The 57671-nt window shown below is 56.8% G+C and carries 36 protein-coding genes and 1 pseudogene; 32 read left to right on the top strand and 5 right to left on the bottom strand.

Annotated elements, in window-relative coordinates; genetic code table 11:
- Positions 1-402: 402 nt before the first annotated feature.
- Complete coding sequence (locus D7M11_RS15435; protein WP_120748136.1) at positions 403-1521, top strand: winged helix-turn-helix domain-containing protein; 1119 nt, start codon at positions 403-405, stop codon at positions 1519-1521.
- Between the two features lie 182 nt (positions 1522-1703).
- Positions 1704-2438, top strand: a complete 735-nt coding sequence (locus tag D7M11_RS15430; protein WP_240041131.1) for an MOSC domain-containing protein — start codon at positions 1704-1706, stop codon at positions 2436-2438.
- 13 nt (positions 2439-2451) lie between these two features.
- On the opposite strand, the gene D7M11_RS15425 is transcribed toward D7M11_RS15430, so the two are convergent.
- On the bottom strand, positions 2452-3468 hold the full coding sequence (locus tag D7M11_RS15425) for an AraC family transcriptional regulator (protein WP_120748135.1): 1017 nt from the start codon (positions 3466-3468) through the stop codon (positions 2452-2454).
- A gap of 135 nt (positions 3469-3603) precedes the next feature.
- Here D7M11_RS15425 and D7M11_RS15420 point away from each other — a divergent pair, with 135 nt between their 5' ends.
- From D7M11_RS15420 to D7M11_RS15310, 24 genes and pseudogenes are all read left to right on the top strand, one after another.
- The gene (locus D7M11_RS15420) at positions 3604-4185 is read left to right on the top strand and encodes an NAD(P)H-dependent oxidoreductase (RefSeq protein WP_120748134.1); all 582 of its coding nucleotides are present in this window, start codon (positions 3604-3606) and stop codon (positions 4183-4185) included.
- A 93-nt stretch (positions 4186-4278) separates the two neighbouring features.
- Positions 4279-4698, top strand: coding sequence for a VOC family protein (locus D7M11_RS15415; protein WP_120748235.1), 420 nt, complete (start codon positions 4279-4281; stop codon positions 4696-4698).
- Between the two features lie 605 nt (positions 4699-5303).
- Positions 5304-6641 carry an ABC transporter substrate-binding protein gene (locus D7M11_RS15410; RefSeq protein WP_120748133.1) on the top strand — a complete coding sequence of 446 codons (1338 nt, stop codon included), beginning with the start codon at positions 5304-5306 and terminating at the stop codon, positions 6639-6641.
- A gap of 223 nt (positions 6642-6864) precedes the next feature.
- Complete coding sequence (locus D7M11_RS15405; protein ID WP_240041130.1) at positions 6865-7800, top strand: Rossmann-fold NAD(P)-binding domain-containing protein; 936 nt, start codon at positions 6865-6867, stop codon at positions 7798-7800.
- Between the two features lie 241 nt (positions 7801-8041).
- The gene (locus D7M11_RS15400) at positions 8042-8803 is read left to right on the top strand and encodes a DUF975 family protein (protein WP_120748131.1); all 762 of its coding nucleotides are present in this window, start codon (positions 8042-8044) and stop codon (positions 8801-8803) included.
- Between the two features lie 283 nt (positions 8804-9086).
- Entirely contained in the window at positions 9087-10394 is a 1308-nt protein-coding gene (locus D7M11_RS15395) for an ABC transporter substrate-binding protein (RefSeq protein WP_158606637.1), read from the top strand.
- A gap of 184 nt (positions 10395-10578) precedes the next feature.
- The gene (locus tag D7M11_RS15390; RefSeq protein ID WP_120748129.1) at positions 10579-11370 is read left to right on the top strand and encodes a class I SAM-dependent methyltransferase; all 792 of its coding nucleotides are present in this window, start codon (positions 10579-10581) and stop codon (positions 11368-11370) included.
- Positions 11371-11460: 90 nt separating this feature from the next.
- Positions 11461-12354: a carbon-nitrogen hydrolase family protein gene (locus D7M11_RS15385; RefSeq protein WP_120748234.1), complete on the top strand. Its 894-nt coding sequence runs from the start codon at positions 11461-11463 to the stop codon at positions 12352-12354.
- 90 nt (positions 12355-12444) lie between these two features.
- Positions 12445-12660, top strand: coding sequence for a CDGSH iron-sulfur domain-containing protein (locus D7M11_RS15380; RefSeq protein ID WP_120748128.1), 216 nt, complete (start codon positions 12445-12447; stop codon positions 12658-12660).
- Positions 12661-12743: 83 nt separating this feature from the next.
- Positions 12744-13397, top strand: coding sequence for an ATP-binding protein (locus D7M11_RS15375; protein ID WP_120748127.1), 654 nt, complete (start codon positions 12744-12746; stop codon positions 13395-13397).
- Between the two features lie 50 nt (positions 13398-13447).
- Positions 13448-13942, top strand: coding sequence for an NUDIX domain-containing protein (locus D7M11_RS15370; RefSeq protein WP_158606636.1), 495 nt, complete (start codon positions 13448-13450; stop codon positions 13940-13942).
- A 40-nt stretch (positions 13943-13982) separates the two neighbouring features.
- Positions 13983-14141 carry a hypothetical protein gene (locus D7M11_RS36425; RefSeq protein ID WP_158606635.1) on the top strand — a complete coding sequence of 53 codons (159 nt, stop codon included), beginning with the start codon at positions 13983-13985 and terminating at the stop codon, positions 14139-14141.
- A gap of 102 nt (positions 14142-14243) precedes the next feature.
- The gene (locus tag D7M11_RS15365) at positions 14244-15332 is read left to right on the top strand and encodes an RNA-guided endonuclease InsQ/TnpB family protein (RefSeq protein WP_120748125.1); all 1089 of its coding nucleotides are present in this window, start codon (positions 14244-14246) and stop codon (positions 15330-15332) included.
- Positions 15333-15441: 109 nt separating this feature from the next.
- A complete protein-coding gene (locus tag D7M11_RS15360; protein WP_120748124.1) occupies positions 15442-15693 on the top strand; it encodes a PucR family transcriptional regulator ligand-binding domain-containing protein in 252 nt (83 codons plus the stop codon).
- Entirely contained in the window at positions 15693-16880 is a 1188-nt protein-coding gene (locus D7M11_RS15355; RefSeq protein WP_120748123.1) for a PucR family transcriptional regulator, read from the top strand. The genes D7M11_RS15360 and D7M11_RS15355 overlap by 1 nt, the downstream gene beginning before the upstream one ends.
- Positions 16881-17027: 147 nt before the next feature.
- The gene (locus D7M11_RS15350) at positions 17028-17675 is read left to right on the top strand and encodes an aspartate/glutamate racemase family protein (protein ID WP_120748122.1); all 648 of its coding nucleotides are present in this window, start codon (positions 17028-17030) and stop codon (positions 17673-17675) included.
- Positions 17676-17815: 140 nt separating this feature from the next.
- Positions 17816-19405 (top strand): OPT/YSL family transporter, encoded by a 1590-nt coding sequence (locus tag D7M11_RS15345; protein WP_120748121.1) that lies wholly within the window; start codon positions 17816-17818, stop codon positions 19403-19405.
- Positions 19406-19416: 11 nt separating this feature from the next.
- Positions 19417-20493 carry a DUF917 domain-containing protein gene (locus D7M11_RS15340; RefSeq protein WP_120748120.1) on the top strand — a complete coding sequence of 359 codons (1077 nt, stop codon included), beginning with the start codon at positions 19417-19419 and terminating at the stop codon, positions 20491-20493.
- Between the two features lie 43 nt (positions 20494-20536).
- Complete coding sequence (locus D7M11_RS15335; RefSeq protein WP_120748119.1) at positions 20537-21484, top strand: DUF1177 domain-containing protein; 948 nt, start codon at positions 20537-20539, stop codon at positions 21482-21484.
- Positions 21485-21533: 49 nt separating this feature from the next.
- Positions 21534-22205, top strand: coding sequence for an AroM family protein (locus tag D7M11_RS15330; RefSeq protein ID WP_193556204.1), 672 nt, complete (start codon positions 21534-21536; stop codon positions 22203-22205).
- Between the two features lie 41 nt (positions 22206-22246).
- Positions 22247-23206: an aminopeptidase gene (locus tag D7M11_RS15325; protein WP_120748117.1), complete on the top strand. Its 960-nt coding sequence runs from the start codon at positions 22247-22249 to the stop codon at positions 23204-23206.
- Between the two features lie 543 nt (positions 23207-23749).
- Positions 23750-24562, top strand: a complete 813-nt coding sequence (locus D7M11_RS15320) for a metallophosphoesterase family protein (protein WP_158606632.1) — start codon at positions 23750-23752, stop codon at positions 24560-24562.
- 239 nt (positions 24563-24801) lie between these two features.
- A pseudogene (locus D7M11_RS15315) lies at positions 24802-26313 on the top strand (malate:quinone oxidoreductase); the annotation flags it as partial.
- A gap of 119 nt (positions 26314-26432) precedes the next feature.
- A complete protein-coding gene (locus tag D7M11_RS15310; RefSeq protein ID WP_120748114.1) occupies positions 26433-27035 on the top strand; it encodes a Crp/Fnr family transcriptional regulator in 603 nt (200 codons plus the stop codon).
- Here the strand turns inward: D7M11_RS15310 and D7M11_RS15305 are convergent.
- A complete protein-coding gene (locus D7M11_RS15305) occupies positions 26973-27713 on the bottom strand; it encodes a DUF4386 domain-containing protein (RefSeq protein ID WP_120748113.1) in 741 nt (246 codons plus the stop codon). The genes D7M11_RS15310 and D7M11_RS15305 overlap by 63 nt on opposite strands.
- Before the next feature lie 131 nt (positions 27714-27844).
- On the opposite strand from D7M11_RS15305, the gene D7M11_RS15300 reads away from it, so the two are divergent.
- The 6 genes from D7M11_RS15300 (at position 27845) to D7M11_RS15275 (ending at position 54884) form a co-directional block, all read left to right on the top strand.
- Positions 27845-28840, top strand: a complete 996-nt coding sequence (locus D7M11_RS15300) for a helix-turn-helix transcriptional regulator (protein ID WP_120748112.1) — start codon at positions 27845-27847, stop codon at positions 28838-28840.
- A 208-nt stretch (positions 28841-29048) separates the two neighbouring features.
- Positions 29049-30248: an MFS transporter gene (locus D7M11_RS15295; protein WP_120748111.1), complete on the top strand. Its 1200-nt coding sequence runs from the start codon at positions 29049-29051 to the stop codon at positions 30246-30248.
- 399 nt (positions 30249-30647) lie between these two features.
- Positions 30648-31337 carry a S1 family peptidase gene (locus D7M11_RS15290; RefSeq protein ID WP_158606631.1) on the top strand — a complete coding sequence of 230 codons (690 nt, stop codon included), beginning with the start codon at positions 30648-30650 and terminating at the stop codon, positions 31335-31337.
- A gap of 140 nt (positions 31338-31477) precedes the next feature.
- The gene (locus tag D7M11_RS15285; protein WP_158606630.1) at positions 31478-36847 is read left to right on the top strand and encodes an Ig-like domain repeat protein; all 5370 of its coding nucleotides are present in this window, start codon (positions 31478-31480) and stop codon (positions 36845-36847) included.
- 33 nt (positions 36848-36880) lie between these two features.
- Complete coding sequence (locus D7M11_RS15280; RefSeq protein ID WP_120748108.1) at positions 36881-44464, top strand: S-layer homology domain-containing protein; 7584 nt, start codon at positions 36881-36883, stop codon at positions 44462-44464.
- Between the two features lie 100 nt (positions 44465-44564).
- Positions 44565-54884, top strand: a complete 10320-nt coding sequence (locus D7M11_RS15275) for an S-layer homology domain-containing protein (RefSeq protein ID WP_120748107.1) — start codon at positions 44565-44567, stop codon at positions 54882-54884.
- Positions 54885-55213: 329 nt separating this feature from the next.
- Here D7M11_RS15275 and D7M11_RS15270 read toward each other — a convergent pair whose 3' ends face one another.
- The 3 genes from D7M11_RS15270 to D7M11_RS15260 all read right to left on the bottom strand — a co-directional run bounded on the left by D7M11_RS15270 (position 55214) and on the right by D7M11_RS15260 (position 57555).
- Positions 55214-55852, bottom strand: a complete 639-nt coding sequence (locus D7M11_RS15270; protein ID WP_240041129.1) for a GNAT family N-acetyltransferase — start codon at positions 55850-55852, stop codon at positions 55214-55216.
- On the bottom strand, positions 55824-56636 hold the full coding sequence (locus tag D7M11_RS15265) for a MerR family transcriptional regulator (protein WP_120748105.1): 813 nt from the start codon (positions 56634-56636) through the stop codon (positions 55824-55826). Before D7M11_RS15265 ends, D7M11_RS15270 begins: the two co-directional genes overlap by 29 nt.
- A 154-nt stretch (positions 56637-56790) precedes the next feature.
- Positions 56791-57555: an SDR family oxidoreductase gene (locus D7M11_RS15260; RefSeq protein WP_120748104.1), complete on the bottom strand. Its 765-nt coding sequence runs from the start codon at positions 57553-57555 to the stop codon at positions 56791-56793.
- Between the last annotated feature and the right edge of the window lie 116 nt (positions 57556-57671).

Below are 57671 nucleotides of genomic sequence, written 5' to 3'. Positions count from 1 at the left end.
TTCCGTTAAACCGGGAAAAAGGTGCGAACCCGGCTCTTCCCGAGGATATAGCGGAACTTCTTGTTCCATTATAGGGGGATATTCCGGGGAATGCAGCGTTTAGCGGAAGTTTTGGTTCCGTTATCTTCAGACGCCAGACTCTCCTCAATGCCACTGCTGGTAAGGCAGGTCGTACTTTTCATGGGTTATATAGATGAGCCAAATGCGACTGACTTCACATCAATAAAACTGCCGCTAAGCCGCGGTCATCCGGGATCCAAGTACAAAAAGACGTTTTTTTTCCAAAATCGTGCTAAACCTATTCACATACAGCGTAAAGTACGATATAATTTATGTAAACACGTAATTACGTAATTTAATAATTATGATGTTGGATCAAACGACAGGAGTGATCGCGTACTTATGAATCGGGATTACGGTGCGGAGCTGGATATGCTCAAGAAGCAAATGGAGGAGCTCGAGCGGGCGGTACGGAGTTTGGCGGACGCGCAGCGGATGCCGCTTGCGGCGGGAGGAAGGGAACGTCCGGCTGCGGAGACGGAGCTGTCCGGCGAAGTAACGGACAGGGGTGTCGTATACTTCTCCGGCCATTACCCGGCCGGAGGGCAGACAGTCCGATTCGATGCGCAGGAGCGGAAGGTGGACGAACTGCTCGGCATTCACGGCGAGAAAGCAGCCAAGGTGCTTGCGGCGATCGGACATAAGCAGCGGCTTGACCTGCTGCTCGCGGTATGGGAGGAGCCGCTCACCGGGGTGGAGCTGGTGGAGAAGCTGGGGATGGGAACGACCGGTCAGCTGTATCACCATTTGAAGGCGCTGACGGGTGCGGATCTGCTCGTTCAGGAGGAACGGGGAGGGCGGTATACGATTCCGTCCCACCGCCGCTTTCAACTGCTGCTGCTGCTTGCGGCGGTTTCGGATCTGATCGAGACGAGCAACTTCATCGATATGACGGAAGCCCGCGGCGAGGCGCACGCCTATTTGGGCGCCGCGGCTCAAGGCGGTCACGATATTCATCAACTGCTATTGGCGGTTGTGGACAATTCGGTGCTGGAGCACGAAGCGGGCTATTGCAGCGAGGTACGCATCTACGTGCACGACGATGGCAGCGCGACGGTAACGGACAACGGGCGGGGCATACCGGTGCGGCTTCTGCCGCAGACCGGCAAGCCGGCTGTACAGTCGGTGCTGACGGAGCTGGAGCGGCTGGCCGGTCAAGGCGGCAAAACGTTCCTCGCTCCCGGAGCGGCCAAAGGGATCAGCATCGCCGTTGTCAATGCGCTTTCCCGCAGACTCGGCGTGGAAGTGCGCCGGGACGGCGGCATTTTCCGCCAGGAGTACCGGTACGGCATCCCGCAATCCGGCCTTCTGAGCATCGGTGAAACGAACGAAACGGGCACAAGCATCACGTTCCAGCCCGATCCGGAGCTGTTCCACGGCGGCTTCGACGCGGATATTCTTGCAGCTCGCGCAGCCGAGCTGGAGGCGTCTCATCCGGGACTGCGCATCAGCGTCCGGTAACGCCTGATTCGCCGTCCGCAGTCCGGGAAGGAAACCGGCTGATTTTGCCGAACCTATATGTAAATAGCGGCCGCATAGCCAGCCGAGCGGAACGATTAGTCCGCAGGCGGCCAGGGATAACTTCTGCGGCCGCCTTTTTTTATTTTTGCAACGTCAGGATCGTTTTGGATGGAGGAGTCCTATTGAATAAACGGCAGGCAGGCGTCATTAGCCAAATGAATCGGTACCCCGTCAAGTCGTTCGCCGGCGAAAGCCTGGAGGCGTGCAGCGTCACATCATACGGGTTGTACGGAGACCGCAGCTTCGCTTTCATCGACGAGTCGAAGGAAGGCTGGGACCGCTATGTGACGGCCAGACAAATTCCGGCCATGCTTGGCTACAAGGCGAAGCTGACCGGGGAGAGCGCGCAATTACACGTAACGTCGCCGGATGGCCGCGTATGGGGCTGGGAGGAAGGTCTGCGGGATGAGCTGCAGCCTCATGCCAGAGTCCGCCTCTCGATGCTGCATTATGACCCGGACCGGACGTCCATTCCGGAAAATGACGGCCAGATGGCCGTCGATTCGGGCAGCATCCTGATCGTCACGGACAGGTCGCTGCGCCAGCTCGAGCAAATGTGGGGGCAGCGCGTAGACCCGCGCCGGTTCCGGGCGAATTTCGTCGTAACGCTGACGGATGATGCGGACGGGGAGCAGGAGTGGATCGGGCGGCGGCTTGCCATAGGCGAGGCGGAGCTGTCAGTCGATATGCCTTGCGAGCGCTGCTCGATGATTACGATCGAACCGGACAGCCTGAAGCGCGATCCCGGCATTTTGCGAACCGTAAATGAGAAAATGGAGCTGAACTTCGGCGTGTACGCCTCCGTCGTCAAGACGGGTCAGGTCCGGCTCGGCGACCCCGTATACAGGTTCGGGTAGCGAATAACGCCGCTCATGAATGGGCCGCTTCGGTCCGGTACTGCCCCGGCGACAGGCCGGTCCATTTTTTGAAGGCGTTCTGGAAGGCGCTTGGCTCCGAATAATGCAGCAGATAGGCGATCTCGCCGACGGTGTACTCCGGCTTGCTGAGGTACAGGGCGGCCAGCTCCTGGCGCACCCGGCCCACGAGCCGGTTGAATGAGGTTCCTTCCCGGCTCAGCTTCGCCTGCAGCGTTCTCGCGCTCATCCGGAACGCCCCGGCCGCCTCGTGCAGCGAGGGGAGAAACGAAGGCATGCTGCGGAGCATCCATTCGTACAGCTTGTCCGAGAACGGCTGGCCTTGAACGAGCTTCGCGCGGGCTTCCTCCGCCATACTTTCGAAAACGGCCCGCAGCCGGGCATCCGACCATACGACGGAGTACTCGAGCACTTCCCGTCCGATACGAATGGCGGTGCTGTCGCAGCCGAACTGCGGCTCGATCCCCCATACCTCCTTGTGCTCAGATAAGGCGCCGGGCAAAGCGGGGTGGGCGAAACGGATGTTCTTGACCGGAACAGGCCGGCAGCTCAGCTTCAGCATCACATGATACAGCGAGCTCATCGCTTCCTCGGCGCAATGCCGGGACGAAGGCCGCGCAGGCCCCCGCATCCGCAGCATAATCCAGGCGTCCTCCCCTTGAATGTCCCATTCGAACAGGTACTCGCTGCACACGATGACATTGTACCGCCGGTACGCCTCCAGCGCGTCACGGATAGTGCCCGAGTGCATCATCGCATATCCCAGTATGCCGAAGTCCGCCAGCTCCGCGCTTTTTCCCTGATGCAAGCCGAACGCAGCATCGCCGGTAAAAGCGGCCGCCGCCTCCATCGCCCGCTCCAGCATGGCGGTCTCGATGCGAGCTTCCGCGTCATGCGGCAGTTCCGGATCGATAGACGCGTACCGGCAAAAGGTGGAGACATCGTATCCCCGGAGCACCAGCGTCTTCCATACGGGCAGCAACATGGAAACCGGAACGTCGTTTCCGCTCATGAACGCTCCCCTCCCTCATCTGCATCTTTTCGCACCATTTTGGCGCGTATCCTCATTTCCGTCCCGTTCCCGAATCGTTATGCTTATGGCAATGGCTTAATTGTACCACGAAAAAGCACAACGGGAGGAACGGCAATGAAGCCGAAGGTGGCGGTTATTAACGGGCATCCCCATGCGGACAGCTTTTGCAGCGCTTTATCGGCCGCATACGCGAAAGGGGCTGGGGGGAGCGGGGCGGATGTGCGAGTGCTGAGTTTGAGCGGGATGACCTTTGACCCGAATTTGAAATACGGATACCGGAAACGGATGGAACTGGAGGATGACCTTCAGATGGCGCAGGAGACGATCCGCTGGGCGGACCACCTCGTATTCGTGTACCCGATGTGGTGGGGGACGATGCCGGCGCTGCTCAAAGGCTTCATCGACCGGGTATTTCTGCCCGGCTTCGCCTACAAGTATCGCAAGAATTCGCTGCGCTGGGACAAGCTGCTGAGCGGCAAATCCGCCCGTCTTATCGTGACGATGGACGCTCCGGCCTGGTATAACCGGTTTGTTTACAAACGAGCCGGCCATGTGGCGATGAAGCGCGCGACGCTGCAATATTGCGGCGTGAACCCGGTCCGCATCACGGAGATCGGTCCGGTCAAGTCCTCGGCGCCGGAGAAACGGGCCAAGTGGCTCAGCGCCATACAGAAACTGGGGGCCCGGCTGAAATAGCAGAGCGAGTAAAAATAGCAATCTGTAAGAAACTTCGGCGACAGGGACATGCTACAATAAGTCCATGTTGATGGAGAGAGGATGGAGATCGTGATGGCAAATGCCAAACTTACACCGTATATCATATCCGAGGATGCGAGAGCCCAGGCCGAGTTTTACGTGCAGGCGCTCGGAGGAGAGATTGTATCCGTCGTGACGCAAGGGCAGGCATTGGGCGAAGAAGCCAGCGAGGCGCACAAGGATAAGGTGCTGCACCTGAGCATAGTTGCGGCCGGGGTGCCTTTCTTCTTCACCGATTCGGTCATGGAGCCGAGCGTTCCCGGCAATTCGCTCAACTTGTCCCTCGAATTCCCGACCGAAGAAGACGCGCATGCCGCTTTCGCCAAGCTTTCCGAAGGGGGCAAGGTGAACCATCCGCTCGAGCGGGCGTTCTGGGGCGCTTTGTTCGGACAGCTCGAAGACAAGTTCGGCGTATTGTGGATGATTACGAATGAAGTGAAGCCGGCTCAGTAAGCAACGGGCCGACATGGTCGAACGATTCGGATACGGTAACGGTAACGGGGAGACTGCCTACGGGCGGTCTCTTTTTTGTATAAAACATTAAAGAGCTTTACATTTATGGAGGTTAATTTTGCAGATGTGTATTGACGAGCGGAGCGGAAACGTTTATCATAGCAAGTAATTAAATAATATGGTATGACCATAACATACCATAAATCATACATTCACTTCGCACCAAATATTGGTCGGACCATACTACCAAAAACCTCATTGGACTAAACTCAGCTAAGATCGTTCACAGCCTCGTCCAACCGAAGCCGATAAAAGCTTTCCTGTCACAATCACCTTTTTTGATAACGCTTTCCTTGAATTACATCGTCAGACAATCGTTATTCCTCGAAGCAAGACAAGCCCGATCGATCGCCATTTTCAAAAAAAGAAAATCTTCTTAACCGACAACGCATTGCTTATCTCCATCCAACGCCGATCAGCCATATTACTTGCAATCTCGTTTCTATTCACTATTCGCAACCGGGTCCGACGGTCATAAGGGGGGCCAGTTGGGGGAGGTAGAATAGGAGATTATATATATCTATATAACAGGAGGGTTCAACAGTATGTTCAAGCAGTATCGTGTATGGCTTGCAAGTATGATAGCGGTTACAACGCTGGCGGGGTGCGGCGGTAACTCAAACAGCGGGGCGAACAGCAGCGGTCCGAAAGAAGCCGAAGCGCCGAAACCGAGAGAGACTGTCGAAATTTCCATTTTCCATTACAACGGAACATGGACTCAGGAACAAAATGAAAAGGTTTTCGCGGAGCCGATCATGAAAAAATATCCGTATATCAAAGTTAACGCCATTACCTATAAAAGCGGAAAGCAGCTTGAGGAATTGGTCGTTGCGGGAACGGTTCCCGACCTGATCATCAGTACGCCGGGACCTGGCTTTGAGACGACAATCGGTGCCTTTAAAGGGCAATTTGATTTAACCCCGCTTATTACACAAAACAAGTACGATCTCAACCAGCTGGATTCGTCGGCTTTAGGCGTCGTGCGCAGCCTCGCTCCGAAGAACGAGCTGTACAGTCTGCCGATCTACATGGCTCCTAATACGCTGTATTACAACAAAAATATTTTCGATAAATTCGGCGTCGCCTATCCGAAGGACGGCATGAATTGGGATGAGATGTACGAATTGAACAAAAGGCTGACGCGGCTCGACGGCAATGTCCAGTATCTCGGCTTTATGCTTTCCCATGTTCACTTGATGCGGTTGAACCAGGTTTCGCAAAAGTTGTTTGATTCAACGGGCGAGAAGGTCGCATTTGATACGAGCACGTTTAAAAACTACCTGACGGATGTGTTCCGCAATTTTCAGCTTCCCGGCTATGATTTGAGCGCCAGCAATTTGAATTTTGTGCCGACCTTCGTGAAGGATCAGACGCTTGCGATGCTGGAGCCGGGCGGTACGCTGCTGGGAGAGGACCTGCTCGCGGAACTGAAAAACCAATGGGACTTCACTTCCTACCCTTCCATGAAAGACAAACCAGGCGTAGGCTACCAGTCCTACCCGTTCATTATTTCCATGTTCAATACCTCCAAGCATAAGCAAGAAGCGTTTGAAGCGATGGCTTATTTAACATCGAAGGAATTCCAGGAAATATCCACCAAGAAGGGCGTATTGCTTCCGGTTCTGAAGGACAGAAGCATCGTTCAATCGTTCGGCCAGGAAAATCCGTTTTATAAAGGCAAAAATGTCGGCGCGCTGCTGCCGAAGCAATTTGCGCCGGTGCCGGATGAGCCGTTCTCCAAGTATACGGCGATCACTCAAACTAATTTGTACACCATCTTTACGAAGGTGCTGAAAGAGCAAAAGGATATCAATACGGCGACTCGCGAGGCGACGGAACAGGCGAATAAACAAATTGCCGAGGCGAAAGCAGCGGGAAAATAACGAAGAAGAACTTGTAGATTAAGGCAGTTAAAAAGTAAACAGGCAAGCGGGCAACAAACGGCGCAGCAGTGTATGCAAGTACCGCAATCGGCAAAGTCAAAAGCCGCAGGTCGAACGCAAATTCGCCTGCGGCTTTTGGTGAGGGTTGACACTGCTTAGTTTTGCATATATATTCATCTTTACGAATATTAATCCGAAAGCGGTGAGGAAGTTGCCTCCACATTTGTTATCGCTGCAAGAGTTCGACAAGGAGACGCTGTATTCGATCATTCAAACCGGGATCGCGATCAAACGGAATCCCGAAAACTACGCCAAGGCATGCGAAGGCAAAGGGCTTCTCATGCTGTTCCAGAAGACGTCAACCCGGACGTATTTGTCCTTTCAGTCGGGCATCCACCGGATGGGCGGTTATGCCGCCGCGATGGACTGGGATTCCAGCAATTTCAGCATTTCGCCAATCCGCTACGAGGCTCGTTACGCATCGAGAAACTGCGATGCCATGATGGCCCGGCTCAAGAAACACGCCGATCTGCTGGAATTGGCCGAGTATTCCGCCGTTCCTGTCATTAACGGCTGCTGCGACAAATACCACCCTTGCCAGGCGCTCGCCGATTTGATGACCATTTACGAAGTCGCGGGAAGCTTCGAGGGTGTAACTGTCACATACGTAGGGGTTCACAATAATGTGGCCAATTCGCTCATCGCAGGCTGCATCACGCTTGGTGTTCGGCTGCTGCTGGTAACCCCAATCGTGAACGAGGCTTCCTGGGATGAGGCGCTTATGGACAAGGCGTACCGGAGCGGGCATGTGGAGACGGTGAGCGACTTGGCGGATGCCGTCAGACGGACCGATTTCCTCTATACCGACACGTGGGTGGATATGGAGTTTTTCCGCAATCCGGATTACGAGCAGGAGAAGCTTCGGAGAATGGAGCGGATGATGCCGTTTCAGGTGAACAGTGCCAACTTGGGCGGATATCGTCCGTATTTGATGCACGACATGCCGATTCACCCCGGGTACGAGATCGAGGAGGAACTGGTCGAATCCGAGCGTTCGATCATCTATGAGCAGGCGGAAAACAGGATGCATGTGCAGAAAAGCTTGCTGCTGCATTTGTTTGGCGCAAAAATCCATGACAAACATGGAAATATTAAGTAAGATGAAGGAGGACATAAAGCGCGAAGCTCGCCTATTATAACAGGGGAGGGACGACGATGAACCAGATTTCGGCCGAAGAAGCTGAACACGATAGCCTGGCTTCTTTATTTTGGCATTCCCGTTATTGCGGTACTGCTCCTATGGATCGGGATCACGCTAAGAGGGGTGAAACGGGAGCTCATGCGGCGTCCCAGATAGGTCGGGAATGAACATCGCGGAACAGAAGGGACAAGGATAAGCTGTGTGGACACGCGAACAGTTAAAAACGAGAGCCAAAGGTGTTCTGAGGACGTCTTATTGGAAGGCATTTCTGGCCAGCCTGCTGCTGGCGGTCGTAAGCGGCGGACTTCCGAGCTGTAATTATAATACGGGCACCGGAAGCAGCCGCGATTGGAACCCGTTTGCATCGGACGATTTCGGAGGTGGCATCGACTTCGAATGGAACGGGATTGTAGCAGCCATTATAGCGATCATTTTGCTGGTGGGAATTGTGATTTTCTTGGCGGCGATTGTGTTCACCATCTTGGTGAGGTTTCCGCTGGAAGTCGGCGTCATGCAGTATTTCAAACAATCCGCGTTGGATGACGTGAACCTGAATTATTTGGGTTATTCTTTCGGCAAAGGGAAATATGTACCTATCGTTAAAGGGATGTTTTACACAAGATTGCTAAACTTCCTGTGGTATTTGCTGCTATTCATACCGGGCATCGTCAAATCGTACGCATACAGCATGGTACCCTACATCCTGGCAGATAACCCGGGAATCGGCTCGAAGCGCGCGGTAGAGCTGAGCAACCGGATGACCAGAGCCCAGAAGTGGGAGATGTTCGTGCTCGACCTGAGCTTTATCGGCTGGTACCTGCTCGGCACGCTTGCCCTCCTGGTCGGTGTTCTGTTCGTTCTGCCTTATACGAACGCGACCAAAGCGGAGCTGTATATCGTGCTTCGTCAGCAGGCGCTTGATGAAGGGATATGCAGCCGGGAAGAGTTGAATTTGATCTGAGGAACGGTTTCGGGGCGGTCTAGAAGTCATTTCACTGACTTTCTAGACAGCTCTGTTTCTTTGTGCCTTGTTATGTAAGCGTTTAAAAAGTGCAAAACATCGGACCGATAGGGCAAAGATCGAATCTGGCCTGTTGGTTTATGATGGATGTGCAGTCTAAGCGGATGGAATGCGGCAGCAGCAGGAACTGTACGTTTATCGCTCTTATCGATGCATACTCTCGTTCGGACGGACACAACGCCGTCGGTTACGCTTATGTATGATGAATAGGGGAGTGATGAGAATGAAAACGAGTTATACGCTGGCATGTACGGCAGTCGCGGCCCTGATGGTGCTTGCGGCCGGCTGCTCCGGCGGGCAATCGGCGGGTACGAACGGGCAGTCGGACAAACAGGACGGGCCCGCGGCCAAAGCGAACCCGGAACCGGTCAAGCTGACGCTGCAGCCGGTTGGGGCCGGTTACTTGTACGAGGAAGATTTTCAGATGATGGTCGCCGAGCCGCTTAAGAAAAAGTACCCGCACATTACGGTCGAGTACGTCACGCCCGCGAAAGGCACGATGATCGACGAGCTGGTGGCGGCGAAGTCGGTGCCGGACATCCTGTTGTACGGGATCGGCAACTATACGCAATATCGCGATCTCGGTATTTTGACTGACATTACCCCAATGCTGACGAAAATGAAAATAGACACAAACCGGTTCAAACCGTGGGTGCTCGACAATATCAAGGTTGACGGCAAGCTGTACAGTTTGCCGTATGCGATGAATACAAATGCGATTTACTACAATCTCGACCTGTTCGACAAGTTTGGCGTCGCGTATCCGAAGGACGGCCTATCCTGGGACGACATTATCGAGCTGACGAAACGGCTTAGCCGGACGGACAATGGCACGGCGTACAAAGGCTTTATGTATCTGAACAGCTACTGGGTCGGCTACCAGTTGTCGCTGCCGTTCACCGACGCAGTGAAAAAGAAGTCGGCGATCAACTCGGACGGATGGAGCCGGGTGTTCCAGATGATGAAAGCGATCGATACGATCCCCGGCAACGAACGGGGCAGCCCGGTCGCGGACTTTTACGACAAGCGCATCCTCGCTATGGTCGGCGCCTACAACCTCGTGCCGACGCTCAAGCAGGACAAATATCAGACGCTGCGCTGGGACGTCGCCGGTTATCCGAGCTTCAAGGAAAAGCCGAACATCGCCCCGCCGGTCGATTTGCACCAGGTTACCATCTCGAACAGCACGAAGCACCCCGAGGAAGCGATGCTCGTCGTCGATTTGCTGACGTCCGAGGAAGTGCAGCTCATAAGCGCCCGTCGCACCGGTCGCGCTTCGCCCCTGGCGAACAAGAAGATCGAGCAGGAGCTGGGCGCCGAAATGCCGCTGATCAAAGGGAAAAACGTCACCTCCTTCTTTGCTACGCAGCCGGCACCGAATGTCGTCTTCGCGAACGAGGACCTCGCGGTGCAAAAAAGCATCGATAAATTTTATAAAGACTACAGCAGCGGTTCGATCGACGTTAACGTACTGATGCAGAAGATTGAGGAAGACGCCAATCAGGCGATTAGCGTGATTAAAAGTAAATGATGGCAGATGAATCTAAGGCCGTTTACTCCTGTCGGGGCAGCGGTCTTTTCCCGTTCTACTAGGCGATCTCGCGGGAACGGAGGGCTGATTTGAATATAATCAAACCATACCGTGAATGCCGGACTGGAAAGTTATAACATGGGATTAAGAGGGCGATGCAGCCCTATATGTAAGGAGAATGGATATGGAGCCTCTACACCGGGTAAAGGCGGCCTGGAACGAATGGTCCGATACGGACTTTGCCAAATATCGTTCCGATGAACGAATGGCCAAGCTCGTTTCATCTCCGGAGTCGGCTTTCCATCCGACTACCTATTCCATGATCAAAAAAGCTTTGCCCGATCTAATGGGGAAGCGAGTATGCGTGCCGTCCAGCGGCGATAATCATGCCGTTTTTGCTTTTCATTTGATGGGCGCTTCCGTTACCTCGGTCGACATCTCGGAGCGGCAGCTGGAGCATGGCGCGGCTATAGCGAAGCGTCATGGGTGGGACATTGAATTCGTATGCGACGATACGATGGAGCTCAGCCGTATATCGAGCGATGCCTATGACTTCGTTTACACCTCTAACGGTGTTCATGTATGGATTCATGACCTGCGGGCGATGTACCGAAGCATTCGTAGAATTCTTACTGGCGGCGGTGCCATCATTATGTACGATGTTCATCCGTTTACCCGTCCCTTTACAGACAATACCCAGCAGCTAACGATACGAAAACCTTACGACGCAACAGGTCCTTTCGGAGAGATCCCGACCTACACATGGCGAATGCAGGATATTTTGAACGCAATGGCTTCTTCCGGCTTGATCGTGAAGCATGTGGAAGAGATGTACGCGGAGTACAATACATATTGGTTCGAAGTAAGCGGTGATAGGGAGCGTTTGTCTCAAGAGGAGCTGGACCGGCTGTATCGATGGGAGCATAATCCGCTGGCGGCGCTTCCTCAGTGGTTATCGATTTATGCGGTTAAATGAATGGCGGCTTACGAATTAGCACAAGCCGAAGCCATCGTTCTGGAAAGTGGCGGATACAGCCCTTTCGAGTTTGAAAAGGAGGAGCAGTCCATGACTATGCTAAAGGTAGGAATCGTGCAGTACAATTGCAGCATCCCCGACCCGAGCTTGAATACCGAAATCGGCCTGCGGTATGTGAATGAAGCGAAAAGTCTCGGCGCGGATATCGTCCTGTTCCCAGAATGCTGGATTACGGCTTACGCCTTTCCCGATATTGCCGAATCGGATTTGCCGGTCAGCGAGATTGAACGTCACCCGGATTTCCAGGCATGGTACGAGACGGCGTTAGACGAGAATAGCGTACCGCTGCAACAATTCCGGCAAATCGCGAAAGAGTTGTCCATCGGTATCGTAATAACCGGTTTTACCAAAGGGGAAAAACGTCCGCAAAATTCCGCATTCGTCATCGACCGGAACGGCGAGATCATACTGAAATACAGCAAAGTCCATACTTGCGATTTTGCCGCCGAACGTTTGCTGGAGAGCGGTACCGAGTTTAAGGTGTGCGAGTTTGACGGCATAAAGCTTGGCATCATGATTTGCTATGACAGGGAATATCCCGAGAGCGCCAGAATGCTCATGCTGAAAGGCGCGGAAATCGTGCTGGTTCCCAACGATTGCGGGACCATGAAGATCCGATTGCAGGCGCTCTCTACCCGAGCGTACGAAAACATGATTGGTATCGCGATGGCAAACACGCCCGGCGACAATGCGGGCTGCTCCTGCGCTTTTAGCCCGATAGCCTGGGATCGCCACGGCCGATCGGTCGACAATACGATTATATTGGCGGATGAGAAGACGGAGGGCATCTTTATAGCGACATTCGATATAGATGAATTGAGACACTACCGCGAACGCGAAATGATGGGGAATACGTTCCGAAAAGTGAATGCCTATGAGCTGCTCACGAGCAAACGCGTAGAGGCGCCATTTATACGAACCTGATGAAGAACGCCGCAAGCGAGCGATCGTCGTTTTGCTTGAGTCCGAGTAGGATATACTGGTACGTAACGAAACGAAAGAGGAGGCAAACGGATGACAGAACCAGTCAAAGTAACGATTAAAGTGAACGACAACGGATCGCTCCGGATTACCGGGCCGGTTGAGTTGGTGGACGCGGAGGGCAATCCGTTCGAGCACAAAGATTCGTTTTCGCTATGCCGATGCGGAGCTTCGGGCAACAAGCCGTTCTGTGACGGCACACACAAGACGATCGGCTTCGAAAGCGCTCCAAGAGCGAAAAAAGACTAAGGACCGCCAAAAAAACAAACCCGGAATCGCTATTCGAGACCGGGTTTGTTTTTTGGCGTGACCAGAACATAAGGAGGCCGATTATGACGGTAATCAGCATAGAAGGTGCAAGTGCCGTCGGGAAAACAACGACATCGGCCCAGTTGGCCGCAAGCTACGGCGGTTTCCACATCCCCGAGGTCAATACGTGGTGGAAACAGCGCCCGGTGCCCGAATACCGCGAATGGTGGTTTGAGCGCCAGGCAGACCGATGGAGAATCACGCAAGAGCATCTGGCTACCCATCGCTTCGCCGTGATCGATATCGATTTGTTCCAGCCGTTCTGGTACAATTGGGCGTTTGATTTTACGCTGTTCGATCGTCAATCTCTGGAATTTGTGAGTCATTATTACCGCAAGCTAATCCTGCAGCAGCAGATAGGATTCCCCGATAAATACTATGTTCTGTCCGCAACTGAAGTGGAGTTAAGGAAGCGCAAGGTCGAGGATACGACGAGACGGCGCGGAGGATTTGAAATGAACCTGCAGTTCGTCGAGCCGCAGAAAAGTTACTTTCGAGCGTTAAATGCTTTTGTCCCCGATCTCGTACATTTCATAGAATCGGTTTCCGTAGAAACGAATGCCGAGCTTATTATGAATACGATCCCGCCAGGCAGAAGGGACCATACGTATTCCATCGAATTGTTTGATTACATGGTCGATTGGCTCGGCTCCCATAAAGCTTCTGAATTTCGGTAATACACCGTCGGTGTTTACCAGCTAAAATCCAACGAGAAGGGGAAGTTCTAGTGAGAATCAGAACGGCGGCAAGAGCGGTAATTGTAAAAGACGAGGAGCTTCTTGTGCTGAGGAGAACGGGAGTTCAAGGCGAATTTTTCGTGCTTCCCGGAGGTGGTCAGCATCACGGCGAAAGCATTCAAGATACATTGATCCGCGAAGTATTGGAGGAAGTTAGTGTAGAGGTTAAGATTGAACAAATGCTCTTCATTAATGAGTTCATTGCCAAACGAGATTCGAAGTTTCCGGAACTGGAGCCGGACGTGCATCAAATCGATTTTAGTTTTTTGTGTTCGATCACTTCCCCGCACGAAGCAAAGGTCGGACCAGTCCCCGATGTCCATCAAGTGGGAATCGCCTGGATTCCGCTATGCGAGATCACCGATTACAACAAGCACCCGGAGCATGATCTGAATTTCATTATGGGTGCCCCGTCGAGGCGCGCACTAGCGCAATGGATTTCCAATCGCGAGAGCTTTCAGACGCCGGTATGGATAGAGGGGTAACTCCAAGCGTCCACAAATAGACAGCCATGAGGTGACACGGATGAATTTTCAAGGCCTGACCGTGAAGGAGCTGCTCGAACTGCCGATTCTGAAGGACGCGAAGGTGGTCGGGGGCGAGTTGGGGCTGGGCCGTTTCGTGCGGTTCATCGATATTATAGAACAGGCCGTAAAACCCACGCCTTCAGGCGTTGGGATATAAGGCCTTTGGATGTGGGGCGGCTATAGCCGCCTCAAGCATCCGATAAAAAAAAGAACGTTTGTTCCCGTTTCTGTGGTATTCTATATACAGGAGGTGAATGTCTTGTTAAGAACGTACAAGTTCCGATTGTATCCTACAAGCGAGCAACAAGAAAAGATTCGCTGCACACTCGAACGCTGCCGCTTGCTGTACAATCGTTTGCTCGCTGAACGAATCCACGCTTACAAAACGGAAGGTAAGGCGTTGACCTACAGCCAGCAAGCGAATACATTCCGAGAGCGCAAACAGTATATTCCGGCGTTGAAAGAAGTACACTCCCAGGTGCTACAAGATGTCGCCAGGCGGCTCGACAAGGCCTACCAAGCCTTCTATCGCCGCGTCAAGAACGGCGAAAAGGCGGGATTCCCACGCTTTAAGCCGCAAAGTCGCTACGATTCGTTCACCTATCCGCAAAGCGGATTTGCTCTGGAGGGAACGCGTCTCGAACTCTCCAAGATCGGCCTTGTACGAATCCAATTGCATCGGCAGCTGCGAGGGACGATCAAAACCTGTACGATTACAGAAAAAAACGGTCGATATTACGCTTGTCTGTCTTGCGAATTCGAAGCGGAGCCACTCCCCCTAACCAACCGTCAAGTAGGCGTAGACCTTGGCGTCAGGCAGCTCGCGGCAACCTCGGACGGATCTATTTTTGAAGCGCCGAAGCCTCTGCGCAAAAGCGAGGCGAAGCTGAAACGGCAACAAAAGGCGGTGTCCAGAAAACAGCGCGGTTCGAACCGCAGACGCAAAGCGGTCCTGACGCTTGCGCGGCAGCATGAACGTGTGGCGAACCAGCGCAAAGATTACGCGCACCAAGTCAGCCGGACGCTGGTGAACCGCTACGACCTGATCGCTTTCGAAGAACTGAACGTGCGAGGGATGGTGAAAAACCATCATCTTGCCAAAACCATTGCGGATGCAGGGTGGAGCGGACTCGTACAATTCGTGACGTACAAGGCTGAAAGCGCCGGTCGTCAAGTGGTGCGTGTCGATCCGCGCTATACATCGCAGTGTTGCTCCACATGCCATCACATCGTGAAGAAAACGCTGGCCGAACGTATCCATCGCTGTAAGCAATGCGGTACAACGTTAGATCGGGATGTGAATGCGGCGATCAACATCCTGGCGCGCGCGAAGAGGCAAGTCTCGTAACCGCACAAAGGTAGACTAGGCTCGGACGGAGCCTTCGGGGAGGGACGAGGTTACGAGTCTCGATGATTCGAGAAGCCCACGGCTTAAGCCGTGTGGAGTCGTCACGGAAATTCCCGACGTCAAAGGCTGGTTGCGCGAAGGGGAGCTTATACTGACGACCGGCTATTCGGTCAGACACGACCCTGCGCTGCTGGAGGATGTGATCGAGCAGCTCGCTCAGGCGAACGCCGCGGGACTGGCTATCAAGCCGGAGCGTTTTTTGACGGAAATCCCCAAAGATGTGATCGCCAAAAGCAATGATCACCACATCCCGATTATCGAAATTCCGGCGAACATTCCGCATATCGATAGTACACGGTGATGGAGCATATATTGGACAGGCAGGCGGCTTTGCTGCGCAGATCGGAAGAAGTGTACATCGCTCTGACGAATCTCGTGCTGAACAATAGCGGTATCCAGGTCATGGCCGACGAAGTGGCCGAGCTGATTAAGTGCCCCCTCTGGGTGATCGGCGCGACGGGGGAGATCATCGTCTCGTCTCCGGCAGGCTTGCCCTATGTGCCAGCTTCCAAAACTCGCCATTGGGACGTGAAGGTCGATAAGCAGTATGTAGGAAAGCTTGTTGTCGGCAAAGAGCATCTGGACGAGTTCGAGCAGGTATGCATCGAACAGGCTAGGCTCGTCTTCTCGCTGGAGCTAATGCGGCGGAAAATCGCCTTCGATACGGAAGCCCGTCTCCGGGGCAGCTTCCTCGAAGAGCTTCTGCTGGGGCCGTCCTTATCCAGGCAGGAGGTGGAGGACAAAGGCCGGCAGCTTGGCCTGTTGGCCGAGTGGAGCTGGGAGGTCGGCCTGATTGAAGGAGACGCGGCGCTGCTGGAGTCGTCGTCCCCGTTTAGGACGGAGCTAAATGCTCTCATCCAACGTGAAACGGAAGGCAAGAGTGTGCGAACCCGCTCTATCTTACATAGGCAGGGCGACCGTCTTATTTTGCTGCTGGCCACGCCGCAGCCGGGAGTTCCGAAGAAGGCGCCTAGCGGCGTGCAGGCGAAGGCGGAGACCGAGACGGAATGGTACGGTGCGATCATGCAGCTAGTGGCAGACTGGAGCGGAATACGCATGGGCTTCGGAAGCAGAGGGGCGTTATGGGACATGCACCGGAGCTATCTGGAAGCAAAGAAGGCGCTATTCATCGGGCCCCGGCTGGACCGCAGCAAAACGGTGTTTGCGTACGACGATATCGAGATGTTCCAACTGCTGCTGGATGCTTCCGAGCACGTCCCGTTCGATGCTTTGACTGAGAAAAAGATCGGCAAGTTGTTTCAATACGACAAACAAAACGGCACCGATCTGCTGACTACGTTGTACTATTATTTGACAACCGGGGGCAGCCTGCTCGACACGGCCAACCGGCTATACGTACACCGCAATTCCGTAAAGTACCGCATGGACCGGATTAAGGAAATAACGGGGCTAGATTTGGACAACCCGTTGACCCGGTTCGTCTACTACCTGTGTACGGCGTTTCATTTGTTGAAACATGTGGATTGATTCGAGGCCTCTTGTGCGTTCAGCACAAAGAGGTCTCTTTAGTTTTGGCGGGACGGTACATTGCCCGCTGCTTTTAGAAACCGATACAATTTAGTAATAAAATTCATATTCTTTTTACAAATGAAATGGAAAAGGGGTTGACAGTCCATGATTGGATTAATTCGGGTGTTGACGACGAACGACGAGCAAGTACTGAACGAGCACGGCAGACTCATCTCCAAAATGTATGCGGTTCCGGTACGAAACGAATGCATCCCCGATCAGCCGCTCGGCATCTACAATAACGAGACGGAGCAGCTCGCGAATCCGAAAATTGTCGCGCTGGGCCGGAAGCTTGAGCAGGAAGGCAGCCAAGCGCTCATCGTCAGCTGTGCGGCCGATCCCGCAGTAGAGCAGCTTCGCGGGCAGGTGTCCGTTCCGGTGATCGGCGCCGGCAGCGCAGCCTCTTACATGGCGCGTGCGCTCGGCAAACGTGTCGGGGTGATGGGCATTACGGAAACGCTTCCAGACATTATGAAAGCGATTTTGGGCGAAGCGTTCGTCCGTTATATTCAGCCGGAAGGCGTGTCGAACACAACCGATTTGCTGACGCCGGCCGGACGGGAGCGGGCGATTGCGGCAGCCCGGACACTGATGGAGCAAGGGACGGAAGTGATCGTGTTCGCCTGTACCGGTTTTTCCACGATCGGCCTCGCTAGCGTGCTGCGGAAGGAGCTGCGCATCCCGGTTATCGACGCAGTCGAAGCGGAAGGACTGTTTGCGTCGGCAGTGTACAAGCAGCTTGGCGGCGTTTAAGCCAGCGGTTGGATAAGACATCCTTTTGCTGCTCAAACTAATGTTTGGTTATGAAGTCGTTTGTTTCCGCGATCGATCAAGCGGAACAGCTCGCAGAGCGAATGAAAGGAAACGAATCATTACGATACGGGGGATTACTCATGGACAACGAAAAAAAGCATCCTAGCATATTCGAGCCGTTTGCCCTCATCCTCAATGTGGTAACGGCGGCCATAGGCGCCATTATCGGGATGCAGATTGTAACGACGCTCGGGGTAACCCCCAATACGGCGATTATCGGAGCGCTCGTGGCGATGCTCATCGCCCGGATTCCGGTTGCTATTTTCAAAAAGTACCGGTCCGTCCATCGGCAAAACCTGGTGCAAACGTCGATCTCCTCCGCTACGTTCGGTGCGGCGAACAGCCTGCTTATTCCGATCGGGATTCCGTTTGCAATGGGCACGCCGGAGCTGATCGTGCCGATGCTGATCGGCGCTGCGCTGGCGATGTTTGTGGACGCCACCATTTTGTATAAAATTTTCGACTCCAAGCTGTTCCCCGCATCGGGTACATGGGCGCCGGGCGTGGCCACCGCCGAATCGATTCTCGCCGGAGACAAGGGCGGCAAACGTGCGGGCTTCCTCGGTATCGGCACGGTGCTGGGTCTGATCGGCTCGTACTTCCACATTTCGATGTCCGCCTTCGGCGTAGCGTTTATCGGCAACATCTGGGCGCTGACGATGTTCGGCATCGGTCTTATGATCCGCCAATATTCCATTCCGTGGTTTAATGTCGACGTCAACAAGCTGTACATCGCGCACGGGGTTATGATCGGCGCAGGGCTTGTAGCGCTCGTTCAGGTTACGATGCTCATCTTCAGTGGACGCAAAAAAAATGCGGGCAAGGCGGAGATCGCCTCCGACGAAAAGCTGACCCGGCCGATCAACGAGGCAAAACGGACGCTCGGCTTCGGCTTTGTCGCCTACCTGATCATCGCGCTGCTGATCGCCCTGCTTGGCGGCATCATTTCGCATATGTCGTTCGGCATGCTGATCGGGTTCATGCTGTTCGCCGCCTTCGCCGCCTTCGTCCACGAGCTGATCGTCGGGATCGCGGCGATGCACTCCGGCTGGTTTCCGGCCTTTGCGGTCGCGTTTATTACGCTGCTATTCGGCATTCTGATCGGTTTTCCACCGGTAGCGCTCGCTCTGCTTGCCGGATTCAGCGCAGCAACCGGTCCCGCATTCGCGGATATGGGCTACGATTTGAAGACGGGCTACATTTTGCGCGGCAACGGCGAGAACAAGGAGCTGGAGCTGCAAGGCAGAAAGCAGCAGTACGTCACGGGGATGATCGCGTTTGGCGTCGCCCTGCTGGTCGTCGTTTTTTCATACAACGGCTATTTCGCACAAAACCTCGTTCCGCCGATCGATAAAGTATACGTTTCTACGATTCAGGCCGGCGCTTCTCCGGATATTATGCTGGAGCTGCTGCTTTGGGCGATTCCGGGGGCGATCCTGCAATTTATCGGGGGGCCGAGCCGCCAGATCGGAGTTTTGTTCGCTACCGGTTTGCTCATCTTGACGCCGAACGCTTGCTGGGCCGTTCTCTCCGGTATCGCCATCCGTCTGATCGTGATGAAGCTGTGGAAGAAAGAAGCGGAGACGCCGATGACGATTATGGCGGCGGGGTTCATTGCCGGGGATGCGCTGTACAGCTTCTTCAACTCGATATTCAAGTTCAGAAAGTGAGGCAGGCGTTCATGGCTATACTAAAGTTGGACGAGCAAATGGTGGAATACGCCGTCTACGGCGGTGCCGTCTTAGGCGGCGGCGGTGGCGGCTGGATCGAGGAAGGGCTGAAGATCGGCCGGCTCGCGCTGGAGATCGGGCAGCCGAAGCTGTTAACCGTCGACGAGTTTGCGGACGACGATCTGCTCGTAACCGTATCGATGGTCGGAGCGCCGGCGGCCAAGGAGCAGTTCGTGCTGCCGATTCATTACGCTAAAGCGCTGGAGCTTTTGATGCAAAAACTCGGCAGGCCGGTCAAGGGGCTCAACACGAACGAGAACGGTGCGGGAACGACCGTAAACGGCTGGTTCCAATCGGCCGTAACGGGCATTCCTCTCATCGATCTGGCGTGCAACGGGCGGGCGCATCCTACGGGGGCTATGGGCTCCCTAAACTTGACCGAGCTGGACGGTTACGTGTCCCATCAAGCCGCTGCCGGCGGAAAGGACGAGCGCTACATGGAGCTGAGCGTATCCGGCACGCTGGAAAAGGCGGCAGGGATGATCCGCAAAGCTTCCGTCGAGGCAGGCGGGCTCGTGGCCGTAGCCAGAAATCCGGTAACGGTCTCCTATGCGAAGCAGCACGGCGCGGCAGGCGCCATATCCCAGGCGATCGAAACCGGGCGGGCCCTGCTGGCCCATCAAGGCGAAGCGGCGATCGATTCGGTCGTTTCGAAACTCGGGGGCAAGTGGGTGACATCCGGTACGGTAACCGACTTCCAGCTTGAAACGAAGGGCGGCTTCGACGTCGGCACGGTGCGGATCGACGACGCGTACGAGATGACGTTCTGGAACGAATATATGACGCTCGAAAAAGACGGCGAACGGTTCGCCACATTTCCCGACCTGATCATGACGCTGGATGCGAAGACGGCCAAGCCGATCGTGACTGCAGCCGTCGAGAAAGGCCAGCGGCTGGCCGTCATAACCGTGCCGAAGGAGAAGCTGCTTTTGTCCAGCACGATGAGCAACGAGAGGTTGCTGAAGCCGGTCGAGGACATTATCCAGAAGTCGATTATTCCTTTCGCCATTCCGGCGAAGCGGTCTTAATGAAATACGTTAGTACAACTAGAGAAGACAGGAGTGGACCATCATGGCACTGAAACAAACGCTAGTCGCTTTGGACGCGATGGACGACGGATTCGTAAACGGGGAAAAAGTTAAGGCTCTGTTCGCTGCCTATCCCGGCGTGAGCATAACCGTATCGAAAGTAACCGGCCAGAAAGGCAGCACGGACTTTATTAAAATCGTTATTCCCGGCACAAACGGAAAACTGAAAGGCGGAGACGCCCCGACACTCGGCATTATCGGCCGCCTCGGCGGCATCGGCGCACGGCCTAGCCGGATCGGACTCGTCTCGGATGCGGACGGAGCGGTAGCGGCTGTCGCCTCCGCGCTCAAGCTGGCGGATATGCAGACGAAGGGGGATGCGCTGAAGGGCGACGTTATCGTTAGCACTCACATTTGTCCGGACGCCCCGACCCGTCCGCACGAGCCGGTCGACTTTATGGATTCGCCGGTCGACATTTTGACGATGAACCAGCACGAGGTAACGCCGGATATGGATGCGATCCTCTCGATCGACACGACGAAAGGAAACCGCGTCATCAACCATAAGGGGATCGCGATATCGCCGACCGTGAAGGAAGGCTATATTCTTCGCATCAGCGAAGATTTGGTGCGGATTATGGAGATGGCGACAGGACAATTTGCCGTCACGTTCCCGATCACGATGCAGGATATCACCCCTTACGGCAACGATCTGTATCATATCAATTCCATTTTGCAGCCGAGCGTCGCCACCGATGTTCCGGTTGTCGGCGTCGCCGTGACGGCTCAGTCGATCGTACCCGGCTGCGGAACAGGCGCGAGCCATGAAGTCGACATTGCGACAGCCGTCCGTTTTTCCATAGAGGTGGCGAAGGAGTTTACGAACGGAACGTGCCAGTTTTATGATCAAGCGGAGTTCTCCCGCATGACGAAGCTGTACGGCTCGATGAAAATATTGCAAACCGGCGGCGAAAACACCGTTCGCGGGTAAGACTGGCCGGAACATTTACTTTTCTCGAATGGGGGAGACGGTAGTGTCCATGAAACGATTAGGCATGATTACGATCGGACAGGCGCCTCGGAGCGACGTGGCTCCTATCGTTAGCAAATATATCGAGGACCGCGCCGAGCTTGTGCAGGCCGGAGCCCTTGACGGGTTATCCAAGGCTTACATCGAAGGGCAGTTGTATCCGGGAGAAGGCGACTACGTGCTCACCTCACGGCTGACAACCGGCGAATCGGTCGTGATGGCCCGGCACAAAATGCAGCCGCTGCTGCAAAGCAAAATCGACCATCTCGAGGAGCAGGGCATCGAGCAAATTTTGCTGCTTTGCACGGGCGTGTTCCCCGGGCTTGTTACCCGCACCGCTTATTTGATCGAGCCGGATCATATTATTCCTCCTGCGATCAAGGCGATGGTCGGCGGGCGGCGGCTCGGGGTGCTCGTTCCGTTGGCCGAGCAGACCGAAACGCTCAGAGCCAAATACGAGCCTCATGGGCTCGATCCTGTATTTGCCGTCGCTTCGCCGTATAATAAGAGTGAGTCCGAGTATCGGCAGGCGGCCGAGGAGCTGAAGAGGCAGGCCGATCTCGTGCTGATGGACTGCATGGGCTACACGGAGGAAGCGAGAAGTTGGATGGCGGAGGCGACGGGTTTGCCTGTCGTGTTGTCCAACTCGCTGATGGCGAAGCTTGTGTCGGAAATGATTTAAGGAGCTGTGCTAAAGCTCCTAACCGAAGAGGTGTGACGAAGGTGAATTCGCAAATTACCGAGGTCAGCAAAAATGTGCTGCTGAATTGCCTGGCCCTGAAAGCAAACGAATCGTTTCTCGTCGTGACCGACGAGGCCAAAAAGCATATCGCCGAAGCGGTTTGCGAGGCGGGCAAACAGCTTGGCGCGGAGGCGATGCTGGCGGTCATGAAGGAGCGCTCCAAATCCGGCGAGGAGCCGCCGGCCGCCATCGCTGCGGCCATGGAGAAGGCGGATGTCGTGCTCTGCATTACCCGCCATTCGCTTACGCATACGCAGGCGCGCAAAAACGCCGCAAAAGCGGAAGCGCGTCTGGCGACGATGCCTGGCATTACCGAGGACATGTTCCTGGAAGGAGCTATCGCCGCCGACTATGCCGAGGTGCGGGAGCTGACCGGACAGGTGACGGAACTGCTTACGAAAGGCAGCTCCGTACGGATCGAGAAAGACGACTATGCGTTATCGTTCTCTATCGCTCAGCGGGACGGCGTGCCGAGTACGGGCGTTTATGTCAATCCCGGCGAATCCGGGAATTTGCCGTCCGGCGAAGCGTACATTGCTCCGGTCGAAGGAAGCGCAGAAGGGCAAATTCAGATCGACGGATCGATTGCCGGCATCGGTACCTTAAGCTCGCCGGTGCTGCTTACGATCAAGCAAGGGCGAATCGTTCAGGCCGAGGGCGGGGAGGCGGCTGAACGGCTGCTCAGCGTTCTCGGCGACGGCGACGGCCGGTTGCTCGGCGAATTCGGCATCGGCACGAACAAAAAGGCGCGGATTACCGGCGTCGTGCTGGAGGACGAGAAGGTGTACGGAACGATTCACGTCGCCTTCGGCAGCAACAATACGTTCGGCGGCACGGTATCGGCCGGGGTCCATATCGACTGCGTCGTATCGAAGCCGGACGTTTATATCGACGATGTCCCGATTATGAAGCTGGGAGAACTCGTCGAAGCTGGCCGTTAGCTTAGGCTGGACGGGCATCCTGCTTGGGCGTGCTGCCGCAGGGAGATTGTATGTCAAAGGACCGTCGGGGTGATTATCCCTGACGGTTTTTTCTTGTCCATTCAGGATCGGAGCAGACGAGTGGCAGGGAAGCGGAAGCGAAAGTTCCGCTATTGCTGGCGGAGTGCTGCTGACTGAACGATAACGGAAGAAAAAGTTCCGTTAAAGCCGCCAATAGCTCGAGTGGAGCTGGGCAAATAGAGCAATAAAGGAAGTACGGCTTCCGCTATGTTGCCTAGAAGGCTCGCGAAGCGGCGATAACGGAACTGGCGGTTCCCGCTGGGACAGCGGTAACGGAAGTGAAAGTTCCGCTATTGCTGGCGGGGCGGGGCTGACCGGGTGAAGAGGAAGTGAAACCAAAATAACTCCCGCTGGTTTTGCGGGGTTGGGTCGCGGTCGCTCCTCCTTGAACTACGTCGACAGACGTTTTTCCTGCAACGACTCCTAATCACGCAAAGTATTTGTTACTCTATTACAAACCAAGCCCAAAAGGAGGCGATGGACGTGAAAACGATTTTTGCCACGGATTTGCACGGCGATTTGAAGCAGTACGGGGAGTTGGCCCGATTGATTCGCCGGCACGACATCGAACTGCTGCTTCTTGGCGGAGATTTGGCGGCTTTTAGCCGGGAGGCGCAGGAGCAGATCCGCTTTGCCGAGAACGCGTTCGCCGATTTTGTGCGCTCGATTTCCATCCCCGTTATGCTGATTCCCGGAAATATCGAATGGACCGCAACCGCACGGTATTATGAGGAGCTGGCACGAAGTTTGCCTATATCTATTTTGTCCTTAACTCCGTTAACGTTTCGGCAGTTCCCGATTAGCGGGTACCCGTTTTGCAACCCGACTCCGTTTCGGCGCAAAGACTTTGAGCGGAGAGACCGGGCAAGCGATTCGTACGAACATGCGGCGTCCGTGCTGCTATCGGACGAATCCGGCATACTTGCGGAGCAGGACCGGGCGTATTTGAACCGGCTTCCAAGCATCGAGGACGATCTGGCAAGTCTTACGGCAGGCGGCATATGGGTAATGCATGCGCCTCCATACGGAACGAAGCTGGATATGCTGGATAGCGGCGGACACGCGGGCAGCCGGGCGATCCGGCGGTGCATCGAGGAGCTTCAACCGATGCTGACGCTGCATGGGCATATCCACGAATCGCCTTATAAGACAGGGGAATGGGCAGATCGGATCGGCGATACGATCTGCATCAACCCGGGAAGAGGCGAGAGCTTGCACGCCGTCTTATTGACGTTTCAAAACGAACGGTTGGAGTCGGCGGAGCATATTGTATTTGGGAAGGCGATTTTTGCATAGGCGGCTCGGCATTTCACGTTTTTGTGGATCGTTTCTCACTTCTTGACTGCACTACTGAATATTACCGTCTATGAAATCGCATATAACTCTCATATCTAATATTTTAAACTATTAATAATAGTGGTACACTAGAGTGAGGTTATAATGATTATAGAAAAGGTGTGTGACCGGGTCGCACCCTTGCTTGGTTATGGGGTTCGAGCAGGTTCTGCTCTCTTTTCTTCCAATATCAGCGTGTAAGGACGGTTAAAATGAGTGACAGCCAAATGAAAACAGACGTGATTTTAATAGGTGCCGGAGTCATGAGCGCGACTCTGGGGGCGCTGCTGAAGCAGTTGGCGCCGGACTGGAACATCAAGGTGTTCGAGAAGCTGGCGAGCGCGGGAGAGGAAAGCTCCAACGAATGGAATAACGCGGGAACGGGGCATGCCGCTCTGTGCGAGCTAAACTACACGTCCGAGAAACCGGACGGATCGATAGATATTAGCAAAGCTATCAAAGTAAACGAGCAGTTCCAGGTATCCATGCAGTTTTGGTCGTATCTCGTCAACAGCAACCTGATCCGCAATCCGCAAAACTTTATTATGCCGATTCCCCACATGAGTATGGTGCAAGGGGCGCAAAACGTAGCGTATCTCAAAAAACGTTTTGAAGCGATGACCGCCAATCCGCTGTTTCAAGGTATGGAATTTTCCGATAATCCGCAAACTTTAAAAAAGTGGATTCCGCTCATTATGAACGATCGTCCCTCGAACGAGCCCATCGCGGCCACGAGAATCGAATCCGGCACGGATGTTAACTTTGGCGCTTTAACGCGAATGCTGTTTGACTATTTAAAGGGGAAAAGCGTCGACATCCGCTACAAGCACAGCGTCGACCATATTAAGCGTACGGACGGCGGCTTGTGGGAGCTGAAGGTGCGCAATGTCGACAACGGCGCAGTCGAGCGCCATACCGCCAAATTCGTCTTCATCGGCGGCGGCGGCGGAAGCTTGCCGCTATTGCAAAAATGCGGCATTCCGGAAAGCAAGCATATCGGCGGGTTCCCGATCAGCGGCCTGTTTATGGTGTGTAACAATCCGGAGGTGGTCGCCCAGCACCACGCCAAAGTGTACGGCAAGGCGAAGGTTGGCGCGCCTCCGATGTCCGTTCCGCATCTGGATACCCGGTTTATCGACAATAAGAAGTCGCTGCTGTTCGGACCGTTCGCCGGCTTCTCGCCGAAGTTCCTGAAAACGGGCTCGATGTTCGATCTGATCGGTTCGGTTAAGCCGAACAATGTACTGACGATGCTGGCAGCAGGGGCTAAAAACTTGTCGCTGACCAAATACTTAATCCAGCAGGTCATGCTGTCCAAGGAACAACGGATGGAAGAGCTGCGCGAATTCATTCCGAACGCGAAAAGCGAGGATTGGGAATTACTCGTAGCCGGCCAGCGCGTGCAGGTGATCAAGGATACGGATGCGGGCAAAGGGACGCTGCAATTCGGTACGGAAGTCGTAAGCGCCGCCGACGGCTCGGTTGCCGCCTTGCTTGGCGCTTCGCCGGGCGCTTCCACTGCCGTTTCTGTCATGCTGGAGGTCATCGAGAAGTGCTTCCCGCAGCATCGGAAAGCATGGGAACCGAAACTCAAAGCGATGATTCCCTCTTACGGCGTTTCCCTGCTAAAAAAACCGGAGCTGATCCGCGAAATTCATACGTCCACGGCGCGTACGCTCGGTCTGAACAGCGAACTGCAGCCTGCCAAGTAGACGGAGCATCAACAGCGACGAAGCGGCCTTCGTCCCGGATTCAACGGGGCCAGAGGCCGCTTAGCTGTGCTTGTATACGCGCTTTCGTAACCGTCCCATACGGAAAGGAAGGCCAGCGAATGAAAAAGATATTGCTGAAATATTTAACGAAGTATACGACGTTGGATCCGAAGGAACAGCAGGCGATCCTCGATGAGCTGCAAGTTCGTTCTTATCCGAAAGCAGCGGTGCTCCTCAGACAAGGCGACGTGCCCGATAAGTGTTATTTTGTCCTGAGGGGATGCGTCAGGCAGTACTCCGTAGACAGCATGGGTAAAGAAACGACTTCGCGCTTCTATACGGAAGAGCAGGCCGCAACGGTTTTCCATAGCGGCAGTTCCAATGCGGCTTCGCCATATTCGCTCGTATGTCTGGAAGATTGTAATCTAGTTGTCGGCGAGCTGGCGGCCGAAAACGGGATGCTTCGGAAATATTCGCAACTCGAAACGTTAATACGCAAAATGGTCGAGCAAAGCATGGGCGAGGCGCAGGAGGAGTGGTCCTCTTTTATCGCCTCGACGCCCGAAGAGCGCTACAAGGCTGTGCTGCGAAACCGGCCGGAGCTGATCGATCGCGTCCCGCAGCATCAGCTCGCCAGCTACCTCGGCATGACGCCCGAATCACTGAGCCGCATCAAGAAGCGGGTCGGCGGGGCGTTTGCCTCCCCGGAACAGCAGCCATAACCCGAAGCCGAGTTCTCCGGCTATCATCGGCGCCATAAAAATTAGATTGAGGACGTTTATGGCTTCTTTATATTGCGGAAAAAACGCTTTGCCCGTATGAACGATCATATAACCGGCTGCGGCAAGCAGCAGGAGGATGCCGAGGAGACGAGGGATGCGGTCCGAGCGCATAGCCAGCCAGCCGATCACCAAGAGATGCGCGCCGAACAGAATCAGCCCGATCGACCAAACGGATTCGAAGGCGTCGGCGAACATCAGGACAAGCGGCTGAACATACTCGGTCGGAACGGCTGTCAAAGTGCTGGCACGGCTCGACAGAAGCAGCGCGAGGACTAACGGAAGCAGGGCGACCGCCAGTATCGCCGTATAGATTAGGCGGAGCAGGAAGCCGAGCAGCGAAAGCTCGCGATGGATGGGCTCCAGAAATAAGTAAAATGCCCAGGCGACCATCACATCGGCTGCAAGGATGAGTACCCAGCCGAAAATTTCGGCTTTGAAGAGAGCGGCGGAAGACGCGATATTGTGGAAGGTCGCGGCGGCGTCTCCTTGCACCACAAGCTTCCCGTGCGCATATCCGTAGGCGAAAAACGAGACGAGCGTCATAATGATCAGGCCAATGCCGGCGATCCGAGCGGCGTAACGCCGCTTTAGCAAAAGTTTTTCCGCTGTCTTTTTCATTAACGTAACCCCCGGTATTTGAGTTGAAATGCGTCGATAGTTGTTTCACGTATTATAATAAGAGGGGAAGAACCAAACGGCATTGACTTAAATCAAGACCAGGACGATCGGCGAGAAGGAGGGGCATGCGGTTGAACCTTCAAGTGACCACTTTTCATCTGGCTTCGATGTACGAACACCCGAGCATTCGGCAGCTTGCCGCCGATCGGGCGAATAGCCGGCGCTCATATGCGCTGCCGATTCCTTTCGGCTCGGCTACGGCAACGAGGACCCATCTGCGCAGCGGCTTGGAGATCGGCGAATATGAAGGCGTTCTGATGAAGCCGCTGTCGCTTCGCTTTGAAACGAAGTATCCGCATCTGGAAATTTCCTACACGACATCCGGTTATGGAAACTGGTCGGGTGAAGGCAGAGCGCGCGGCTGCGAGATGGCTCCAGGCATCTCGACGCTCGTATACATGGAGGGCAGCCCGGTGCACGCCGAGCTGAGTCCGGACGATCGCCTGTCTCATATGGAGATCCGCATCGATCTGCGCTGCTTCGAACAATTGGGAGCGGAAGTGCGGAGGCTCGCATCAGGCGGATTTTACAGCAGGCAAGTGGCCGGTCATCCGCAAGTCGCCAAGCTGTTCGAGCAGCTCAGAGACTGCCCATACGACGGTTTGCTGCGGCAGCTGTATATGGAGGGCAAATGCTACGAGCTGCTCGCCTGCCATCTCGGTCAGGCGGATGCGGCCCATTCGTCGGACCGGGCTCGCTCCAAGCTGTCCGCGCACGACATCCGCTGCTTGCACCAGGCTCGCGATCTGCTGTCGGCCCGCTGGCGGACCCCGCCCGGACTGCTCGAATTGGCGCGGCTCGCCGGCATTAACGATTTCAAGCTGAAGCTCGGCTTCAAGGAGCTGTTCGGCACAACGGTATTCGGCTATATCCGGCATTTGCGGATGAACGAGGCGCGCCGTTTGCTGGAGGGCGGCGAAGCGAATGTGAGCCAGGCGGCAAGCAGTGTCGGCTACGTGAATCTCAGCCATTTCTCGGCCGCTTACCGCAAGACGTTCGGCTATAACCCAAGCGAATGTTTGCAGCTCAATAGAGACCGGCAGACTGGCATCAGCGAACTTCCATAAATCCGTCCGGCGGTCATAAAGCTCCGTAAAGGGGCGGCGAAACCGTTTTTCCATCCGTACAATGAATGTATACAGCGGCACAAGCGGCGCTATCCGTTCACAAAATGAGAATGATAATCATCATCGATAGTGTGAGGGGAGGGAGAAACGGAGTTTTTCCAGTATCCGATCAAACGCCGCTTGAGCCGGGATACCGGAGGGGAAACGGATGGGAACTATTCGGTTTGGCATGTTTTTCAGTGTATTCGTGGCTATGGTCGGGCTGATGATTATCGCCCCGGTTATGCCGCCGCTCGTAAGGGAGCTAGGCCTCGGCGAGATGCATTCGGGCCTCATCATATCACTCGGCTCTGTGGCTATGGCCGTTATGTCGCCGTTTTGGGGACGATGGAGCGACAAGTTTGGCAGAAGGCCGGTGATTCTCGCGGGTTTTGCGGGGATGTTCGTTTGTTACGCGCTTTTTACCGCCGTTATGTATGCAGGGCTGCATGGCTTATGGAGCGGCAGTCTGCTCATCACAGCGCTAGTTGCGACACGAGCTCTGATCGGTGCCTTTATTCCGGCTGTCCCTTCGTCCGCACAGGCGTATATGGCCGATGTGACGGATGCGCAGGGCCGGTCTGCCGGCATGGCGCTGATCGGGGCGGCTAACGGTCTCGGGCTTGTGCTCGGGCCGGCGATCGCCGGAGGTTTTATTCTGATCGGGCTCATCTGGCCGCTCTACATCGGGGCGCTGCTGCCCGTCGTCGCTTTCGCGGTCGTCCTGCTCGTCGTGCCGAAACGCAAAGCCGTCGTTCATGCCCGTCCGCCGCGGATCGATCCCCTTCAGCGGGGGTTACGGCTTTATCTGCTGTCCGGGCTGACCGTGATGCTGTGCATCGTATCGCTCCAGGTCGTCGGCGGCTTTTACTTCCAGGACCAGCTCGGGCTGACGACCAAGGAAACCGCCCGTTTCGTCTCGTTCGGGCTGATGATAAGCGGCTTCTCGATGATCGGAACGCAGGGTCTGCTCATGAAGCGGTCGAAGCTCGCCCCCCGGCGGCAGCTGCTGTGGGGAGCGCTGCTGCTTATCGGCAGCCTGGCGATTATGCTCCTGTTTGCGCAGCTTTACGTGTATTATGCGGCGTACTTGTTATTCGGCATGGGTGCCGGCCTGATGATGCCGGGCTTCATGACCGGAGCGTCGCTGGCCGTCTCGTCCGACCAGCAAGGAGGCATCGCCGGACTTGTCGGCACGGTGCAAGGGATCGCGGCCGTTGTCGCTCCGCTGCTGAGCACCGGCTTGTACCGTGTTGACAAGCATTTGCCGTATGGCCTTGTCGCCGTGCTGCTGCTTGTTCTGGCAGCATCGCTGCTGCTAGCTCAGCGGTCGAAGGCGAACGCCATGGAGAGAAGTTTGGGGCATTAAGCCAGGTATCCAAAATGGTATTCGGCGCGTCTCCCTCCCTTATGTGCTGAGAGGGCATCCCTGTGGAGTTGGCAAAGCCAAGCGCATCCGTCATAAAGCTCCTCAAGCCGTCATGTAAACATGGCCGATTTCCAAACGAAAGGACCTTAAGCTTCCGCTGCAAAGCGGGACTGAGGTCCTTTTTTGAGCACTTAACCAGGTGAAAGATCAGCATCATAAACCGTACCTCCTCTAAATAACCTCAACCGCTACCGCGCTGATTCCACTCTCCCAGCGCATGCCGATCCCCTCCTATGATCACCGTTTCGGAGTTTGAGAGAATTTTGAGAGAAAGCCTTTCTATAATAGATGAGACGTTACAGAAGTTCCGCGGGTGAAAGTCGCGAAGGAGTTGTCACTATGAGTCGAACCGGCAAAACGACCGTGCTCGCGGTCCTGGTGCTGCTACTGTTCACGGGGACTTTTACCGTGACGCAAGCGGATCCGCCGAATACCTACGAGGGGGATAGCTTATACGCTGCGGTAGAGCGGGCGGTCTTCTACGTGCGGGCTTTGCGCGCCGACGGCAGCTTGAAGGATACGGGCACCGGTTTTGTCGTCCGCCCGGACGGCACCGCGTTGACCGCCAGCCATGTGGTGAATGAGGCGGATGCGATCGAATGCGTGCTGAACGACACATCCGCTGTCCCTTGCCGAGTCGAGGTGCAGGACGCTTCGGCGGATACAGCGGTGCTGAAGCTGTTTCCTCCATCGGACGATTCGGGAGCCGGGAAGCCGTTTTCGTATATTCCGCTCCGTACCCGCGCCGTGAAGATCGGGGAGCGCATATATGCCATCGGCTATCCGATGAAAAATACCGCGATCATCACGGAAGGCATCGTGAATTCGCCCCGCGCCGAGATCAACGGCAGGGATCGCATGCTCGTGTCTTCGCAGCTGGCGAGCGGCATGTCCGGCGGACCATTGCTCGATTCGCACGGCTACGCGGCCGGTGTGCTATCTGGCTCTCTGCGCACGATGAACGGCATTCATCTGGCCGTGGACGCACAACAGGCGCTGCAGGTGCTGGAGCAGATACAGGAGAAGTAAGGACGTTTTCCGAAACGCCTTTTTTGGCGAATTAGGTCCCGCAGCAGATGATCATTGTGCGCGCCAAGAGGCCGTGGATTGCGAAAAGCCGCCTAATAACTGCGTCACAACGGAGGCATGAACAGAGAGGAGATCACGTAATGAACAAATCGGGTAAAGGCACGGGGAAACTGGCGAAGCTGCTGGCAGCCGCTCTCCTGCTTGCTCCGATGCTGCCTGTATTATCGCTGAAGGAGGCGCAGGCAGCCGGGGGGTATGAGGACAGGCTCGTGTACGTAGGGGCCAAAATCATGAACAATAGCACCAGCGGCGTATCGTGGGGCGGCGATTCCAATTACGCCTCGGGCCTTGGCAGCTACAACATGTGGCCCGTCTTTTACAATCAGGCCAAAAGCCCTTCCGATTATCCCGGTATATGGGGGAAATCCGGCGACGGCGACTATGAGGAAGGGGAGTACGACGACGACTACGCGAACCCTGCCGGGGTATACACCGTGGACGGGCATTTCTGGGGCGTTATCCAAGTGAAGGACGTCCCCCAGCTTAAAGCTCTCGCCGAAGGCGGAAGCGCCAAATACCGGGTCAAGGCCCATCTGAATTCGACAACGAGCAACGGCGCTTACATATGGGCCTATGCGAGCAAAGATTATGATTACACGGAATTTGATAAGGGAAATACATACAGTGCCAACTACAACAGTGCCACATCGAAATTCGAAGGTTATTCCCTAGCCAGCGACTCGGAGGATAAGACGGTTGATTCCGGCTGGTTGTCCTTTGGCGTCGACGATTACATCGTCATCCAGACGGAGACGCACGACGCAGGAACCCAAGTAGAGGACATCGTGCTCAGCTTCGGCGATTTCGACGCTCCGGTCATCAGGGATTATACGTTCACTTCCGACGGCAAGCTCAGAGTGAACGCGGCCGGTCAAGAGCAGCTGTTTTTGAAAAAGAACGAATCGATTCAGCTGCAGTACAACTTCAGCGAACCGGTACGCGCCTCGAACCAAACGGCGCAAGTATTCGACAAGCATCTGCTCTATACGGTTCCTGACGGCAACGGTTTGGAGACCGATGCCACGACACAGGGTATGAGTCTGCCCGACGGCTTCCTGAGCACAAGCATTCAGGACAACCCGGCTAAATCGAGCACTTATAAATACATCAAGGCTCTTCCTTATGTGTACAAGGCTTCGGACTACCATCACACCGGCAATAATCCGATCGGCAACGGCGGAGAACTGGAGACGAAAGCTCAGAATACGACGCACAGCATGAAGGAGAGGCTTGTGGAGGCCGATTTCCACGACGCGGCGGGCAATCCGCTGACGATCGCGAACTTCGGCAAGGCTAGCGCGGACAGTCTGCCTTATATAAGCAATCGGACCGTCAATCCGTTCGATTATGATCACGGCGGCTACCGGATCATTGTGGACGCCGTTCCCCCCCAGTACACGCTCACCGGCAACGGCATAACGCCGGAAATTTTGACCGGCCTCGTTCTGAACGATGGGGACGAGATCGAATTCACCGTACAGCTTACGGAGGACACGATCGTCAAGGAAGGCTGGTCGGCCGAAGGTCTGTATCTGCTGCTGAGCAACGGCATGAAGGCAAAATACGTCGCCGAACCGAACACAGGGCCGAATACGAAGCTGTGGAAATTCAAAATGGCGATCCCGGCAGGCGAGGCCGTCAATACGCCGCTGTTGAAAGTAATTGCGCTGACTCATGAAGCGAAGGGGACGGATACGGGAGTCATTCAGGATTACTCCGGCAATCTGCTGATGGATGAGGCCAACAAAGACCGGACGGAATCATCGAACCCGTCCCAAGCCGTGCCTTATACGAAAATCGACCGGTCGCAGCTCACCGTCGACAACACGCCGCCCGAGATCGGCTTCCGCTATTCTCCGGCCGGGGTAACCGGCAGCGTATACGCCAAAGCAGGCAAAATCGCGATCGATGCGAACGACCCGGCCATTAACGTTCCCGCTCTCGACCCGGATCAAAGCTCGGCGACGCGGCCAAGCAAGGGCATTTACCGCCCGATCAACATGACCGGGACCACGCCGGGGGACACGCCCGAGGTCGGGCTTGTCTACTACACGTGGAGCCGAAGCCCCCTCGATCCGTTCCTGGGCAAGGAAGGGGATCATTTTGCCGCTATTAAACGCTACTCCTTGACGGCGGAACAGCCCGGGGAGGCGCTTTATCCCGGAAATACGGTATCGCTGATGGTGGCGAACAACAAGACGAATATGATCGAGCCTCCGGCGGGCGCTTTGGAGCCGGAGAACAGCGGAGCTTGGTATCTTCATTCCTGGACGGCCGACATGTCGTGGGACTCGGCTAGGGAGCTTACGCAGTACGGCAAAATGAAGGCGTTCAAGACCGCCAACGCAGCTCTCTGGCAAGGCTGGGTCAGCGAATACAAAGCTGCTAACGGCGGTGCCTCCGATACGGATGCAGAAAAATACGCAGATAACAAAGCGATGACGCAAGTGGGCAACTATGCGGAGTGGCCGCTGGACGATTTCCGAAAGGATGATTCCAACTGGACGTACGCTATGGCGGCCCTGCTGCTGGACAACAAAAAGCCGAGCGTCGGCTTCGGCACGGTCAGCGGCGATCACACGCCGGAGGTCAAGGTGCAGCTAACCGTTGCCGACGAGCATAGCGGTCCCGGAACGGAGCAGTTCCAGTGGGTCAAGCCCGGAGAAGAGCCGCGCGAGATCGAGTGGCAGAACGTGCCGGCCAGCCGGGAAATTACAACGCTGAACCATGTGCAGGAGGACGGAACGTACCAATTGATCGCGAAGGCGGCGGACAAGGCCGGCAACGTGACCGTGGAGCGGATGGGAACTCCCGTAACCGTGGACTCGGCCGTGAGGATCAGCGCTTCCTTCGCTCCGGATACGGATGGCAGCTACATGAGAAGCCCTGATGTGACCTTCACCATTCGCGGAATCCAGGTGGAGAGCGTCAAGTACGCGCTGACCGGTACGGCGGCGGCTCCCGCCGACTATCCGTCCGTCTCCCAATCCGTGTACCAGTTCGTATACGGCACCGTTGGCGGAGCGGTTTACGGCACCGGCGGAGGAATATACAAAATTACCGCCGATCCGAATGTGAACGGGACGTACGCCGTCCACGTGAAAGTCAAAGAAGCCGGTAAGGACATGTATTACACGTATTCGAAGCTGTACCGGACGGATAACGAGGTCCCGGTCGTTTCGTTCAGCAAAACCGGCGTCTCTTATCCGCTTGAGCAGCAAAAAGTCATCGTAACTGTAAACGATCGGTTAAGCGGAGTAATGCTGAGGAAATACCAGTGGCTTCGTTCGGGTGTTCCCGCGCCGGATAAAGACGCTGCAGGCTGGCTGGAGCTTCCGGCGGACGGCGCTGTGACGATCGGTTCCGCAGGCTTGTCTCCGGGGGAAAGCGCGGATTATGTGCTCTACGTACTGGGCGAGGATGCCGTTCTGAACAGCGCCGTTGCCCATACGGATACATTCAAGGTTATGCGCAAGCAGGAAGGCGGGATTCCCGTCGCCGCCGACTCCGATCTGCTATATCTATACGAGGAGGTTGGAAACGGCTATACGGCCGTCGTCCGGCTGAACCTGGAAAGCGTCGTGAAGGAAGGCTACAAATATGCCGTCTCTACGGACGGCGGAAGCAGCTGGAGCAGGTGGCTTCCTTACTCGAACTTTATCGAGGTGAAGGGACTTGCGGGCCGTAGTCCGGATCAAGGTTCCATTCAGGTCCGGTATATGGCGCCGGGCGGCGCGGTTAGCGCGGCGGCAAGGCTGAAGACGGGCTCTGCGTCCCAAGCCGAGCCGGTATACGCGACAGCAGCTCACAGCACTTTGCAGCCTGTCAAATCGGCCGAGTTTGTGCTGGAGCTGAAAGTTCCGGCCGGCATCCGTGCCGTACCGTCCGCAAGCCGCAATCCGGCCGAGCCGACACGGATCAAGGGCAACAAATTCGGTATAGGCCAAAACGGCGTTTACTCCTTCGACTTGACGGATGTGGCGGACAGCTCCAGAACGGATACGCTCTTGGTCGTGGTGGACAACCTGGACGACGTGTCTCCCGAAGGCAGCATCGACTATTCGATGACCGCCAGTACCGCAGGCCATGTGCTCGCGAGGCTGGAGGCTTCCGAGCCCGTAAGAATTATGAACAATGACGGAAGATCGACTTACACCTTTACCGAAAACGGCAGCTTCACGTTCCATGTCGAGGACGAAGCGGGCAACCGCGCTTCCGTGACGGCGGACGTATACAACATCGACAGAACCCCGCCGGAAGCGGCGATCGTACGCGCTTATGCATACGGGGATAACGGCAGCCAGACGTTCAAGACGATTCGCGACGGAGACGGCCGTGTCGTTTGGGCCGAAGGAGTTGTTCTGTATGTGGAGAAGCCGGGCCCTCAGGCCGAGGACTTCCAGATCGTCAGAGGCGCGAACGGAACCGTTCTCCGGTATAACGGGGAAGCGGAATTTACTATAGCCGATACGGCGGGCAATACATCCGTGCTGAGCGATACGATTACGACGATCGTTCCGTACTTGCCCGATCCGGATAGCATCCAGTACGAGTTTGTCGATGAGGACGGGAATTTGCTGCCGAGCGATCGTATCGCCCAGATCGGCGGCGTCAAGGTGGCCCGGGGCAGGATGAAGGTGACGGTATCCGGCCATGTGCAAGCGCCGAACGAAGTATTTCTCGGCACGGTTCCGGCAAGTGACGGAAACGGCGGCTACACGAACCGGATCAGCGGCGGGGACGGCACCTACAGCTATTCCCGAATTTATGCGGCCGACGGCCGGACGACCATGGCCATCAGCGATCTGCTCGGTCACGTGAACAAGGTGCCCGTTACGGTCCAGGGACTAGACAATAAGGTGCCGGTCATCGCGTTGAAAGAGGCGGTGGCGTTCGTCCAGCGGAATCAGCCCGATTTTAACCCGTTAACCGGCTTGGGAGGTTTTACGGTATCCGACGATTGGTCGAAGCCGGAGAACATTTCCGTTCAAGTAAGCGGCCTCGATTTGTCCCGCATCGGCGGACAAACGGCGACGTATACGGCGACGGACGAAGCGGGCAATACGGCGACCGCCGAACAGCGCGTATACGTGCTTCCGGACGACGGTCTCACCATAATCGGCAACGGTATTCTCGTTTCAGCGGCTCAGCCCGAGAAGGTACTGTTCGACACGAATGTAGTGACGTTCCAAATTTCCAAATACAACCTGATGGATGTAGGCGGGGAGTCTCTCGTGAACGAGTGGGGAACGTACGATGTATTTTACCAAAGCGGCATTTACCGGGAAGGCCAGATGAAATATATGGCGCAAGGCTTGTCTCTGGAAGAGCTTCTGAAGATGTCGTATACGGTACAGTTTCCGCAGAAGGGCTGGTATACGCTCGTAGTCCGAACGCAGGAGAGGGAACGGGAGTTTGCTACATTCTTCGTAGGAAACACGAACAAGTAATTCCGAGACAGCTTAAGGAGGCAAGAGGGCGGTATGAAAAGCTTGAAATCAAGGCTCGCGGCATGCGTGGTATATATGCTGCTCCTAACGTTATTCGTCGGTATCGCACCCGTGTCCGCACTGGCCGATCAGGTTCAACATTCAGGCGTGACGGTTATCTCGAACGATTTCATCAAGGTGACCGTCAACAATGCCACGGGGCGTTTCGGTATCCGTACGGTGGAGGGGCAGCCGATCCGCAAGAAAGACCAGAACGTGAACATGTTGTTCGGCGGAGACGATCCGCAGACGTCGTTCACCACCTTCCGGATCGACGGAACGGATTACATTTTCGGCAATCCGTATAAATTTGCCGCAGACTTCTTCTCCGAGGTGACCCTGCCCCGGATAGTGAACAACACAGACGGAACGCGGCAGATCGAAACGGTATGGTCGATCAAGGGCATCGCGATCAAGCAGATTTTGAAGCTGTACACGGACTCGGCGGACAAACAAAATGCCGGCAACGTCAATGTGCGCTACGAGGTCGCGAATACGACCGGAGCCGATGTAGAGGTCGGCAGCAGGGTGCTGCTCGATACGATGGTGGCCGGCAACGATGGTCCGGCCTTCCAGATCGGCACATCGTACAAAACGCCCCTTATGGTCGAGAGGAAGCTGGTGCATAATCCCGAGGACGACCCCGGCATCGCAGAAAGAGAGAGGCCGCTGTACAAGCTGCCTCCTTACTGGGTCATGCGGGACCGGCTCGATCTGACGAACCCGCTCGCCACGAACGTTATCGCTTACGGGCTTAACAACTTTTCCGAGGGTAACATCAACATCGTGGACGAAATGATCGTCGGCCATTGGAACAGACTGGCGAATACGAAATGGGATTACACCGTAGATCCGAATCTGGACTTTACGAGGGATACGAACGACTACGGCACCGCCGATTCCGCGGTCGCCTTCTACTGGAATCCCGACCGCATCCCCACAGGAGCGATGAAAAGCTTCGAGACCGTATACGGTCTCGGCGAAATGATCCAGCCAGACAAGGTGTTCTCGATCCGCTACATGGATACCGTGGAGCAGTTAGCCACGCTGGACGACGGAAGCGCCTATAAGGACGAAGGCATTTTCAACATTATAGCCGAAGTGGAAAATATTCAGTCGTTCCAGATGGAGCATTCGTACGTCGATCTGGAGCTTACGCTTGAGGGCGGTCTGGACTTTTTGCAGCTAGACGAGAAAGGCCAGATCGTCAGGGATGCCAGCGGCAACGCCCTAACGACCCCATACAGGTCAGCCGGTCTCACGTTCCGCAAGGAGGCGACGCCGGAAGAGGCGAACAATGGCATCCAGCCGAAGTACAAGCCGGGCGATACGATTACCGTATCGTTTAAGGTGAAGGCGAAGGGCAGAGCCTGGCCGTCGGTAAAGGAATATTTGCTGACGGCCAAAAGCCCGGAAACAAGCCGGAAGGTAGAATCGGTTCAGGACGAAGGCATTAAAGCGGAGTATACGTCCTCGAAGGGCGGCTTCATTTTCCTTCCCCCGGTTGGAACGGCGAGCCCCACTTACGTGTATGCGATGTCGCCGGAAGAGGCTTACAGCAAGGACGAGAAATATATCACCCTGAATATGTCGAATATCGAAGCGTATAACGTAGGGAGCGAGCAGGTGGCTCCGAACTTCGATCTGTTCTTTAAGGAAACGATCACCGGCAAACGGTACAAGGTGCCGGTCAAGGATTCGGTGCTCATCCAGCCGACGGACGAAGGACTTACGGGAGATATGCGGATTACGTACCGCGGCGGCGATCTAGTGGACGAATACGGGAAGGTGCAAACGGCCGGCCTCGGTCCGGAGCTGCCGCTCGGACAATATCGGGCGGAGATCCGTTATAAAGGCGGAAACGACGAGGAAATGTCGGCGATGTATAGCGTCGTGACGCCGCAGACGTTTCTAGTCACCGATAACGAAAAGGCGCGAATTCGCGAAGCAAAAATTTTGACCGTTACGAAAACGACGTTGGACTTAAGGGTTAACGCCGTAAAGGATCTGGTCAATCCGGCCGCCAAGCTGGCCGAGGTGAACCGGGCGTATCCGGGCTACCGGGTGCCGGATGTCGGCAAGCTTGCGGCGGACGTCACGCAATTCGCGACGTTCAAAACGGCGCTGGTGGCGGCAAGCAAAGGAATTGATCCGACCTTCGACGAGAAGGGGCTGCTCGACTTCGAGCATGTGTCCGCCTACCGGATCGAAACGTTCCAGAGCGAAGAGGAACTGAAACGCAGCAAGAGCGGCGGCGACGAGATGCTGGTCGAGATCAGAGGCATGATCAAGCAGATCGGAAGCGGCGACAAGGCGGAATATGTGGTCGACACGAAGACGGAGCCGGCCATTATTAACAAAACCGTTGCTTACAAGGGCAAGGACATCGTTTTCGTCAAAGGTCAGCTTGAAGCGCTGGGCATGAGCACAAGCCTGCCGTTTCTGAGCACGTTGTTCGTCAAGGGCGACGGCGATCTGACAATCTACAACAGCGGCTTCCTGTTTTACCGCGGCGAGTGGACGCTGGACTTCTTCAACAGCTTCAACAAAACGTTCAGGCTGAGCGAAGAGGAGCAGGCGGCGAAGGATGAAGCGGCTCGACAAAAAATAGCCGAGGAGAAAGCGAAGAAGGCCAAGGAAAATCCCGAGGACAGCACCTTGAACGGCGCGCTGAAATGGGCGGCCGGGGCGGCCAGGGAGCGGATGAATCCGCTGCGCCAAGTGGTGCTGGACAAGGTGTACTTTAACAAATACAGCATGTACGCCACGCCGGGATTTTCGATTAGCGGACTATCTCTGGCTCTCAGCGACTTCCTGCTGCGCGAGGACGGGGTATCGTTTGCCGGCACCTTGAACCTGAAGGTGGTGGAGCCGGAAATCAAGGACGTGTTGTTTAACGACAAAGGCTTTGTCGGCGTCGATGCGGCCCTGAAGTTTAATCTGGACAAGGATATGGGCCTGCTGGGGTCCCAGAACAAGAAAACAGGAGAGAAAGACGCTAACGGGAAAGACAAGGTCATCAAGGGCGAAGGCACTACCGGGGACGTGTCCGGGGAAGTGAACGTAACCCACTATGTGCAGAAGATGCCGGGCATTTCGAACAAATACGGGATGAAATTTCAGGCGGAGCTGAAAAATATCGCGACCATAAGCGCCGAGCTCGGCTTCAAGCAGGTGGCCGACGGCCGGGTGTTGCCCGATGTGATCGCTTTTGGCGCCGAGGATATGGACCCGGGGATTCTCATTACTGGAGCTACGTATTTGACGGGCGTGAGAGGGGCGATCCGCGAGCTGGCGGACACGATCGCCGGCGGCGACGGCGCCGTGCCTTTGACCGTGGGAGCCGGAGTAGATATCAAGTTCGGCATTCCGCCGGCCACCTTCTACGGCTCCATCGATTTGCTGCTGAAGATGTCGGGCATCCGGCTCGAAGGCAAGCTGGATTATTCGCCGAGCCCGACGTCGGAGCGGGTCGAGATGCTGACGATGGCGCTGATCGAAGCGCAGTGGTTCACGCCCTGGTTCGTCAGAGCCGAGGCCGAGCTGGACGTATTCGGCTGGGATGTGATCATCGGCAATGCGAGAATTTTCGTTGGTCAAAATTTGGAGAAAAACCGGATCGACTTCGAAGGCTTTGTCGGAGCGAAGGTGCAGATCCCTTCCGACATCCCGATCATCGGGGGCATTCCGATCGGCAGTGTGTTCATGGGACTGAACAACGACAAAATATGGGGCGGCGTCGGAATCGGCATCGGTTTCCTCGTGATCGAGGTCGGCATCACCTATTACTGGAGCGGCGATCTGGAATTCGGCACCTCGGGAGAAGGGCTGCCGGAAGGGCTTGCCTACATGCAATTGCAAAACGGCGAGAGCAGGCCGAAACTGGTCGTCGTTGGAGAGGGCATAGAGCCGGTGGCGACTTCGTGGACGGCGGCCGAAGCCGGGCTGCACGAGATTCAGTACCGGAGCGCAGGAAACGGCGTCACGCTGCTGGATAACGGCTCGATGGACGTTGGCATCGGCGGTATTACGGTATCGAACGACGGCAAGCGCCACGTGCTTCCGATGGGCAGCGTAACCGGGAACGGCCTGCTTGAGGTGGAATATTACGCGAACCAGCCTCCCGCGCTGATTATGCAGGATAACGCCCGCGGTACCCAGTATCCGATCGTCTTCTACGAGGCGGGCGCTGCCGTGACGCAGGGAACCGTAGCGGAGAAAGGGCATTTGCCGGCTTATACGCAGCTGATCAAGGGCGATCCGTCGCAAGGCACGATCGACCGGAGAAAAGCGTATGTGGCGATTCCGAAGGAAGTCATCCAGGGCGGAAGCTGGACGCTGTACGCCGACCAGTCCGTGCAATCGAAGCTGCTGAACATCCCGCTTCCTCCGAAGCTGGATGAGGTCAAGCTGACTCCGGACAGCAGCGATTCCAAGCTGTTCCAGGCTTCCTGGAAGGCGAGCAACGCAGGCAGCGGAGATACGATCAGTCTTTATTTGACCAAGGATGCCGTCACCGGTGCATCGGAAACAGCCAAGGGGGGCGGCGGCAAAAGCGTCGAAGTGCCTGCTGTCGGAGACCCGGGTATTCTGATTGCCAAAGATTTGCAAGTCGGCGGCGCCGGAAGAGGCAGCACGACCATCGATGTGAGCAGGGTGCCGCTGCTTGGCGGAATCGAAGATATACGGGGACTGCTCGAGCAGGGAGATTACTACTTGCGAGCGGAGCTGCACTCCGTTGCAAGCTTCTCGACGCGAACGTCGGCTGAGAAATTCCGGATCGCCGATCCGCTGGCGCCGGATCCGGTCAGCCAAATGAAGCTTACGCCGGCGGGCAACGGGTATTTCGAGCTTTCGTTTAAACCCGGCGCGGAAAAGCCGGGGCAGGCGGGTTATCCCCGCAGCTATCGTATCGACGCGTTCCGGGAAGGAGCGGGAGGCAAGCTTTCGGCTTATTCTCCTTTCGGCACGATTACGCTCGACGAGGAGGGGCTTCGGGACTATTGGAACCCGTCTTCGGGCGAGTACGAGCATATCCGGCTCGGAGGATGGTCCGCGTTCTCGACCTCGAAGCAGGTGGACCATTCGACGCTTGCGGGAAGCTCCGCGGAAGGTCTCAAGTATACGGGGCTTGAAGTCGGCAACGAATACGTGGTCGGCGTCACGGCGACGGTCCAGCCTCCGAAGAACGTGGACCCTCGCGAGAACTGGCATTCGGCGGTCAGGGCGGATTCCGTCCGGACGCTGCTGCCGGCGCCGCAGAAGCCGAAGCTGATCTCGCAGGCCGGCGTGACGGACGCTTCGGGCAAGTCGATCAAGCTGCTGACGCCTAGTACGACGCAGTCGATCGCGCTCGTATCCGATCAGACGGATGTCGAAGTGGAAGCCATCTACTCGGATAAAACGATCGCGTCCGTCCAGCTTGCCAATCAGGGAGGCGGGAGCTCGGGCACGCTTAACCTGAACAGCTTCCCAACCGACGGGACGTACGGCATCGAGCTGAAGGCAAGAAACAAGCATACGGGCGATTACTCGATCACGATGCTGTATTTGACCGTAGATACGACCGCTCCGGTTCTGTACATCGCTTCGCCGAAAACGGGGGACCGCACCTCGAGGGGCGCGGTTACCGTATCCGGGATGACCTCTAGCGACGCCGGGCTTACGGTGAACGGCACCCGCGTCGAGGTGCAGGCGAACGGCGCTTTCTCCGGGACTGTGCCGGTATCCGGCAGCGAGGCCAGAATGAAGCTGCACTTCGTGGCCGTGGACGGAGCGGGAAATCGCAACGAAGCGGATGTCGATGTGACGAATGACGGCTTCAAGGCGCCGGTCGCGCTCATTTTGAGAACATTGCCCGATATGGGCGTCGGGGAACAGAAACGGGTAGAAGCTTATCTGAAATATGCGAATGGAAAAGATGCTGCCGGCAAAATCAGCTACCTGGAGGTTCCTGTCGCGGGCGAAGATTTGGCAAGGCTGAGCTTCGCGAGCTATATGGGATCGGCCGTTCAGGTGGCGGAAGACGGAACGCTGCAAGCGATCCGGTCCGGCTCCAGCATCGTAAGCGCCAGCTACCAAGTAACCGAGGACGTGTCGTTAAGCTCCATGACCGTCGTCAAGGTACCGAACAAGCTGGAGGTTATATCGGCGACCTCGAGCAAAATCGACAATACGGGCGGCAAAACAAAGATCAGCGTGGCGGGCGCGGGAGCTATGGATGAAGCCGAGCTCGTGTACAGCGTCGGGGCAGCCGCGCCGAAGCTGAACGACGATTTGTCGCTGTGGGCGGCGCTGCCGGCCGACCGGATCATTCCGGCTTCGGACGGGAACTACGTCGTTATCGCCAAACGAAGCTCCGAAGACAAGCGGGCACTCGGTGCAAGTCCGAGGATCGCCGCTCAAGTATGGAAACCTCTCGCCGTAGGCGGGGGAGGCGGCATGGGGGGAATGAACGCCGAGGCATCCGCAAGCATAAACGGCAAAGCGGTTGCCGGACAGCTGCGAGACGGTGTGCTCACGCTCCCCGTATCGGGCAAAGGATTGAGCGGAGAACTGCACGTAGTCTTGAACGATAAGTCCGCTCATACGTTCATTGTTAATCTGGACCAGCATGTGCGCGGCGATCAGGCCATCCGCATCGATACGACGCTCGCCTCCGTCATGCTTAGCGCAGGCTCGCTGCTGCAAGGAACCGACGGCTCGCGAGTGAGAATCGCGAAAAACGGCGAGTTGGACGTACAGGGTCTTCGGACCGTAGCGGACGAGCTCGGCGCCCGGATGCTGGGAGACGGGCTGACGTTCGAGCTGCCGATGAAGGAAGACCGCTATGCGGCAGTCCGCATCCCGGTGGACGGTGTGACGGCAGAGGAGCTTACAGCCGTCATCCTGCAGGATGACGACGGCAGCTGGACGACGGTCCCGTGGAAGCTCGTCGTATCCGGGGACCAGGCTTATGTGGAAGCGAATCTGGCCGGAAGCGGCAAGCTTGCCTTTATCGGCGGCAGCCAGTCTGCATTCTCCGATGTGGCGGACAGCTTCTGGGGCAAAAACGGCATCGATGAAGCGGCGGCCAAGCTCCTTATGGTCGGCCGTGAAGAGGGCAAGTTCGATCCGGACAGCCAAGTGACGCGAGCGGAATTTGCTACCGTGCTGCTCCGCGCGGCAGGGCTGATGAATAAGACCGGTTCGGCGCCGTTCAGCGATGTAGCGAGTGACGACTGGTTCTGGCGGAGTGCGGCTATCGCTTCCGCGAAAGGAATGGTTCAAGGCTTCGAAGACGGCACGTTCCGACCGGATTTGCGGCTTACCCGGCTTCAGGCTATGGTAATGGCCGGAAGATTGTTGAACTATGCGGGCATCGGAGCCGCTCTTGGCAGCGAAGAGGCCGAGAATACGCTGGCTTCGTTTGCCGATCGTGCGGCGTTGCCGGAATGGGGTGTCGCGGATGCGGCGCTCAGCGTCAAGTACGGGGTCATCGAAGGAACGAACGCAGGACTGGATGCCGAAGGCGAGCTCACTAGAGCGCAGGCGGCGGCCATTGCGATCCGGCTGGAGAAGCTTTTGACACCGAAATAAAGCGAGGTTCCATCATCCAGCCCGAAGCCGATCCGGTTTCGGGCTGGTTATGGAATGGAGGATGGAGAATGGAGAATGGAGAAGCAAGGGAGGACATTTCATGAGTAAAGCTTTTTCGAGAAAAAGCTTTAGCCTGGTTCTGCTGATCATACTGCCGCTGCTGCTCATATGGGGCGCGCTGCATGTGCGGGCGGATGCGGGCAATTGGACGGATACGGGTAACTTTGAAGAAGACTGGTATTTGAACTATACGAACTATACTACGTTTACGATCGATTCTCCGAAGAAGCTGGCCGGAATCGCCAAGCTGGTGAATCAGGGAACGACGGATTTCCAGGGGAAAATTTTGGAGGTTAGCGGGCCTCTGAGTATGGCCGGTCATGGCTGGGTTCCGATCGGCACGAAGGACCGGCCGTTCCGGGGCACGCTCATCGCAGGCAGCGGCGGGCCCTACACGATATCCGGGATCGTCGTGACCGGCCCATACACCCATGCGGGCTTCATCGGCAGCATGGAAAATGCAACGGTGGGGGGACTCACCGTGTCCGGCAGTATCACCGTAGCGTCGTCCGGGGAAGCGTATGCGGGAGGTTTGGCCGGGCTCGTCAAGAGCAGTGGCGGCCGCGAAAGCTATATGTACGATGTAGCCTCGAATGTAAGCTTGAATATGACGGTGACCGGCAACACGTACGCGGCTTATGCGGGGGGCATAGCGGGACTGGCCGGCGGGAAAATTTATAATGCCTCGAACGGCGCTAACGTAACCGTGACGGGCGTTACGTATCAGACGAGCGCCGGAGGCATAGCTGGGGGGATAGACGGGAGCCTCGCGCTGAAGTCGGTGTCGAATACGGCAACCGTCAACGCATCCGCAGCCGGAACGGCGTCAGCTGGCGGGATCGTCGGCGAGGTTAACGCCAATCTGCTCATGGCCGAGAGCCATACGGTTATTTCCAACAGCGGCGGCGTAAAAGCCGAAGGAACAGCCGCTTATAGCGGAGGCATCATGGGCCGGGTGGCATCCGCGGCTGCGGTGTCCATCTCCGACCAGACGGTCAACGCGGGCAGCGTGCAGGTGAACGCCGGCCAATCGTCGGAGGCGTATGCGGGCTCGCTGGTCGGCTTGTTCGAGAAGGACTTGACCTTAGGCTTTTCTTATACGAATACCGGTTCCGTCCAGAATCAGGGTAAAGACCGCGTCTATACCGGGGGACTTGCGGGACGAATCAAGGGGAACCTCAGTTTGAACGGCAGCTTCACGAATACGGCGGATATCGGGGCGGCAGCTACGGGGGCGAACGTGTATACCGGCTCCGTGGCGGGATATGCGGATGGGGATATTACCGCCGCTTCCGGTTTCCGGCTTCAGAACGAAGGAAAAGTGACGGTTACCGGCAGCGCATCCCAGGTGTATACGGGCGGCTTCTTCGGTGCGGCCGGCGGACAGGTCGCCTTCCGCAGCACGCTGCCGGGCGCTTATGCCACGAGCGGAGCTATTGCCGTTACCGGGAAGGCGGAGCTGTACACGGGAGGGATCGTTGCCGCGCAGGCGTACACGAAGATGGCGGCTAACGTTTCGAGTGCGGGCGATATTACGGTAACGGGCGACAAGTCACTGTATACCGGCGGGTACATCGGCAAGCTGTCGGCGGCCGGGGCCGGTCTTACGGGCGAGCAGTATGCGAAAACGATTCACGTAAGCGGAGCAGCCGCGCAAAATACGGACTTGGCCTCGGGCATTTTTACCGGCGGTCTAGTCGGATTGTACGGGCAAGGCGGGGTCATAGACGGCACCTCCTTTACCGGGAATCTGGACGTGACGGGCGGGCAGTATACGTATACGGGCGGCATTGTCGGTTATATGGGCGTTGGCACGATTACCGGCGCGAAAGCGGGGAATACGGCTGCAGCCTATGCGACGATCGAGTCGACGGGAGATGCGGGAGGCATCGCCGGCTACGCGGCCGGGAGCATCCAGTCGTCCGTCCCCGAGTATATAAGCGTTCGCGCCCATGGACAGGACGGGCTTGCCGGGAAAGCCGGAGGCATAGCGGGCGAGACGGTCTCGGGCACGGTCATCGGCAGCGGGTCTTCGCCGATCGTGGTGAAGCATGTGAGCGTAGTCTCGACCGGGGACAAGACGAGTCTCGGCGGCGCGGTTGGAGATAACCGCTCGAGCGATGTATTTATCACGATGCCTCTGACGGAAGCGGGCGAGCTGACGCTGCAATCGAGCGGCGACGACTCCGTCGTAGGCGGCGTCTTCGGCCGGAACAGCGCTCCTATTGCGGCTGCGAATGTACCGGACATTCGCCATATCAAGATCGTCTCCACCGGAGCGCGAGCGGAAGCGGGCGGGATCGTAGGGTGGAGTGCCGGGGCGCTTGACGGCCTGACGATTGTGAGCCCCGATGTGTCGGCCCAAGGCGAAGGCAGCGTCGCGGGGCTTCTGGCCGGCCGCAGCAGCGGCGGCATCAGCTTGCCGAAAGTAATCGGCGAGAGCGGCGCGAATGTGAAACTTGCCGTCGGAGGGCAGTCGTCCGTCGCCGGAGGCGTCGTCGGAGTGCTGGAAAACGCGACTCTCACCGGGAACGGTATCGACGCGGCGGTGGCGAATGCGGTTATTACCGCTACCGGAGCCAGCAATATTGCGGGCGGCATCGTTGGCAAGAGCGTTGCCTCCGGCGTGGAGTCCGTCGTCAGCGATAGCCCTGTGATCACCGCGACCGGCACCGGCTCCGCGGCGGGCGGTATCGCCGGGGAAGCGACGGGAGCCGGGCATATTCGGAACAGCGCCGTCCATAAGCCGCAGATTACCGCCAGCGGCGCCGATTCCATAGCGGGCGGCATCGCCGGGTATACGGAACAGGAGATCGTGAACCCTGCCGTAGCCGCTTATGACGGGGATTACGCGATTCTGGTGCTCGGCGGCGGCAATTCCGTTGTCGGGGGGATAGCGGGGAAGGCGACAGGCGCCTCCATCACAGGAAATGGCCAGGCCAGCAATCTGGAGAACGTGCTAATCCATGTTCTTGAGGCTGCGGACGGAGCGACGGCGGGAGGGATCGTCGGCCGGAATGAAACGACGCCGATCCGCAGCTTGGTCGCCGCAAACGTGAAAATGACCGACAATGCTCCAAGGTCCACGGCGGGCGGTCTGGCCGGTTACCACAAAGGCTCCGCAACCGCAGTTTTTGCCGACAACTATATGTCGGACATTCACATCACCGCGAACGCAACATCCGCCCATTCCGTGCTCGGCGGTCTTATCGGACTGAACGACACAAGGGACGGGGCCATAGATGACGGCGATCCGAAAGCGACGGCAAGCCCGCTTGTCCTTAACCGGAGTCTGGGCAGCCTGACCGTTCATTCATCGGAGTCCAAGGTGGGCGGTCTGGTCGGGGAGAATCGTTCCTTGATCGCGAGCACGAGTATTTCCGACGGCTTCCGGGTCGCTTCCTGGGGCAGCCAGAATACGGTAGGCGGCCTGGTCGGCCTGAATACGAAGACGGTATACTATTCATTTTCGAACGCGGGGTTATCTCTGGCGGGCAGCCAAACTGCCGCAGGCGGTCTGGTCGGCGAGAATACCGGGCTCGTCGCCGCCTCCTATATGCATAAGGATATATCGGCCGACATTAGCGGTACCGAGAACGGATATGGATATGTTGGCGGATTGATCGGCAAAAACAGCGGTACCGTCGATCGTTCCTACACGTCCTCCGCCGTTGCCGTCAATGGAGCCTATGCGAACGCAGGCGGTCTGATCGGCTGGCATGTTGGCGGCAGCGTAGATAGCAGCTACGCGGCGAAGCCGGTGGCAGCAAGCGGCGCGAATTCGTTCGCGGGCGGTTTCTTCGGAAGAATAACCGGCGGATCCGTCAAGGATAGCTACTCGGCCGGGCAAATCACCGGAAGCGGCGGCGCATATGCGGGAGCGTTTGCCGGCCGGTACGATACGGCGAACAAAGAGCTGCTGGAAAACAACTATTATTTGAAGGATGAAGCGCTGGGGCTGAACAGCGGCTTGCTGGACTTTGCCGCAGGCAGCTATTACGAGCTGAAGCTGTACCACCGGTTATCCCCGATTTTGTCCGGCAGTTTGGCCGACCGGGAAGCTTTCAAAGTCTTGTCCGGCTGGGATTTCAGCAGCCCGAGCAAACGTTGGACGTATGGTTCGCTGCTTGCGGAGTACCCGTATCCCGAGCTCGTCCTGGAGTCGGGCAGCGGCGGAGGACCGTCCCAGCCCGAGGTGAACGTAAATATTAGCTGGTACACGCAGCATAAGGACGAGCCGAAGTTTTATATCGGCACGGAAGCGGAGCTGGCGGGACTTGCCGCCATCGTAAACGGCAGCGTGACGGGGCTTCCGAGATTCGATTTTGCCGGAAGAGTTGTGGAGCTTACCGCCCCGATCCGGATTCAGTCCGCGCAGTGGACACCGATCGGAAACAGTGAGCTTAATGCCTTCGAGGGAAGCTTTAACGGCAAAAGCTATCTGATCAGCGGTCTGAGAGCCGATAAACCCGATTATGCCGGTTTGTTCGGCGTTACGGGCAGCAAAGCGGTACTCAGTTTTGTCAAGCTGGAGCCGGTTTCGGTAACCGGAGGAGGCCGCGTAGGCGCGCTGGTCGCGTGGAACAAGGGCCAAATCGCGAATGCGGAAATCAACGTCCCGGCCGGCGGTTATGTGGCCGGCGGCATGCATACGGGCGGCATTGCCGGAGAAAGCGCGGGAGACGTGCGGCAATCGTCCGTAACCGTGGGGGCGGCGGGTGAAATTCGCTCCGCTGCTAACGGTGCAGCCGTAGGCGGCGCGGTCGGTTACGCTTCCTCAGGCAGTCTTACCAATGCGACCATCACTTTGAACGGTGGAACGGTTAAAGGTACAGGAACCGGCAGCAGTACGGGAGGAGCCATCGGCAGCTCTGGCGCGAACCATTTGCTGAGCGGTATTCGCCTTGCCGCCCTTAACGAAGCGGGCGCAAATACGGTAAACATTACCGGTAACGGCTTCGTGGGAGGCATTATCGGCACGAAAACGGGCAAGGAAGCCGCTTCATGGGATATCGCCGATATGGCCGTCGAGCAAGCGGTCATTTCCGCCGGCGCAGGCAGCCACGCGGGGGGCATCGTCGGCAAACTTGAGAAAGCGGCAATACGTGGCGGCGTGTTCAAAGGCTCTCTCCTGCTTAGCGCCGATGGCGTGAACGTAGGGGGTATCGTGGGCAGCAGCCTGGATTCGGTTATTTACAAGGCGGTTTCGGTGCCGGACATCGTCTTGTCCGTGTCATCGGGCACAAGCTATGCGGGAGGCATAGCGGGGACTGTCGAGTCGACGGCGGATACGGCTTTCGATTTCGGCAGCGCGCTTCCTCTATACAGGGGGATCTCGCTGTCCAAGACGGAAGGCGGCTCCATCCGGATCGCCGGAACGGGCAATGTCGCGGATATATCGGCCGGGGGCGCCGTGGGGGCGAACAAATCCGCTTCTCTGTACAGCGTTAGCGCTTCTGCGGGAGTGGAAGCAACAGGCGTAAAAACGGCCAATCTCGGAGGGATTGCCGGCTGGAATACGGGAGAAATCGTCGGCGGCGAATCGGCATCCGTCATTACGGCTTCCTCCTCCAGCATGTATAATGCCGGAGGAATCGCGGGTCTCTCGACCGGCGGAAGGATCGTTTATTCGCAGGCGAGTGCAGGCGGCAGCGTCCGGATCGGCAGCGTGGCAGCCAATAGCGGAGTCACGCCGGCTGCTCATGCGGGAGGCGCCGTAGGCAGATCGGCGGATACGGCCATCCGGAATACTTCTTCCGATTCGATCGTAAACGTTACGAGCGATAATCCTTACGCGACGCTGTACACGGGAGGTTTCGCCGGACTGCTGGAAGCCGGAACGTCCGGCAGCGGCTCGGTGGAGCGGGCTTATGCGAAGGGCTCCGTCACCGTAAGCGGGAAGGCGGGCTCGTACGCAGGCGGCTTTGCCGGGGACATCGATCGGCATACGATCTCCGAAGCTTATTCGTCGGCGCCGGTTTCCAATACCGCGTTTGACGCGAGAAGCGGAGGCTTCGCGGGCATGATCGACCAAGGCGCCGTCATTGCGAAGGCTTATGCGGCCCAAAGCAGCGTGGAGGCGATCGGCGCACATGGGGCGACGCGGGCGTATGCGGGAGGATTTGCCGGGTATAACAACGGCAGCCTGACGGAGACCTACGCAGCGGTAGGACGCACCGTCTCGCTGGCAAACGGCTCCAACTCCTATGTCGGCTCGTTTATCGGCTATAATTTCCGGGACGGCAGCGTCAGCGGCTCCTACTACGAAGGAGATACCGGGATCGGGCACGGTACGGCCGCACAAGGCCTCGCCCGGGCCGATCTCACCGCTGCGGACCAGCTGACCGGCTGGGATTTCGATTCCGGCAGCCCGGTTTGGGCTTACTTGGAAGGGAGCGGCGGCGGCAAGCCTGTTCTGCGGAACGTTTCGGGCTGGACGTTTGCTCCGGACTTGTCCTTCCTGATGGAAGGCGCGTCTGCCGGCGACCTCGTCATCTCCAGCGAGCGGCAGCTTGCCGCTGCGGTAGCGCTGCAGAATGACACCGATCTAAGTTTCTATCGCCAGTTCCATAAAAATGTGGTGGTAAAGCCGGCGTTTGCGAAGCTGACGCTGGGACGAGACATGGAGTTGTCAGGCGCCCTGTGGATTCCGTTCGAGGAGTTTGCGATCGTATGGGACGGCGGAGGGAAGAAGGTGGCCGGTCTCCGCTATGCCGGCAAGAGCTTCGATAACTATGGCTTCGTGAGGACGAATCGGGGCACGATTCAAAATACGGTGTTCGCCGACGCTCGCATCGGCGCTGGATCAAACGTTGGGATCGTCGCGGGAACGAACGGGGCGGACGGCGTCATCACCGGCGTCACGGTAAGCGGAAAGGTGACGGGAAGCGGCGATTACATAGGCGGCGTTGCCGGGACAAGCACTGGAGCAATCGGCGCCGTTAAGGCAGGCCAGCTGGATGTAACCGGCCGCCAATATGTCGGCGGCATTGCCGGCATAACGACGGCGGCGATCCGGGACATCACTTTGAACGGAGGTACCCGGATTACGGCGACGGGAAGCTTTGCCGGCGGTGTAGCCGGGTCGGCTAAGGAGCTGGCGAATATCAAGGCGGATGACGTTTCCGTTGTCGCTGCAACCGCTGCCGGCGGCATAACCGGCGAAGCGGCAGCCGTCTCGAACGTGACCGCGGGCAAGCTGACGGTGAAGGGCGAAGGCTCTCTCGGCGGCGTAGCAGGCAGCGTGACGGGGCCGGTAAGCGGCATCCGCGCCGCGGATGTAACGGTTGAGGCTGCAGACGGAACGGCGGCAGGTATCGTGGCCGAAACTGGCTTTATGATCAAGGATGTGGAGCTGAGCGGCGCGGACGTTAAAGGTTCTGCTTATGTCGGCGGAATAGCCGGCAAGACGACGGCGGTGATCCAGGACATCATTTTGAAGGGAAGCACCCGAATTACGGCGACGGGAAGTTTTGCCGGAGGCGCTGCCGGTTCGGCGAAGGAACTGGCGAATATCAAGGCGGACGACATTTCCGTTACCGCTGCAAAGGTTGCCGGGGGCATTACCGGCGAAGCGGCGGCTGTCTCGAACGTAATCGCGGGCAAGCTCGCGGTGAAGGGCGGAAGCTCGCTCGGCGGTATTGCGGGCAGCGTATCGGGTCCTGTCCGTGACATCCGGGCTGAGGGCGTGGCTGTCGAGGCTGTGGCAGGTACGGCGGCGGGCATCGTGCCGGAAACGGGCCATCTTATCGAAAATGTGCAGCTAAGCGGCGTAGCCATTAAGGGCTCCGGTTTTGTCGGCGGTATAGTCGGCAAAACGACGGCGGCAATAGCCCGCGCTTCCGTCGAAGGGGAACTGTCGATTCGGGAAGGCGTTGCGGGTGGAATAGCCGGCAGGAACGAAGGCAGCGTTGAGGATTCCCGTTTCAAGGGACGCGTATCCGGCGGCGGTTATGCCGTAGGAGGCGTAGCCGGCGACAATGTAGGCCGGATTCAGACGTCCTATGCTTCGGGCACAGTCGAGTCCAAGAACGAGGGCGCTTTGAAGATCGGCGGTTTATCCGGCACGAACAGTCCGTCCGCCGTTATCGAAAGAAGCTTTTCGACCGCTGAGCTTCGTGCGGAGGCGGACAGCGTCAGCGCGGGCGGTGTAACGGGAGAGAATGAAGGCACACTGTACGGCGTGCTGAACGCCGGGAATATCCGCATTATGGGACAAAGCCTGACGCGGGCCGGCGGGATAGCCGGTTATGCGGCGGCGGGGCATATCGACAACGCCCTGAGCTATGGACAAGTGGAAGGCACGATTAACGGATTAAAGGTGTATGGAAGAACGTTCTATGGGGCGGTAGCCGGTCAGGCTGCGGAGGCGGCCGTCTTGAAGAATACGATCGGGGACAGTCAGATGCTGGCGGAAAACATCGCTTATAACGACGGCAGCGGCCGTTTTGTCCGATCGGTGGCAGGGAAGGCCGAGACTGTGAAAACGGGCGCTCTTATCCAAAGCAAGCTGTACGAAGGCTTGGACGGAGCGATCTGGAAAGCCTCCGCAGGGTTTTATCCGCATCTCGCCGCATTTGGCGGCGTGGAAGCAGCGAAGCTTGCGGCGGCGGCGGTCGTCCTGCACGAACAGGATACGGCGTACCGGGTGAAGTCCGGCTATACGTTGACGGACGATCCGTCCATCGTATGGAAGACGGCAAGCCATGACGGGACTGTGCAATTGACGGCTTCCTTAGGCAAGGAAAGCAAAACAATCGCCGTGAACAAGCAAGCGATCCTCTACGTCGACACGGCGCAGAAGCCGGAAGGGCTGTCGACCGGAACTTTCAAGGAGACAGTTAGCATCCGCTTGTCCACGAACGAGCCAAACGGAACAATCTACTATACGCTGGACGGCAGCCGTCCTACGGAGTTGTCCCAGCAGTATGCCGGACCTATCGTATTGACCCAAACCGCAGCCGTCCAAGCGATAGTTGCCGCTGAAGGCAAAAACGACAGCGAGCCCGTTCAGGCGCTGTATACGAAGGAGAAACCTGCAACCGCCGGCGGCGGCTTTGGAGGGGGCGGCGGAGGCTTTATGCCGGCCGATTCCAAAGCGACTGTTCTGGTGAACGGCAAGGCGGCCAAGGCCGGTACGGAAACGTCCGAAACGATTAACGGACAAGTCCATACCGTTATTACTATGCAAGAGGAATTGCTGAAGCCGTTGCTCGCCCAGGAGAAGGGCGAGGGGGCGGAGATCGCCATCGTCTTCGAGAAGAAGGCGGACGTATGGACGGTCGAGTTGAACGACACGCTGATCCGGGAGATGGCGAGCCGGAAGGCGGCTCTCCGGATGGAAGCCGGCGGCGCGTCCTACCTCGTTCCTGCTGCGCAGCTAGCCGAGAACGCCGAGCTGCAAAGCTTGAGTGAGCTGGCGGGTGCGGGCAAAGTAAAGATACGGCTCGAGATCGGGCTGCCCGACGGGGCCAAGACCGAACAGATCAAGCAAACGGCGGCGAAGGGCGGATACACGTTCGTCATCCCTCCGGTGTCGTTCCGCACGTTGTATTCGGCGGGCGACCGTAACGGGGAGCTGGAGCGGTTCGGCACCTATGTGGAAAGGACGATACTGCTTCCGGACAGTGCAACTGAGTCCGGCAAAGTAGCGGGCCTTGCGATTGCGGCGGACGGGAGCATCAGCCCGGTTCCTGCCCGGATGAGTGCGATCGGCGGGAAAAAGGCTGTAGTCATCCGCAGCATGGCCGGAAGCGGTATCTTTGCGGTCGTGAACGCTTCCGCTGCGACGTTTGCCGACACGGATCGGCATTGGGCTCTGGAAGCTATACGCGATCTCGGCTCCCGCGGGATGATCAGCGGCACGGGCGAAGGCGTTTTCGAGCCGGACCGCAGCATGACGCGGGCGGAATTCGCAGCGATCGCAGTCAAGGCGCTGGGCTTGCCGGGCCGGGAGCGTGAGGCCGGGGGCCGTTTCTCGGATGTGGACGTCGCCGCCTGGTATACCCCATATATCCAAACGGCTTACGAGTACGGCCTGATCTCGGGACATGAAGACGGCAGCTTCGGTCCGCAGCGTACGATCAGCCGGGAGCAGGCAATTACGATTATCGGCAGGGCGATGGACTTAACCGGACTCCGGATGCATGTAACGGACGAGGAAACCCAGCGGCTGCTTGCAAGCTTCACAGATGCGGAGCGAATTGCGGGCTACGCTAGGGACGGAATTGCCGAAGGCGTCAAGGCGGGACTCGTGTCGGGAAAAGGCGAAAATACATTCGCCCCGGCCGACCCGATGACTCGCGCCGAAGTGGCGACCATCGTGCAAAGATTGCTGCACCGGTCGGGACTTATCGACTGATCAAGTTTCAAGTGAAACGAAAGGATCTCCTTCTGCGATTTGCAGCGGGGAGATCCTTTTCCGTTTGTTTCAGGCTGGGAAAGGCTTGCCGGCCGGCATAGCATAGCGTTGGCGGAACCGTTTGTTCCGCTATGCAGATGAGGAGGGGGGAAAACAGCTCGATAACGGAAGCGTAAGTTCCGTTAAGCCAGGCAAATGGAGCCGAATCCGGCTCTTCTTGGGGACATAGCGGAACAGTGAGTTCCGTTATAGGGGAGGCATGCAGGGGAATGCAGCGTTTAGCGGAAGTTTCGGTTCCGTTACGCTCGGCCCTTTTGTCCGCCACCCTCTTACGATTTCAAAGGCAGTACCATATAGAGCCATTTCGGTTCATGGAACAACAGTCGAAGCAGGAAGCTGTTCAGCTCGGCGTGAGTACGGAACGATTGCCGCTCATACAGCTGTCTGGCGCTTTCGTTGCTGGCCGCAACGTGCAGGCTGAGCATGCTCAGGCTCGGCTCGTTATGCACATAATCGCGCGCCCATTGCAGCAGTTGCCCTCCGATCCCATTGCCCCGCTGATCGGGACGGACGGCAAGATCCGAAATGTAACATTCCCCGTCTCTCGGCTCGTGGTCGAGAGCATAGAAGCCGATCAGCATTTTGATCAAGTTCCACTTGCCGAGCATACGTAAATCGCTCCACTGAAGGGTCCCATTCCGGGGCTGCTGCGTCGTGTCGAACCCGGCTTTCCGTTTGAGAGATACCGTAGCGACTACTTCTCCGCCATGCAGCGCAACCAGTCTCCGGCTTGTCGGTGACGCTGGGGCGCCAGCCAGCAGCCTCTCGAAAAAAAGACTAAGCGTTTCGTCGCTGGCACTCGTCAAGGCTTGAAACTTCCCGCGGAACCCGTGTACGAGCAGCTGGGCAACCTGAGCGCTATGCTGGACCTGCATCGGTTCAATCGTGATCGGCGCGGTCGTCATCATGATCTCTCCTTTCGGCGGGAGCGGCCGGATCGAGTTGGGCGAGCAGCTCGTAGTGCAGCTTGTCCGGGCTAAACAGGGATAAATACGATCGCTCGATAACGATCAGAGGTGCTGTTATCCGGTAATCATGCGTCGCGGCGTAATCGTAAAACTGCGTAATCGCCGGTTCCAGCTCGGACTCCTCGCGAATTAACATCCGGGCGGAGAGATACTCGCCTTCCGGCAAGCTGTAATCGCCGGGTGCTTCCGCCTCCGTGTACAGATTCATGGCGCCGGGCCCATCCTCGATATAGTGGATGTCCGCTTCGAACAAATTCGGAACGCTTCCGCCTTGATCGACCAGTTGTCTGGCCGTAAGCTTGGCAAGCGGCTCCAGTCTCATCCAGCGCGTCAAATAGGTGGCCCTCCGCCGCTGAAGATTGTACGGATTGGACGAGTGATCGGCGTTTTGCCGCTCGTTCAGGATGTTCGTCATCAACTGTTCGAGCTCCTGCAGACGCCGGATTTCGAAGCGTACATCCAGTAATGCCTGCTGAACCAGATGTTGTCCTTGCTCCGGGGAAGATGAGGCCGTGCAGCCTTGTATGGCGTTGACGGGTATGCCTAACCTGCGCAGCAGCAAAATATGCGCGAGCCGGTATATTTCGTCAATGCCGTACATGCGGTATTGATTGCTGTCCGTGTAAGCCGGCGTAAGCGCCCCTTTTTCCTCGAAGTACCGAATCTGATGGACGGATACATGCATCAGCCTGGCCAATTCGCTTATCGTGATTTCGTTTTTCACCGGATTTCCCCCTGATCGGTACAGCTTTGTATCAACGATACACCTTGGGTCCGGCCTAAGGTCAAGCAAAAAAATAAGGAACAGGCGTGTCGCATCATCGAATGCGACTGTTTGCCTGTTCCAAAAGAGTGTGGGCGGTCATCACCGCTTATCGTTACAGATGGGAGCCGCCGCTAGCATCGATACACTGGCCGGTGACCCAGCGGCTGTCCGGCGAAGCGAGGAAGGCGGCTATGTCCGCCACGTCCGCAGGTTGTCCCCATCGCTCGAAGATGGATAACCCCGCGGCGTACTTTTGACCGCCTGGGTCCTGCAAAGTGGCGGCGTTCATCTCCGTGTCGATGATGCCGGGCTGAATGGCGTTAACGGTAATACGGCGGCTCCCCAGTTGTTTGGCGAGGAGGAGCGTGAACGTATCGATGGCGCCTTTCGTCATGCTGTAGGCGAACACGCTGGGGGAGGCGGCACGCGTCACAAAGGAGGAAATGTTAATGATCCGGCCGCCGTCCTGCAGACGCGGTAAAGTCTGCTGGGTCACAAAAAGCGGAGCTTTCACGTTAATGCGCATCACCTCATCGAAAGACTGCTCCGTCGTCTCCTCCAGACTGACGATTTGACCGATTCCGGCGTTGTTGACGAGGATATCGAGCCGGTTTGCGCCGGTGTGCTTCATAATGGCCTCATCCAGCCCGGCCATCAACGCTCCGATGCCGTCCAGCGTGCTCAGATCTGCGCCGATTGCACAAGCGTTTCCGCCGTTTTGTCCGATCGTGCGGACGACTTCCTCCGCCTCCTCTCGTCTTCTGGCGTAGTGGACGACGACGAATGCGCCCTCCTTCGCCAGCCGCAAGGCGATGCTGCGGCCGATGCCGCGACTTGCTCCGGTGACGAGCGCTATTTTTCCTTCCAATTTGTTCATTTGGTTTCATCTCCTTTGTCCGTTTTCAGGTTTAGTTATATCACGGGGCAGCTTTGGAAATGTTGCTCACTTATTCGCCATGCTTGTATACAAACAGGTATAATGGTAACAGCTAG

Source organism: Paenibacillus ginsengarvi, from assembly GCF_003626695.1.
GTDB lineage: Bacteria > Bacillota > Bacilli > Paenibacillales > NBRC-103111 > Paenibacillus_AB > Paenibacillus_AB ginsengarvi.
This window is presented reverse-complemented; position numbering and strand designations above follow the sequence as displayed.

Bases quoted from the DNA above. Each gene is read 5' to 3' on its own strand.
- D7M11_RS15435 (WP_120748136.1), top strand. From the start codon at position 403: ATGAATCGGGATTACGGTGCGGAGCTGGATATGCTCAAGAAGCAAATG.
- D7M11_RS15425 (WP_120748135.1), bottom strand. From the start codon at position 3,468: ATGAGCGGAAACGACGTTCCGGTTTCCATGTTGCTGCCCGTATGGAAG.
- D7M11_RS15420 (WP_120748134.1), top strand. From the start codon at position 3,604: ATGAAGCCGAAGGTGGCGGTTATTAACGGGCATCCCCATGCGGACAGC.
- D7M11_RS15415 (WP_120748235.1), top strand. From the start codon at position 4,279: ATGGCAAATGCCAAACTTACACCGTATATCATATCCGAGGATGCGAGA.
- D7M11_RS15410 (WP_120748133.1), top strand. From the start codon at position 5,304: ATGTTCAAGCAGTATCGTGTATGGCTTGCAAGTATGATAGCGGTTACA.
- D7M11_RS15395 (WP_158606637.1), top strand. From the start codon at position 9,087: ATGAAAACGAGTTATACGCTGGCATGTACGGCAGTCGCGGCCCTGATG.
- D7M11_RS15390 (WP_120748129.1), top strand. From the start codon at position 10,579: ATGGAGCCTCTACACCGGGTAAAGGCGGCCTGGAACGAATGGTCCGAT.
- D7M11_RS15385 (WP_120748234.1), top strand. From the start codon at position 11,461: ATGACTATGCTAAAGGTAGGAATCGTGCAGTACAATTGCAGCATCCCC.
- D7M11_RS15380 (WP_120748128.1), top strand. From the start codon at position 12,445: ATGACAGAACCAGTCAAAGTAACGATTAAAGTGAACGACAACGGATCG.
- D7M11_RS15375 (WP_120748127.1), top strand. From the start codon at position 12,744: ATGACGGTAATCAGCATAGAAGGTGCAAGTGCCGTCGGGAAAACAACG.
- D7M11_RS36425 (WP_158606635.1), top strand. From the start codon at position 13,983: ATGAATTTTCAAGGCCTGACCGTGAAGGAGCTGCTCGAACTGCCGATT.
- D7M11_RS15355 (WP_120748123.1), top strand. From the start codon at position 15,693: ATGGAGCATATATTGGACAGGCAGGCGGCTTTGCTGCGCAGATCGGAA.
- D7M11_RS15350 (WP_120748122.1), top strand. From the start codon at position 17,028: ATGATTGGATTAATTCGGGTGTTGACGACGAACGACGAGCAAGTACTG.
- D7M11_RS15345 (WP_120748121.1), top strand. From the start codon at position 17,816: ATGGACAACGAAAAAAAGCATCCTAGCATATTCGAGCCGTTTGCCCTC.
- D7M11_RS15340 (WP_120748120.1), top strand. From the start codon at position 19,417: ATGGCTATACTAAAGTTGGACGAGCAAATGGTGGAATACGCCGTCTAC.
- D7M11_RS15335 (WP_120748119.1), top strand. From the start codon at position 20,537: ATGGCACTGAAACAAACGCTAGTCGCTTTGGACGCGATGGACGACGGA.
- D7M11_RS15330 (WP_193556204.1), top strand. From the start codon at position 21,534: ATGAAACGATTAGGCATGATTACGATCGGACAGGCGCCTCGGAGCGAC.
- D7M11_RS15310 (WP_120748114.1), top strand. From the start codon at position 26,433: ATGAAAAAGATATTGCTGAAATATTTAACGAAGTATACGACGTTGGAT.
- D7M11_RS15305 (WP_120748113.1), bottom strand. From the start codon at position 27,713: ATGAAAAAGACAGCGGAAAAACTTTTGCTAAAGCGGCGTTACGCCGCT.
- D7M11_RS15295 (WP_120748111.1), top strand. From the start codon at position 29,049: ATGGGAACTATTCGGTTTGGCATGTTTTTCAGTGTATTCGTGGCTATG.
- D7M11_RS15290 (WP_158606631.1), top strand. From the start codon at position 30,648: ATGAGTCGAACCGGCAAAACGACCGTGCTCGCGGTCCTGGTGCTGCTA.
- D7M11_RS15285 (WP_158606630.1), top strand. From the start codon at position 31,478: ATGAACAAATCGGGTAAAGGCACGGGGAAACTGGCGAAGCTGCTGGCA.
- D7M11_RS15280 (WP_120748108.1), top strand. From the start codon at position 36,881: ATGAAAAGCTTGAAATCAAGGCTCGCGGCATGCGTGGTATATATGCTG.
- D7M11_RS15275 (WP_120748107.1), top strand. From the start codon at position 44,565: ATGAGTAAAGCTTTTTCGAGAAAAAGCTTTAGCCTGGTTCTGCTGATC.
- D7M11_RS15270 (WP_240041129.1), bottom strand. From the start codon at position 55,852: ATGATGACGACCGCGCCGATCACGATTGAACCGATGCAGGTCCAGCAT.
- D7M11_RS15260 (WP_120748104.1), bottom strand. From the start codon at position 57,555: ATGAACAAATTGGAAGGAAAAATAGCGCTCGTCACCGGAGCAAGTCGC.